This window comes from Plantactinospora sp. KLBMP9567 (assembly GCF_033446045.1).
Taxonomy (GTDB): domain Bacteria; phylum Actinomycetota; class Actinomycetes; order Mycobacteriales; family Micromonosporaceae; genus Plantactinospora.
Window position 1 is genome coordinate 57672 of the sequence record NZ_JAWQRR010000052.1, and the last position, 56636, is coordinate 114307.

Sequence of the window (56636 nt, forward strand, 5' to 3'; positions counted from 1 at the left end):
GCAGGGTGACGACCCGCCAGCCGAGTAGACCGTCCACCGGGACGGCAGCCGGGGTGGCCCGGTCGGACAGGGCCGGCCGCAGCCAGCTGTCCGACTTCCGGAGTTGGCTACCGTCGACCGGGAGGTCGGCCAGGAACCGGGGCAGGCTGCGCCGGCCGTGGGTGTTGCCGACCGGGTCGTACTCGCGCCAGCCGTAGCCGCCGTCGTCCGCGCTGTGGTCCTGGACCCAGTACGAGGTGCCGTCGGTGATGACCGGCCGCTGCGACGGGACCACGGTGTCGCCGACGTGCAGCACACCGTCGCCGGTGGTCCGTCCGCCACCGGGCAGCGGCAGGGTGATCTCGTGCCCGCGCCGCTGGCCGTCCTGGATGGGCTGTGGCTCGTCGGGCGAGGAGTGCCAGTAGCCGCGCGGGTCGTAGCCGAGCGACCTGGAGCGCCAGTGGACCAGGAGCTGGCCGTCGACGTAGTGGTAGTCGGGCTTGCCCCACATGTCGCCGGTTGGGATGCGCAGGTCGTGGCGGAGCACGATGCCCTCCGCGCCGAGCACGCGTACGGTGGTCGGCCCGGCCAGGATCACGTACGGCCAGGCTTCCTGCCAGGTCCACTCGACCCGGTGGTCGCCGCCGGTCACCTCCTGCCAGGCCAGCTCCCACTCCGGCCAGCCCAACTCGTCGATGATTCCGCCACGCAGGCTCCGGGCGACGTGCTCGGCGAGGTCGACCCGGACGGCCTGCCCGTGGTCGCCGCCCGCACCGGGTTCACCGGGCTGGGGGAGGTCGTCGGAGACCAGGCGCACCGCCTCGACCGGGAGCCTGCCCAGCCAGTCCACCGACTCCGGCAGGTACGGCAGACCGGTGTTGAACCGGTGGCGGATCCGGGCCCCCAGCCAGTCGGTCAGCATCGGCCGGATGCCGGCCGCCTCGGCCACCCGGCGCAGGGCGTGTGGCTGGCCGTCGAGCTGGTCGAGGCTCCGGCGCAGAGCCCCGACGAAGCGGTCGTCGCCGGCCACGGCCAGTAGTTCCCGTTCTCCCTCGGTCTTGACCCAGTGCGCCAGGTCCACGGAGTCGTCCTTCGGCGGAGCCACCGGCACGTCGAGGAGGAGCAGCAGGTCGCACAGGTCCAGGTCGCCGTCGGCGGCGAGGGTCTCGCCGTTGTCGGTCAGTTCGGCGCGGAGTCGGTCGGCCATCCGCTCGACGAGCGGGTACAGCTCCGGCATTCGGCGGCGGTAGTGGCCGGAGCCGGCTCGGCTCACGAAGCGGCGCAGCCAGCCGACGGAGCCGTCCTGCGGCCGGGCCGTGTCCGGCACCTCCGGGCCGGTGAGTCCGGCGAGCGCACCGGTGTCGGACAGCAGGGCCAGCCAGCCGGTCAGGTTGTCGCGGTCGGTGGGCATCAGGTCGAGCAGGCTGCCCCGGATCGCGGGGTCCCGGCCGGCCAGCGCCTTCATCGCCGGCAGGTGTGCCTTCCACCAGCCGGCCGGCGCCTGGGCGGCCACCGGCAGCCGGAGTACCTCGGTCAGGTAGGCCGCCTCACGATCGGCGCCGGCCTTACCGGCGGCCCGGACCAGCCGCTTCACCGCGTTGCCCGACTGCACGGACGGAACCACACCGGCGGCCGCGGCCCGCAGCGCCAGCCGGCAGAACCGGTCCAGCGCCTCGTCGGCCGGCAACTGGGCGGAGAGTTCCTTCGCGTACCCGGCCAAGCCGGTCGCGGAGACCACCTTGGCCGACGCGAACTCCAGGTAGACCTCGTCCAGCCGGTCCAGGTCGACGGGTAGGCCGTGCTGCGCCTCCGCCTTGCGCGCCTTGTTCAACAACTGCGTCGCGTAGGTGTCCTGCCCGGCGGCGAGAAACAGCCGCGCCGCCTGCTCGAAGAAGGTCGGCAGGAAGTGCGGCAGCGTACGGGCGAACCGGTCGGCGATGGCCTGGTGCCCGTCCAGGGCGGCCTTCGGCCGCGACCGTGCCTGTTTGGCCAGCTTCTGCAACTCCGGCACCACCGCCAACGCGTGCCGGCCGTCCGCCGGGTGGTGTACCAGCACCCACTCCGGAAACGCCAGCGATCGGCGCGGACCCAGCCCGACGACGGCAGGCTCGGCAGCCGTTGCCAGGCCCAGGAACTCGACGGCGAGGTCCTCGCCCTCCCCGAGTACGGCGTCGACCACGCGGACCACCAGCCGGTCGCCGAGGGCCGGGTGCCGGTAGGTACGGGCGGTGAGCGGTGCCGCCCGATCGCCGGCCCCGGCGGTGTCGGTCGGCAGTACCGCGCCGGCGGCCAGCAGGCTCTCCGCCGTCTGCTCGCCCGACCTGGTCGTCATCCCGGTCACGCCGCTTTCCCCGTCTTCGTCGCGACGCCGGACAGGGCCGTCGCCATCCGCATTCCTTCCGACCACGCCACCGGCCCGACTTCGGTCAACCGCAGCGTCGGTCCGTCCACCAGCGACCAGGAGAGGGCGCCCAGGGTCGCCTCGGAATCCCAGTAGTCCTCGTCGAACGACATGGCGGCCTCGACCGTGCGGCCGGCCTCCCAGACCCGGCAGGTGACCTGCGAGCCGGAGACCCGGAAGCCGAGCGTGGCGGCCCGGGCGGCCAGCCGGTTGGGGACCGCGGTACCACGGAAGTCGGTGATCGTGGTGTCGCGGTCCTTCAGATCGGTCGGTTTGCTCCAGGTGCCCCGGTGCAGTTGCTCGATCCGCTGGGTGATGTCGAGTTCGCCGGCGAACTCGCGCAGCTCGGTCAGGTCGGTCAGGCGTACCGGGTGGGGCAGCGTGGCGCTGGCCGGCGAGCGCCGGATGGTTTCCCCGTCGAGGTTGACCATACGCAGGTCACCGGTGTCGGTGACGTCTCGCAGGAAGCCCGGCTCGGCCGGATCGTCGCCGAGCACCACGAGGTCGCGCAGCGCGTCCTGCCAGCTCGGGTCCGGCCAGACCCGGGCCAGCAGCCCGGTCGGCACCGGCAGCGAGGACACCACCCAGGCGTCGATCCGGGCCAGGCATTCGGCCGTGTGCCGGTCCAGCCACTGGGCGAGCTGGCGTAGCCGGTCCACCTCGGGGCTGTCGCGCAACACCTTCGGCAGGGTCTTCAGCGGGCGGCCGGTGGCCCGCAGGCCGGTGGACCGAGCCGTCACCTTTCCGTCCACGAGGGAGATCTCGTGCGAGTCTCCCACCGGTAGCCAGCCCATCAGGAAATACCCTCCGTAGTGGAGAATCAGCCAAATTTAAGGAGATATCGCCCGCGATCGACGACGTAGGGGACGCTAACAGTAGTGACCGACACGGCGGGGTCCGCCGGCCGGCGCGGTGGGCGTACCGGGGGTCGAGTACGGCCCGGAAGAAGGCCCGGATCTGCGGGAGTCCGCAGGTCCGGCCGGTTCGGGACCGCCGCGGACGGCTGGGCGGTGACCGGACGAGAGGCTGGGAAGTGGCCTAGGTCACATCAGCGCGTCGCCGGGCTCCCAACGGATGGCACAGCGTCGCCGTGTGAGGTGCGTGGGTGGCCGGGACGAGGCCCGGTCCGGCGGGTGTTTTGACCATGGCCTAATCCGCGGCAGTTCGAGGTCCAAGAAAGCGGGACCGATGCTGAAGGGGTTCGCCTCTTTCCGGAACCCGGTCGGCCCCCTCTTGTCGCCCTCTCTGGGCAAGAAGGGGCCTTTCCTTACGCCTGGCAAGAAGCGGTCAACGCCGGTCACCGCGCCGGTCGTACCGGCACAGTGTGTGCGGCACGCCCGCTGCCGCCGGCGACGGCGCCAAGACTTCTGGGGGACACCGTTGCGCAACAGGTGGACGGTCGAAAAGGAGCCGGTGCTCGGTTGGCTGGCTCGGCTGTCCGAGCGAGGGCTGCGCGAGGTGGTGCGGCTGGGCGAGGAGACTGCGGTCTACCGGGTGGTCGAGGTGCCGTGGTTCGGGTACGACCGGGCCGCACACGGCTCGTTCGCCAACGTCTTCGACGCGGGTGTGCCCGGACGCGAACCGCTCGACCTGTTCCAAGCCACCTGCCGGGTGACGTCCCGCGTCGCGTACGCCGATCCCGGCGGTCGACTGGTGGAGGACGACGTCACCAACATCGGAGCGGTGCTCGCCGCCGCCCCGCACGCCGGGCCGCACACCGGCCGCAACCCGCTGGATCTCTCTGCCTTCCCGGCGCTGGACAGCGCGCAGGAGATCGACCTGATGATCGAATCGTATTCCGACGTCTGGCTGCCGTGGTGTTCGGCCCAATACGAACAGGGCGCGCATCTCGACGACCTGGCCGACAACCGGGAACTGGCCCGCCGGCACACTCCCCGGCTCAACGAGTTCCTGGCGGGTGTCGCCGAGAGCGCCGAGCGGACCGGCGGTGCGCTCGAAATCTCTCCGGACAACACCTCGCCCGAATTCGGATTCCAGCTACACGACCACGGAGTCCGGCTGGACGTCGACAACCCGCTCGAACGGTCGGTCTATCAGCGGTTCGGCGGGCGGGACGATCCCGACCTGCTCGGGGCACTGCGCCGCGCCGCCGAGAAGGTGCGGCGGACGCCGCCACCCGCGCCGTACCGGGCGGCGGTCTGTGCCTGGACGGACCACGTCGGCCGTCAGCTCTACGAGGCCGATCGCGTCGCCGTGCTCGCCGCCCTGCGCCGCCCCGACACCGCGTCGGCTCCGCTGAGCCGAGACGAGTTGGCCGGCATCAGCACCGTCTGGGTCCAGATCTACCGGCGGCGGCACCGGTTCGCCGTCGACGAACTCACCGGCTGACCCAGGGATCAGCCTCTCCCACTCGAGATCAGACAACTCGTAACGACGAACCACGCGCTACGTCATCCGATATCCAAGATCTTTTGAAGACACTTTCTAGCTAGGCCGCGAGGTCATCAAGCTCACCTCGTCCTGCAGGCGCTCGTGCAGTGTCCGTGTCGGCGCTGACGCCGGGCGACGCCTGAGGGTAACTGGGGCGGCTCGGATCGCCGGGCGACGCCACGCCTGCGCAGCGGGGTCGGCTCTGGGACCTTCCGCCCCCACCACGTTGCACGCAACTCTCTGATCCTTGCACGATCCTCCAGCGGCCGGGCGGCCGGCGCGGGTTCCGTGCTGCACTGGTGACATGTCCGCAGACGAGCTTGTCGAACTGCTGCAACGGCATGCGCGTCCCGATTTGACCACTGCCATCGACGGTGTCCGGATCTGTGCGGCCGACCGTACCGTTTCGCCGGGCTCCTCGATGTCCGGGACGGTGCTGGCGGTCGTCGCCCGGGGCTCGAAGCGTCTGGCAGTGGGAGACCACATCCACGAGTACGGCGCTGGTCAGTACCTCGTCGCCTCGGTCGACATCCCGGTGACAGGACAGTTCGTCGATGCCGTCCCGGGGCACCCTGCGCTCGGTTTCGGGATGACTCTGGAGCCCGCCGCCATCGCGGAGCTGCTGTTGCAGGCTGGTCCGGGGGAGCTACCGAGGTCTCCTGGCAGCGTACGGCCGGGAATCGTGGTCAGCGACGCGCCGGACGAGTTGCTCGATGCTATCGTGCGGCTACTGCGCCTACTCGGCCGGCCAGGGGACCGGAGGGTACTGGTCCCACTGGTCAAGCGCGAGATCCTCTGGCGGTTGATGACGGGGGAACAAGGTGACATCGTCCGTCAGCTCGGCCTGGCCGACAGCAGCCTGGCACATATCAGACGTGCTGTGCAGTGGATCCGGGAAAACTACAGCCGGCCGTTTCGGGTCGAGGAAGTAGCGCAGCTTTCCGGCATGAGCGTCTCCGCCTTCCACAAGAACTTCCAGGCGGTGACGGAGATGTCTCCCATCCAGTTTCAGAAGCACATCCGGTTGCAGGCGGCGAGGTTGTTGCTGGCGAGCCGTCCGCACGATGTCACCGGCGTCGGCCATCGTGTCGGGTACGACAATCCGTCCCAGTTCAGCCGGGAGTACCGGCGCCAGTTCGGTGCTCCGCCCAGCGTTGACGCGGCACGTATGCGGGACGGCGCCGCCCTCGCCCCTGCCGCGCTGCCCTGACGGTCGCCCGGGCGAAGAGGATTGTGCAGCCACCCGAGACGATCGCGCTAGCCCCGGTGTCGCGGCGTTGCTTGTATTGGAGATACCGGAACGCGGCACGGATTCCGGAGCATCACGGAGAAGGGGCGGGTAATGAAGATCGCCGGCCGACCGTTGACCGCCGCAAGGGAGAACATGGAATACCACAAGCTGTGGCGGTCCGGGGGCAAGGGTCGCCACGTCCCTCTCGACGACGAGCGGTAGCGCGACTATGGCCGTGGACGACGCCGTCATCCGTGCGCTCGCCGTCGGGCCGGACTCCTCCCGGGACGAGCGCACGATCGAAATCACGACATTGGGCCGACGCACCGGTATTCCCCGCCGCAACGAGATCTGGTTGCACCGCGTCGACGGCCGTTGGTACCTGACCGGCATGCCTGTTCCCCGTAGTTGGTACGCGAACCTGCGAGCCAATCCGCGGTTCATGGTTCATCTGAAGCACGGGGTCACGGCCGACCTGCCCGCTACTGCGGTGCCGGTCGACGAGCAGACACGGCGGCGGGTGATCACCGCGGTCCTCGACCTGCAGAACCGGCCCGACGTCGCGGCGCGGGTCAGCCAGCGCCAGACCTTCGACGTGTGGTTCGCGGGCAGCCCGCTGGTCGAGATCGTGTTCGACGACGAGCAGTTGCGGGCAGCATCCTCGGCGCCACCCGAATAGCTCGAATCTCTGTAATCGGTCGCGCCGTGCGTAGCTTCCCTCTACGCCGGCTGGAAGTCCTGATGCCCGCCCCGGCGAGCGTTGCGGCCCGCCCCAGTTCGACCCGGCATCGTTCGACAACTCCGATGGTCGCCGATCACACAACCGCCGGCTCATCCGGCGAGTTCGGCGTCGAACAAACCAAGGAAACAATTACCATGGAGCACAACGTGATCAACAACATCTACATCAACGGCGAGTTCGTCACCCCGCACGGCACGGAACTCTTCGACCTACACAACCCCGCCACCGGACAAGTGATCGGACAGGTCCAGCTCGCCGACGAGGTGGACGCCGAGGCCGCTGTCGCAGCCGCGAAGCGCGCGTTGCCGACGTGGTCCGCGACGTCCCGAGAAGAGCGGATCGACGCGCTGCGCCGACTTCACGACGCGGTCGCCGCGCGACTGGACGACATCCGGGAAGCCGTCGTAGTGGAGTACGGCGGACCAGTCCGCAACTCGTACCTGGTCGATTCGATCCCCGGCGTGTTCACCGACATGATCAAGACATTGGAAAACTTCGAGTTCATCCGGCAGGTAGGCAACGCCGTCGTGGAGATGGCGCCGATCGGTGTTGCCGGCCTGATCATGCCGTGGAACTCCGACGCATTCTTCATCTCCGACAAGCTCGCGACCGCACTGGCCGCCGGCTGTACCGCCGTCATCAAGCCGAGCGAGATGAGCGCGACCCAGACCCAGGTCCTGACCGAGGCACTACACGCGGCCGGAGTACCCAGGGGCGTGTTCAACATCGTCACCGGCCGCGGCGACGTCGTCGGGACCACCATCAACCGGCACCCCGACATCGCCAAGATCTCCTTCACCGGCTCCACTGAAGTCGGCAAAATTATCATGCGGGAGGCGTCTGACACGCTGAAGAGCCTGACGCTCGAACTCGGAGGCAAGTCTCCGTCGATCATCCTGGACGACGCCGACCTCGAGGAGGCCGTGACCGGCGCGCTCGGGGCCGGATTCGTCAACAACGGGCAGGCGTGCGTCGCCGGCGCCCGCATCCTCGTCCAGGAGAACCAACTCGACGACGTCCTCGCACTCATCACCAAGAAGGTGGCGACCGACTACCCCGTCGGCGACCCGAGCGACCCGACGACCGGCATCGGCCCGATGGTGAGCCAGCGGCAGTGGGAACGCGTCCAGTCCTACATCCACCGCGGTATCGAGGAAGGCGCCCGGATCGTCGTGGGCGGCCCGGATCGCCCCGAAGGACTCTCCGACGGGTACTACGTGCGACCGACGGTGTTCGCTGACGTCACCAACGACATGACGATCGCACGCGAGGAAATCTTCGGACCGGTCCTGTCAGTCATCACCTACCGCGACGAGGACCATGCCGTCGAGATCGCCAACGACTCCACCTACGGCCTGCACGCCTATGTGTTCTCCGGCGACCCCGCGCGAGCACGCCGCATCGCGTCCCGCCTGGAGGCGGGCCGGGTGTCCGTCAACGGCGGCTTTGAACAGCTGTCCCCGTTCGGAGGGTTCAAGCAGTCCGGGCTCGGGCGGGAATACGGCAGCTTCGGCCTTGAGGGCTTCCTGGAGCCCCGGTCCGTAATGCTGTGACGGGTACGGCCGGACCCCGTAGCTGGTATGCGCGCACCCAGATCTCTTCGCGCATCTCCAGCATGGGTCCGGCCGACCTGCCCGCGCCAGCGGTGCCGCGTACTCTTCAGCGCCAAAAGGCCGGCGACGGTAACCGACCGTCAACCGTAGGATGTGCTGATAATCCTCCCGAATGTTGGTAGCGGATACAACGAGCGAAGTGACCAGAAAGAAAGTACCTGGTGCGATGAGCCGGGAAATGCGAATGGTGCGCACGGGATTCCGCCGCGAGTTCGGCTTGATGCCCGCACTCGCCGCTGAGGGGGAGCGGGAACGCGCGGCGATCGTCGCCGACCACATCGAGCTGATCGGCACGGCACTCCATCATCACCATCACGGTGAGGACCTTGTTATCTGGCCGAAACTGCTAGAGCGCTGCCCGGAGGAGATCGCACCGCTCGTGCACGGCATGCCTTCAAGCCGCAGGCTTCGGCCTCGCCCTCGCCCTGCTCGACCGGCCACTGCTGGCCGGAATCCTGCCGCCGTCGCCCTCGGCACCGCCATGGTCTACCCCGCCCTCATTGCCGCCGTCTCCGACCACGCCCACCCCACCTGGCGCGCCAACGCCCTGGGCACCCACCGCTTCTGGGGCGACATCGGCTACGCCGCAGGCGCCTCATTGCCGGCATCCTCGCCGACACCCTCGGCCTCACGCCACCGTCATCGCCGCCGCTCTCACCGCCGCCTCCGGCCCGCTCGCCGCCCACTGGATCATCGAACACCGGGACTCCTTCAGCCGCCGCCCGCCCGACGGCGGGGACGGGGCCGTCGGCGGCAACGAATCGCCGTAGAAAACCTGACCTGTCTGTCGGATCGAGTCGTTCTCCAGTCGTCTGAAGGGTGAGAGCGCGGGACCACCGCACGCGCTGGTGGCCTGACCACACCGCCCTGTACGGGGCTCGATCGATGAAGGAGAACCAAAAGGATGACGCAGTCAACCAAGCCGATTCCGGAGACATACCGCCGGATCACGCCGTGTCTGGTGGTGGACGGGGCAGCGAACGCCATCGACTTCTACACGCAGGTGTTCGGCGCGACCGAGCGGATGCGGTTTCCCGGTCCGGACGGCATGATCGCCCACGCCGAGATCGAGATCGGCGACTCGGTGCTGATCATCGAGGACGCCTCACCACACCTGGGCACCGTCGCCCCACCGGCCGACGGGCTCGCCGGGTCGCCGGTGTTCCAGTTCGTCTATGTCGAGGACGTCGACGCCAGCGTGGCCCGTGCCGTCGAGCTCGGCGCGCGGCTGAAGCGGGCACCGCAAGACCAGTTCTACGGTGACCGCGACGCGTTCGTCATCGACCCGTTCGGGCACGGCTGGACCATCGCCTCCCACGTCGAGGACGTGAGTGCGGAGGAGCTGGGCCGGCGGTTGACCCAGATGCAGGGACAGCCGGCGGCGGGAGAGGGAGGATCGGGCAGATGAAGTACGTGCTGATGTTCGTCGAGACCGAGCAGTTCGCCGCTGACCTGGCCGCCATGGACGACGCCGAGCGGGAGCGGGCCTACGGCCGCGTGGGCCAGTGGTTCGCCGAGCACGCCGACCAGGTCACCCGCCACGTGTACCTCATGCCCCCGGAGTCGGCGACCACGCTGCGCCTCGACCGCGGCGAACCGGTGGTCACCGACGGGCCGTTCGTGGAGGGCAAGGAGATCGTCAGCGGCTTCGCCGAGATCGACGTGGACAACCTCGACGCCGCCCTGCGACTGGCGAAGTCGTGGCCGGGCTGCCCGCTGGTGGAAGTCCGCCCGATCGCCGCCACATGACGGCGACACCGCAGGCCGAGCTGGTCCGGGTGGTACGCGACCACGCGGGCCGGCTCGCCGCCGCCCTCGTCGGCCTCACCGGCGACTTCGCCACCGCCGAAGACCTGGTCCAGGACGCCGTCGAGACGGCGCTCACCCACTGGCCCGTCGACGGCACTCCCGAACGGCCCGACGCATGGCTGTTCGCCGTCGCCCGCCGCCGCGGCCTGGACCACCTCAAGCGGCAGGCTCGATACCGCAGCAAGCTCGCCCTGCTGCACTGGCCCACCCTGCCCGAACCGGACGACCGGCTACGGCTGCTGTTCACCTGCTGCCATCCCGCCCTACCCCGTACCGGCCAGATCGCCCTCACCCTGCGCGCGGTCTGCGGACTAACCACCGCACAGATCGCCCGTGCCTTCCTCGTCCCAGAGTCCACGGTCGGGCAGCGGATCACCCGCGCCAAACGCAAGATCAGCGAAGCCGGCATCCCGTACCGGATCCCGGACCCGGACGAACTCGCCGGCCGGCTTTCGGAGGTCCTCGCGGTTATCTACCTGCTGTTCAACGAGGGCTATCTGACCACCACCGGCACGGTCTCGCACGACCGCGACCTGGCCGACGACGCCGAGTTCCTCGCCGCCCTACTACACCGGCTGATGCCCACCGAGCCCGAAGTCATGGGCCTGCTGGCGCTCATCCGGCTACACCAGGCCCGTACCGGAGCCCGGTTCGACGCCGACGGTCGCATCATCCAACTTCCCGACCAGGACCGCAGTCTCTGGAACCACACCGCCATCACCGACGCCGGCGACCTCATCGCCCGCGCCGCCGCCCACCGCCGCCCCGGCCCCTACCAACTCCAGGCCGCGATCGTCGCCTGCCACGCCGAGGCCACGCGGTGGCAGGACACCGACTGGCCACAGATCCTCGTGCTCTACACCATGCTTCTCCGCCTGCAGCCATCTCCGGTCACCCGCCTGCACCGCGCCGTCGCACTGCGCTACACCGACGGGCCACACGCGGCGCTGGCCGAACTCGACCATCTCGCCGGCACCTTGGACGGCTACCACCTGTACCACGCCACACGCGCCGAGCTCCTGCGCGCCACCGGCCAGCCGGAATCGGCCCAGGAAGCCGACGAACGAGCGTTGACACTGGCCGCCAACCCCGCCGAGATCGACCTGCTCCGGCACCGCCTGCACTGGCGATAGCCGTCGCCTGCCCCGACGCAGGCTCATCGACGGGCCCAGGCCCCGGCCAGGACCCGCCAAACGACAGCACCTGTGACCGGGTTCCAGCCAGACGGATGCCCGGGCCGCCTCGGTGCCCGGGGGAGACGCTGACGAAGGTCGGCGACTGCGGTCACCGCGCACCAGCCGTCGTCGCAGCGAAGGCTCGCCGTCGTGGCCGTCGCGAGTGGGGCCGGACACGGCAGATTCCGCCGAGCCAGGCATCGAGGCTCTGCTGGCTCGCGTCCGCAGCGGTCCGGACGGCGGCGGGTCGTGCGCAGGAGCAGCCGAACTCGTTCAGCACCAGGCCGCCCCCCTTTTTTTTGCTGATCGCTGGCTGACGTCAACGACCTCAGTCGTGCTGGTGACGCTGTCGTCGAGTTGTATGGTGCCGAGCCCGCCGTACACGAGGCCGATCCTGCAATCCGGGTGGGAGTCCAACCCGTTCGACCGAACCGCTGAACGGCGCCGGTTGAGGGTGCTGCTCGACCTGCCGCTGATGACCGGTGACGCTTCGCAACACCGTGCACAGCGCCGCTCTCCACTTCACCGGCCACCAGCCGAGTACCGGCGGGGAGAGCATCCTGGTGACGATGCCGCCCGACGAGGAGCAGACTCTCCTGCGCTGACTCGACGCCTGGGGTGTGCTGACCCTGCCGGGCGGCCGGGTCGCGCTCGACCCAGGCACGTTCGTGGAAAAGCTGGTACCAGCGGCATCGACGACGCTGGACGGAATCATGTCCCACACCCCCACCGATCGGCTGCCCGCCCACTCGCCGCCCAACGCTCAGCACAACTGGGAGTTCTGCGACACCACCGGTCACCGGCTCCGCCTGCTCTATGGCATACCTGAACCGAACTCCCCGACACCTGACCGTACGTGACGGTCTCCGTCCGGCACGTCGACCAGCACAACCGTCGAAAAGCCGAGTACAAGATCCGAATACCGCGTGCGGAACAGCGCGGATCACCTGGCTCACCAGCGGAGGACCGCGAGCGACGAGTCAACAGGTCTCCACCGCCCGCTACCCCTTCCTGCTGCCAGGCGACCTCGCCGAGGGGCCCGAACTAAAGCTCGCGCGAACGGCTTGCATCCTGTACCCAGGTACAGGCTTACCGTCGGAGCATGACCGATACGAGGGCTCTGGCCGAGGGATCATGGGTGCCGCGGGCGTGCACGCTGCCGACGGCAGAGCAGCCGTTGCGGCTGGCCGAGTTCGACGAACTGTTCGCCTCGGCGGTGATCAGGGTCGAGTCGGTTGACACGTCGCGGGTACATCTGGAGCTGCGACCGGAGCCGACGGTAGCCGCAGGGGCGGCGGAGCTGATGGTACGGGAGACCGGCTGCTGCTCGTTCTTCACCTTCAGCCTGACCGCGACCGGTGGGCAACTGGCCCTGGACGTCGCGTTGCCGGCCGGGCACGCCGACGTACTCGACGCTCTCACCGCCCGCGCCGCTGCCGGCGGCCAGCCGTGATGTCGGGACTGCGGTCCGGGCAGGTGGCGGAGGCGGCGGGGGTGAACCAGCAGACGCTGCGCTACTACGAGCGCCGGGGTCTGGTGGCCGAACCGAACCGGACACTGGGCGGACACCGGCTCTACCCGCCCGAGACTGTCACGACCCTGCGGGTGATCAAGACCGCGCAACGGCTCGGGTTCACCCTTGATGAGATCGCCGAACTGCTGGCTGTCAGCACCCATCGGAAGGGTCGCCGGCCGGAGGCCGGGTTGCAGGCCCGTGCGCAGGCCAAGCTTGTCGAGGTGGAGCAGAAGATCGCCGACCTGTGCGTGATCCGGGACACGCTGCGCGAGGCGGTCGCAGCCGGTTGCGATGACCTGGTCGTCTGCGCGGACAGCCCGTGCTGTCCGCTCCCGTTCGTCGGACTCGCCACCAAAGGAGCCGATCATGCCGAGGGTTGATGCACGTCGAATAGTGTCCGGGTTGACCGGGCTGGCCGGGACCGCGTGCGCGGCGTGCTGCGTCCTGCCGCTGCTGCTGGCGGCCGGCGTCGTCGGCGGCGCCGGCTGGACCGCCGCCGCACGGGCGATGCCGCCGATCACGGTCGTACTGGCAGTGGTCGCGGGGATCGCATGGTGGTGGGTATCCCGGCGAATCCGCCGGCGCCGCACCGAGTGTGCGGGCGGGGACTGCGCCTGCGTCGGCCCGCGCACCCGGCAGGCAGCGGAGAAGATCCCGGTAGGGCCCTCGTCGTGACCCTCGCCCGTTCCCTCGTCCTGTTCGTGCTCGCCGCGCTCGCCGAGATCGGCGGAGCCTGGCTGATCTGGCAGGGCTGGCGAGAGCACCGCGGACTGCTGTGGATCGCCGCCGGCATTGTGGCCCTCGGCGCGTACGGATTCGCGGCGTCATTGCAGCCGGATCCGAACTTCGGCCGGATCCTGGCCGCCTACGGCGGGATCTTCGTCGCAGGCTCCCTGGCCTGGGGCATCGTCGTGGACAAGTTCCGACCCGACCGGTGGGACATCACCGGCGCTGTGATCTGCCTGATCGGCGTCGCCGTGATCATGTACGCCCCGCGCGGCTGACCTCACCACCTGCCGCCAGCCGCCCACAGACGCTTGATCTCCCAACGGATCACGTCGGACAGGCTCGTTCGTGGCGATCATGTCGAGTGCAGGCTGCGTGCGGAACTGGTGCAGTGCCGCGCAGTTCGGGTAGAAAGCCGCTGCGTTTTCGCGCGTCGATCTTGTCTGGGACATCACGCACCACCAGAGGTCGAACTGGCAGAGCGAGTTGAGGAGGGGATCCGACTGGGAGAGGGTATCGGCCGGATCAAGGAGATCAGCCGGAACATCCGGATGTATCGCGGGACGCAGAGCGGTAAGGGCGAGGGCGATTAGTTGGCCGCCCCGTTCGACGCCATTCTCGGAGAAGAGGGGATTGGTGCGGGCCGCGAACACCTGCCCATGCTTTAACCACCGCTCGCTGCCGTACGGACGCCGGATCAACGCCTTAGCGGGATGCGTCGAGCGGTATCGGCCGATCGGCTATCTCGCCACGTTTGGGTACTTGGAACGGGTCGCACGGCCTTTTCGTCGCGATGAGACTGCGCTTCTCCGGGCGTTGGACGCGCTCATCTCAAGCCGGGATCTGTGGTTGGTCGAGTTGAGCGCGTATTTGGAGCGGCGGCGGGAGGCCAAACGTGTGGGTAAGCGGCGCCCGCGGGAGACTCAACTCAACTCGAACTCACCAGTCTGTTGGTACGGCGATTCGAGAAGGGCGGCCATCTTCACGGTCGGCTTCTTGCTGAGGAACCAGGGCAGGGTCGCCAAGGCTGACACCGATGTCGTCCGACTCGCCTCGACCTGCTTGGAGGCCGGCGGGAACCTCGCCTCAGCAGAGCACGAGCAACTGAGCGGGCTTCGTCGGCACTTCGAGCACCTTCGCGAGGTCTCCGGCTGGCCAGACGTCGACTGGCCGAACTGGCAGAAAGCGAACCAGTCGTTGGTGCTCTCGCGCCACATCATGTGCGCGATCGCCTCCGACGATGCATGTTCCGGACATGTTATGAAGTAGGTGGCGCCGACATCCTCAACTGTCGCTGTGGGTGGGGCGCACCGCCATAGCGGCGAGTCGCGTTCCCGGGTAATACGCCGCCGCGTACTCGTCTTGTCGGGAGCCGTGCGGGGTCATGCCGGCCGGGCGCTGTTGACGTATGCTACGGACGTGGAGGGACTAGGCACTACCTTGTTGGGCTTGCTGTGCTGTGTCGTCGGAATGATCGGCGTACTCGGTCTACTCGGTGCTGTTGCCGTTAATATGCGAAGCAAATAGCTGCAATCCGAACAGTTGATGACTCGTCGCTGTCCACGCGCAGCCTGACCCGCCTGACCGAGCTGATCCGCGACCGTCGCCGGGCGGTCGGCGGCCGATGGCACCGGCTACCCGCCCAGCGGCAGGCGCTGATGGCCCTGGCCCACCTGCGCAACGGCGACACCCTCACCCGCCTCGCCGCCGGCTACGCGGTGTCCGTCACCACCGTGTGGCGGCACCTACGCGAGGCCGTCGACCCCAACGCCGCGATGTGCCGAGCCGCCCGACCGGCGTGTGCGATCCTCGGCGGCACGCTGATCCCGATCGACCGGGTCGCCGACCAGCGGCCCTACTACTCCGGCAAGTGACATGGACGCTCATCGGGTTTCGCCGGTGGGACTCCAGTCGGGGGATGGGTTCCGTACACCCTTAACGATCATCCAGAGGATCGCCGTGAACTCCGCAATACCAGCGGGCGCGATTAGGAACGGGCTCAACGCGGCGCCGAGATTCGGGGCCAGCAGCCGTACGAACGTGTCCGCGATCCAGCCGACGCATCCGATGCCGAGAAGGACACCCAGCGCGCGGGGAAACATGCGCGAGACATAGGCGAGATAGCCCATCGGTAGCAGCCACAGACCAAAGAAGATCTGCGCGATGAGGGAGCCGTAGTGGCGGAGGTCGAACATGAGCAGTAACAGTGCGTCGGCGAACGCGCCAGTGCCGGAGGCATCGGTGGCCAGGACGAGCGCCAAGACCTCGTGCGCCATGTTGAGGAGTTCCATCGTGGCACCGGCCGCCGTGAAGATCACCATCGCGCCGGCCCAGTTGGCGTTGACATGCTTGAACAGTAGGTACAGTGCCATTGCGGTAAACAACCAACACATGGACGCTGCAAGGTTGGCCGCTACGGCGACGCGGAACAGGCCGGCGTCGGCCGTGAGTTTGTCCGCCGTGGTTGCGGGATCGCCGGGCTCGTAGAACCGGGTACGGAGGAACATGGCGGAGCCGCCCAAAACGGCGACGGCCAGATACAACAGTCCGGCGATCCTGGCGAGGCGCTGGGGTGACTGCATGACTTCTCCCGGTCGTGTGGGATGTGCGGACGCGGGACAGCTTGTCGGGCGCACGGGTGGCCTCACGTCGGGTCAGCGGCGGCGATGCGGCTGTTCCCGCGGTGGTACGTCGGGTGTGGCCTACTCCGGGGGGAGTAGTTGAGCCGCCTCGGCCGGGCCTGTTCCGATCTGGGCGCGGTCGCCTAGAGTGCCCGCATGACCCCGTCCGGCTCACGTGCGGCCGTGCGTTCCGCGCCCGGCCTGGCGGTGCTGACGGCGCTGGCGCAGACCGCCGGTACCGCGATCGCCACGCGGGGGGAGCCGGCGAGTGTGGGAGTCCTCGGGTATGCGTTGCTGGTCGTGAGTGGCCTCGCGCTAGCCGACCGGCACCGGTTCCCCCGGAGAAACTTCGTCGTTGTCGCTGGCTCGGTCCTGGCATATCACGTCCTGGGTTATCCGCCCGGCCCGACGTTCATCGCGCCGATGATCGCGGCCGCCGCCGCGATCATCGCCGGATACCGCTGGCTGGTCTGGGCGGTCGCTGCCGGCGGGTACGCCCTCTGGCTCGGGTTCAGCGGCGCCGCGCCGAACCGCGCCCTGACCGCGGCGGCGCTCATGGCCGGCGCGGGCGTGTTGACCGAACTCGCCACCCCGGCCGCCCGGTGGGTCCAGCAGGCGGCGCGGGAGCAGCGACGGCTGCACGAAGAGCGACAACGCCGGCGGGCCAGCGAGGAGCGGCTGCGGATCGCCGCCGAGCTCCACGACGTACTCGGCCATCACCTGTCGCTGATCAATGTGCGGGCGGGCGTGGGCCTGCATCTGATGGGGCGAGAGCCGGACCAGGCGCGGGTCGCGCTCGACACGATCCAGAAGACCAGCGCCGAGGCCCTGCGTGAGGTTCAGTCGGTGCTCAACACGTTGTACCCGGCCCGTACAGCTCCGCGCGCGCCGGCGCCGGCGCTGGATCGCCTCGACGAGCTGACCAACGAGGCGGGCCTGTCGGTCCGGACGGTGATCAGCGGTGAAGCCCGGTCACTACCGGCCGGGATCGACCGCGCGGCCTACCGGATCATTCAGGAGGCGCTGACCAATGTCCGTCGCCACGCCGGTCCGGGGGCCACCACCACCGTCACCATCGAGTACCAGCCGGAGGCGTTGGTGGTCCTCGTCGAGGACCACGACGGGGCAGGGGAGCCGGCCAACGCACCGGCGGGCAACGGGATCACCGGAATGCGTGAACGCGCCACTACCTTGGGCGGTTCGCTGGCCGCCGGACCGTTGCCAGCCGGCGGCTGGCAGGTTCGCGCCAGCCTGCCCCTTGATCGGGATCCCGCACCGTGATCCGGGTGGTCCTCGCCGACGATCAGGCGCTGGTCCGCGCCGGTTTCCGGTCGCTGCTCGACGCCGAGCCCGATGTCGAGGTGGTCGGCGAGGCCAGCGACGGCGCGCACGCGGTCCGGCTGGCCCGACAGGTCCGCCCCGACGTCGTCCTGATGGACATCCGGATGCCCGGCGTCGATGGCCTGACCGCTACCCGGCAGATCGCCGCCGACCCGGCCCTGTCCGGGGTCCGGATCGTCGTGCTCACCACGTTCGAGCTGGACGAGTACATCGGCGAGGCGCTGCGGGCCGGGGCCGCCGGGTTCCTGGTGAAAAGCGCCATGCCGGCCGAACTCATCCATGGCGTGCGGGTCGTGGCAGCCGGTGAAGGTTTGCTGTCACCGAGCGTCACCCGTCGGGTCATTGAGCAGTTCGCGGCCCGGACCGCCACGCCAGCGCCGTCCCGCAAGCTCGCTGAGCTGACCGACCGGGAACGGGAAGTGGTCGCGTTGGCCGGTACCGGCCTGTCCAACGACGAGATCGCCTCCCGGCTGATGATCAGCCGGGCCACCGCCAAGACCCACGTGTCCCGCGCGATGGTCAAGCTCGGTGCCCGGGACCGCGCGCAGCTCGTCGTGTTCGCCTACGAGGCCGGCCTGGTTCGCCCCGGCTGGCTCTCCTGACGAGCAACGGCCGCCCAGCGCGCTGCCGCGCGAGGTCGACCGGTACTGTCGGCGTGCCAGAGACGCATCGGTGTTCGTCGTTGAATGCGGTGACACTCCGCACGGTGTAACCGAACGCTCGGGTACCACGGCGGGGGCAATCCGGTTGCAGCCACCGGTTCGACGTACGGCCGGCTCCGTGCCGGCAGGCTGAGCGCATCCAACTGCAGGAGGGTGCGATGAAAGCCATGGTTCAGCACCGGTACGAGGAATCGTCAAGACCAGTGGATCGGCGAGTTTGCCTGCTACCTCGGGTCGTCGGTCTGCCAGGGGTGGAGGAACTGCTCGGGGCGCAGGTTCCATGTTGCGAGGGCCGCGTCGAGCTCGGCCTCGCCGGTGACGGTCGTGGCCTGCACGAGTATCGCGCCGATGTCGTAGTCGAAACCGGCGATCTGGGCGGCGTCGTAATCCCAGTGCTCCAGCTTGAAGGCGCGGTCACGGTCGGATCGGGTCCAACCCTGCCGTTGCGCGTCGAAATCGGCGGCGGTCGTGACGGGCCGGATCTCGATGAACGCTCGCCGGCCTGGCCCGGAGGCGGGTACCTCGGTCACCAGGCGCCGGCCGATGCGTAGCGTGGTCAGTTTCTCGGTGGGCCACCGCGGCCGACTGCCGCCCTCGGTCATGCTGCGACCTGCTCGGCGGGGCGCTCGACGAGGTGACCGCCGACGAACGTGGCGCCGTCGCGGACCAGAGCCACGAGGTGGGGTGCGTTGACCGCCCGCCACCGGTCCTGAGCGGCCTCGATGAGTTTGAACGCCATCGCGAGGCCGGCGGCGCGGCTACCTGGACCCTCGGTCAGGCGGGTGCGGAACCGCTTCCGCTCGCCGGTGACCAGGTCGGTGCGCTTGTCGTTGACCCGCGGCGCGACCACCTCGATCACCCCGGCGCCGGTCATCACCTGCTGTGGCTGGGCATGGCCGTTACGCACCACCAGGCGCCGGCCCCGCGCGTCGCGTTCGTTGCCAGCTCCGCCAGATAGGCGTCGAGCTCGACCTCCAGCGCGGCAGCCAGCATCCGCGGCGCCCCTCACGAACGACCTCGTCCAGCGGCGAAACGCCATCGCGTCGCTCTCCGTCCCCGGCGACTACAGTCAGCACGGGCCTGCCTTCCGACCGACGCGCCAACGTCGGCCTTGCTCGAGACCTGAACAAAACGATCACCGGGAAGGTACGCCCCTTCTCGGCCGATCCACAGGTCTTGAGCATTGCTCTATCTACTACCCAGATATCTGGGCCAACGGGACCGAGGAGTTCGACAGCTACCTTGCGCCGGGCTTCACCAAACTGCGCCGGTTTTCCCAAACCGCAGCTGTACACCGGTAGGCCGTGCTGTTGGCCACCACCTGACGCCACCGCGCGGCCGTCTTCGGGCGCCGGTTCGCTAGGGTGGCCGATCATGAGCGGCCCCTCCTCCGACAACGGCCCCATCGAGTACGTCGGCAAGACCGACCGACGGGCGAAGAAGACCGCTCCGACCGCCGCATCGCCCGAGCCCTCGGCGGACACCGCCCCGGCGGCCGGCAAGGCACAGCCGGCGCGGTTCGGCTGGCTGTGGAGCGTCGGGCTGCTCGTCGGCATCGCTGGCCAGATCGTCGCCTACGTCGCCTTCCACGAGGATGTCCGCGCGGCCGCGCTGAGCTTTGCCTGCGACGTCTCTGCGTGCTCGGCGGCCGGCATGACCACGGCGGGCTGGCTCGTGATCGCGGCACCGGCCGCTATCCTGGTCGGGACGAGCCAGTTCATGTCGAAGCTCGCCAAGCCCGGCCGCGTGGCGTTGGGCGCCAGCGCGCTGCTGGTCGGTATGGTCTCCACAACCTTCATTCCCGGCCGCGGCCAGGACCTGTTGGATCTCCTCGACGGTCCCGGCAGCAATGTCGTGGCCGACGGCATCCTCTGGGGGTTCGGTACCGCCGGGGCCGTGCTGGTGTTCCGGATCGCGCTGTTCTTCGTGGCATGCAAGATCCCCGCAGTCGAGCGCCGACACAACATGGTCGCGCTGGTCGGCGCGGTGGTCTTGATCGTCGGTGCGCTACCGGTCGCCATCGCCAAGAGCGACCCCACCTGGGTACGGGCGGCCGAGATCTTCCCACCCGTGCTGACGATGAACGGCGACACACTCACCCGCGTCGCGGCGGACGACCAGCGCGGCTGCGACGGAGTGCTGCCCGACGACGCGCTGCTCAACCGCCGCAACTGCTACCTCACCGTGCGGGCGGAGTTCACCACCGACGACAGCGACGCGGTAGTGACCTTCCGGGCGGTGCTCTACAGCGACGAGGAGACGGCCGACGAGGTACGCGCCGGGCTGCCCGACCGGCTCACCCCCGTCGGTGTCACCGGGAGCACTATCACCGTGCTGTCCACGACGTACTCTTGGGTGCTGGTGGGTGCCGCGAAGCACACCGACGGGCACGGCATTGCCACCGACGAGCGCCCCTGGGTGCTGTGGCCGCTGCGCCAGGTCAACTACCACTTCATCGGCGTGCAGGCGGGCATCTTCATCGATCCCGACCCGACCGACGAGATCAGACCGCGCACCCCCTGACGCTGGATCTTGTGCACTTCGTGTCGCCGGAGCGAGCGGCACGAAGTGCACAGATCGCCAGATCGGCCTTCGCGACAGCCCCTGTCCGAGAATCAGCATCCGCCAAAACCGTTGTGGCACGGCCTGCGTCGGGAAGTGACAGAAAGCAACATCATCGATGCCGCAGCACGCAGGTTCGTGATAGCACCAAGACATGACCACCGAGGCGGTACCCGCAGACCTTCCCCCGAAGCGGATGTCGTCCCCGGGGTCGGCGAGGATCTGATCACTGTCGCTGAGCTTGATCAGCGACGAGGTGTTCTGGGGTGCCACTGGCCCCGCCGGCCGAACGCGACCGCTTGCGCGACGCCTGCTGCGGCGGAACCTGCCCTTCGCGCACCGCCTGGCCCGGGGGTACCGCGACCGTGGCGAGAACCTCGACGACCTGCTCCAGGACGCCGCTCTGGCCCTGATCAAGGCGGTCGACGGGTACGACCCCGACCGGGGCACCAGCTTCACGGCGTATGCCCGCCCCACGATTCTCGGCGAGCTCAAGCGACACTTCCGGGCCCGGGCGTGGGGTGTCCACATACCCCGGCAGCTGCAGGAACGCTGCCTGGAGGTGACGCTCGCCCGCGCCGACCTCACGCAGCGGTTGCAGCGAACGCCGTCCGTGCCGGACATCGCCGCAGCACTCGGCCTGACGGAGGACGGCGTGCGTGCCACCGATGCGAGCAGGTGGCGGCGTTGGACGGGGCCGTGGAGCCGCTGCTTCTCCCGGCGGCGAGCTGAACGAGCCGTCCGCAGGAAGGTGCCGGCAGGGGTCGACCCCGATGGTGGCCGGCGGCGAGAGCACGGCGGCGGAACTGCGCCACCAGGTCCGTGTCGCCCGCCCGCCGCGCGTCGTGGATGAGGTAGACCGCGGCGAGGTACGCACAGATGCCGATCGCCAGCAGTCCGCGTAGGTCGAGGTGGGGTTGAGCCAGCTGGTCCAGATGTCTGCGGCGGCGATGCCCGGCGGGACCCGGCCGGAGGCGACGGCGCCGATGATGGTACCCAGGAAGAAGGGCGTGACCAGCGAGGAGATGGCGAACGTCGCGCCGTAGAGGCGCTGCTCGGCCAGGGTGTGACTGGCCTTGCGGAAGGCGAAGGCGGCGCCCCGGCCGATGATGCCGAGCGCGGCCAGGGTCAGTGGGATGTAGAGGGTGGAGGCGAAGGCGGCGAAGGCCGGCGGGAAGGTGGTCCAGAAGAGGGTGATCACCAGGATCAGCCAGACGTGGTTGGCCTCCCACACCGGGACGTCCTGGAGATCGACGCGGAGGCGGTCACTCGAGGTCAGCCACGTCGGGAGCGGCGGTTTCGCCAGTAGGTGAAGACTGCCAGGGCTAGAAATCCGCTGGTACGGCCTACCGCGCGTCCTGCCCGTTCCGCTGCCCCGATCGCTGCGGCGACCAGTCGACCGGGCGCTTCCACCTGCAGCACCGGCAGATTTCCGTAGGCCGTTTCCGCCGCCTGCTCCGCCTCCGGCCGGGACAGGTGGGCCTGGTTGCCGACAAGCGACAACTTCCCGTCCCGGAATCGCCACCGCCAGGTGCCGGACTGTTCCTGCCACAGTTCGATCCGGGCGCCCCCGCCGACCGGCTCGGCCCGTCGTGTCTCGTCGTCCAGACCAACGTGTCCAGCAGACTTCACTGTTTCCGGCGACGACCTCAGCTTCTCGCAGGTTGCCGCCTTGTCCGTCCGACTTCCCACACCGCCCGACCGCCGCACCTGCGGCACGCCCGCTCGGCTCAGCTCGCCGCGCTCTCGATCACCGCCGGCCGGCAGCGCCCGGGCGACCAGATACGCCACCACACCGACGGGCACTGGCAGCGCCAGCGCGAGCACCCGCAGGATCGAGAGCACATCCAGCACGGGAACCTTCAGGATCTTGGCAATGATGTCGTCGGCGGCCGCGGCGAGCAGCACGGTGAAGAGGGCCAGTACGCCGACGCCGACGCCGAGCCGGGCCGGGTGGGCGCGGGGCGGGTCGAGCAGTTGGTGCGACAGCCGGTCGCCACCGTGCCGACGTTCGAGGAACGGCCAGAGGTAGAGGCCGAGGAAGGTGAGGCCGCCGAACAGCACCCCGGGAAGGAACGGCGACGGGACGAGATGCCCGAAGACCCGGAACTCGACGGCTGGAAAGAGTCGCAGCACCCCGTCGCCCCACGCGATGTACCAGTCGGGTTGGGCGGGTGAGGTTACCTGGGCCGGCTCGAACGGTCCGTAGATCCAGACGGGGTTGATCTGGGCCAGGCCGCCGAGGGCAAAGGTCACCGCGAGGACCCAGGCGAACAACGCGAGGGTACGGAGGGTGTAGCTGGGCCAGAAGCGCGAACCCACCACGTTGTTCTCGGTCCGTCCGGGACCGGGGAACTGGCTGTGCTTCTGCCGGATCACGATGCCGAGGTGTGCGGCGATCAGCGCGGCCAGCACGGCGGGGACGAGCAGCACGTGGGCGACGAACATCCGCGGCACCATCTGCTCGGTCGGGAACTCTCCGCCGAAGGCGAGGAAGACCAGCCACTCGCCCACCAGCGGGATCGACTGAGTCACCGAGTAGAGGATCCGCAGGCCTGTGCCGGAGAGCAGGTCGTCCGGAATGGAGTATCCGGTGAAGCCGTTGAACAGGGCGAGGGCCAACATGGTGACCCCGATGGCCCAGTTGAGTTCGCGGGGCTTGCGGAAGGCCCCGGTGAAGAAGATCCGCAGCAGGTGAAGGACGATCGCGCCGACGAAGAGCAGCGCGGCCCAGTGGTGAGTCTGCCGCATCAGCAGGCCGGCCCGGATGTCGAAGCTGAGCCGCACCGTCGAGGCGTACGCGGAGGAGGTGCGGGACCCGTCCAGAGGCTCGTACGAGCCGGTGTAGACCGTCTCCGCGGTGCTCGGTTCGAAGAACAGGGTCAGGAAGACTCCGGTCAGTACGAGGACGACGAACGAGTAGAGGGCTATCTCCCCGAGCATGAACGACCAGTGGTCGGGGAAGACCTTGGCGAGCGCCTTGCGCAGCACCGGCGCGGTGCGCAGCCGGTCGTCGACGGTGCGGGCCAGCCGCCGGAGCAACCAGCGGGTGATCACTTCAGGCTCCAGAATCCGGGCCCGGGTGGGGCGGTGAAGTCGCCGGTGGCGGTGAGGAAACCGGCGGCGTCCACGGTGATCGGCAGGCCGGGCAGCGGCCGGGCGGCCGGGCCGGCGATCGGTCGGGCGCCGGCGAGCAGGTTGAAGTTCGACTGGTGGCACGGGCAGAGCATCCGGGCGGTCTCCTGGATGTAGACGGCGACCGGGCAGCCGGCGTGCGTGCAGAGCAGGGAGTAGACGACGATGCCGCCGACGTCCCCGCCTGGTGGCGGCACGGTGAACCGGGCCGGGTCCAGCCGGACGGCGAAGGCCGGCACGTCGCCCCGGTTCCGGTGCCCCTCCGGAAAGACCGGCAGCATCGTGCCGCCCGGCACGTCGTCCGGCCGTACCGGAGTGCCGTCGGAGCGGACCAGCCGGACACCGGCGGCCCACGGCGTGGTCCGCAACTCGTGGACCGGCCGGCCATGGTCGAACGGCAGCAACGAACGCAGCGGAAACAGCGCTGCCCCGCCCAACGCACCGAGGGCCAGCGTGAGCATGGCCAGCAGCCCGCCACGCCGGGCCGGGCTTTCGGGCCCGAGCAGCGCCTCGTCGGCGAGGTGCCGTTCCGCCGGGGGCGAGTCGAACGGTTCGTGCTCCTCGACGTAGCCGCCGGTGGGCAGGAGCCGACGGGACCACACGCCGAGTCCGGCGGCGAGCCCGGCGAACGCGACCGCCAGGCAGAGCCCCTCCAACTGGGTCTGCCCGCCGGTGGCGTACACGGTGGCGAAGCCGGCCGCCCCGAGCGCGCTGGTGGAAAACGCGACGCCGATGACCCGGGACGCTGTCCGCTCGCCGGGACGTGGTCCGTCCGTCCGGCTCACCACGGTTGTCCGCGTTCGGTCGTCATTCGCCCGCCCTGATACCGAGCCAGCGGACGACCAGGACCAGCAGCACCAGCCCGATCCCCCAGGCCACCAGCCCCTCCGTGGTGGGACCCAGCCGACCCAACGGCGCCCCGCCCTCGTCCAGCTTGTCGCCCCGCAGCTCCTGGACGTAGCTGGCTAGCGCGTTGACCTGCTCCTGGCTGAGCACACTCTCCGGGAATGCGGGCATCAGCCCGGGGCCGACCCGGACCGCCTCGGCCACCTGGATCGGGCTGGACCCCTCCAGCGACGGGGCGACGAACCCATTGGTCAGGGTCGCGCCGACGCCCGTGGCGGAGTGGCAGGCGGCGCAGGTGGCGAGGTACAGCTCCCGGCCGTCACGCAGGTCGCCGGGAGCCACGGACGGTATCTCCGGACCGCCACCGCCGAAGCTGCGCACGTGCGCGACGATGGCCCGGATCTCCGCCGCCGAGAAGGCGGGCCGGCGGTGCGGCGGCTGGGCTGCCTGCTTTTCCAGCGGCATCCGGCCGGTGTTGAGTTGGAAGTCCACCGACGCCGGGCCGACGCCGACCAGGGCCGGTCCGCGCTGACTGCCCTGGCCGGTGGGGCCGTGGCAGCTCGCGCAGCTGCGCAGGTAGAGATCGGTCCCCCGGGCCCCCGCCGGGTCCGCCGGCGCTGCGCTGGTCGGGCCAGGTGACACCGGGCCGGCGGAGGTCTGGGTGGCGCCGGGTGTCGGGGCGGGGGCCGGTGCCGCGTGTCCGGGCAGTGGCACCGGCCCGGCGGCGAGGCCCAGCACGGTCGCGATCACCAGGCGGCGTCGGCCGGGCGGGCGGCGGCCGGGTGCCGGAGCAGGGCCGGGCACCCGGGTACGTGGGCCGCCCGCACCGCCCGCCGCGGGTTCCGGTGCTGTTGTCGTTCGCCAACTCACCCGTGCTCGCCTCACTCCAGCGTGAACAGGTACGCGGTGATGTCCCGGGCATCGGTCTCGGTGACCCCGAGATCGGGCATCGCGGTACCCGGTTCCACCGACTGTGGGTCCTGGATCCACCGCATCAGGTTTTCCGCGTTGTTCGGTAACGCGCCGGCGATGTACGACCGGGAGCCGAACCGGTCCAGCGGCGGCCCCACCAGCCCGTCCGCCCGATCCACTCCGGGAACGGCGTGGCAGCCGCCGCAGCCGTACTGCTGGATGAGGCGTGCCCCCCGGTCGGGGTGTCCCTCACGCAGTTCCGGCGGCGGTGGCGGCGGCACCCGGGCGCACGCGGCCAGGGCGGCTACCGCAGTGAGCACCACGAGCAACGGTGACCGGGACCAGCCCGGAAGGTTCCGGTTCATCGAGTCTCCCTCCCGACCGCCGGACCCACCGGCGGCCCGTCGGTCGTTCCGCCCCGACCGGCCGGCTTCGGCCCGGCCCCGTCGAACCGGTCACCGGGTGACAGTCCGGTGGTGCGTGGCGAGACCCGGTCCAGGCCGGTGAACCAGCGCAGGAACACCATCGCCGCCGCCACCAGCACGACCACGTCCATCGGAATCCACATCAGCAGGCCGGCGAGCTGCTGGTCGATGAGCGGATCCCCACCTCCGGGCGCCAGGGTGCCGACCGGATAGACGGCAACCGGCGCGAGGGTGAGGGCCGCACCAAGGGCGGAGGCCACCAGCATCGTGGCAACCAGTAGCAACACGGCGACCGGGGCTTCAACCCGGTGTCGGCCGGTGCCGAGCACCACCGACCAGAGCAGCGCCGCCGCCACGACGAACGAGGCGTGCTCCACCAGGTGGACAAACCCGTTCTCGGTCGCCAGGCGGTAGGGGGTGGGCAGGTGCCAGCCCCAGAGCACGGCGCCGTGCAGGACGCCGGCCAGCACGGCCAGGCTGCCGGGTCGGCGCAGCCACGTGCCGAGGGTCGAGGCACGCCACCGGGCCCAGTACCGACGCAGCCGCCGGGGCACCGCCAGCGCCAGGGGTAGCCCGACCGCCGCGGCGCCCAGCGCCGGGCCGGCCACCACCAGCAGCACCATGTGCTGCGCCATGTGTCCGGCGAAGGAGCGCTCGGCCACCTCGTGGATCGGCCCGGTCGAGGCGGTCAGCAGCGCGCCGACGCCGAGGACGAAGGCCCCGACGCGCCACCGGGCGACGACCGCGCCGGGGCCACGCCGGCTCCACAGCTCGTGCACTCCCCGGCCGTACCCGGCGCTGACCAGCGCGAGCATGGTGACCAGCCCCAGGTTCGTCCACGCCTGCTCCGCCGCGCCGCCGTGGGCCAGCGGCGTGACCGGGGCGGGCCAACCGGTCATCGCTGGCATGGCGGCAGCACCAGGGCGGCCATGCCGCCGAGTACGATCATGGACAGCGCCAGCATGTTGAGCCAGAGTCCGACGAAGGCGAGCAGGTGCGCCCGGCCCACCGACCGCTCGCGGCCGGACGGCAGGTCGGCCCGGGTGCGCCGCCAGGCGAGGACCGAGAGGGCGAGCGCGGCCGCGGCACCGGCCGCCGGGACGAGCACGGTCAGGGCGATCGCGCCGGTCAGCGGAAACCCGGCCAGGTTGTCGTGCCCGGCCTCGCAGGTGAGTTCGTCGATGCTCCAGGCGGCCAACGAGTGCACGGTCCAGGAGAGCACGCCGCCGAGTACGGCGAACCAGAGCAGCAGCCCGCCGGACAGGGCGGTGCGGGGCGACAGTCGCTCGGTCATCACAGCCTCGGCGAGAGGTAGACAGTGAAGAGGATCGCTACCCAGACCACGTCGACGAAGTGCCAGTAGTAGGCGACGATCCGGACTCGTTCGTGTCGTCGGGCGCCGAAGCTGCCCTGCAGCGACGCGATCAGCAGCCAGCCGACCATGAGCAGGCCGATCGTGACGTGTGCGCCGTGGAAGGTGGTGGTCGTGTAGAACAACGATCCGTACGCGTTGCTGGTGAAGGTGTACTCCCGCAGGATCTCGGAGTACTCCATACCCTGCAGGCCGAGAAACGTGCCACCCATGACCAGGGTGGCGAGCAGACCGGCCCGCAACTGCCAGCGGCGACCGCGCCGGATGCCGGCCTCGGCCCAGAGCAACGGCAGGCTGCTGGGCACCAGCACCCCGGTCATGATCAGCGGCAGGAACAGTTCCGGCTCCCCGATCCCGTCCGGCGGCCATGGCGCCCCGTGCTGGAACCGCAGGTAGAAGTAGCTGCCGAACAGGGCGGCGAAGAGGGTGCTCTCGGTGGCGATGAAGAGCATCACCCCCCACCATGCGGTCGACCGGCCGACCGGCTCCTCGGTGGCGAGCCCGTGCGGGCCGAGGGCCAGGTGTCTGCTCCGGGTGGTCATGCCGGCACCCCCGCCTCTTCCGGCGTGCGCCGGGGCGGCCAGAGCCAGGCGGCCAGCGTGCCGGCGACGAGGAGACCGCCGGCGGCGGCGACCCAGTACCAGGCGAAGAGCAGACCGCCGAACACGACCAGCAGACCGACGGCGGTCACCAGCGGTCGCAACGTCGGCTCCGGCATCTCCACCGCCCGCTCGTAGTGGCCGTCGAACTCACTGGTGAACACGGCTTGGTGGCCGTCGGCCAGGATCCGGTCCTCGCTCGCGCCCGGGCCGGTCGACTCCGCGGTCCGCGGATCCCAGGCCGGGTGCAGGCTGTAGACCCGGGGCAGAACCGGGAAGTTGTACGCCGGAGGCGGCGAGCTGGTGGTCCACTCCAGGCTGTCGCCGTCCCACGGGTCGTCCGGCGCCGGCCGGCCGCGGCGCAGAGCGTGCACCACGCCGAGCGCCACCAGCAGCAACCCGATCGCCAGCAGGTACGCCCCGATGGTGGCGGCCAGGTTCCACGGGTCCCAGCCGAGGTCGCCGGGATAGGTGTAGACCCGTCGGGGCATGCCGAGCAGCCCGGACAGGTGCATCGGGAAGAAGGTGAGGTTCATGCCGACGAAGACCAGCCAGAACGCCCACCGGCCGAGCGGTTCGCTGAACATCCGGCCGGTCATCTTGGGCAGCCAGTAGTAGATCCCGGCGAGGATGGGGAAGACCGCCCCGCCGAACAGGACGTAGTGGAAGTGCGCCACCACGAAGTAGCTGTCGGTGGTCTGCTGGTCGAAGGCGGTGAACGCGAACATCACGCCGGTGAAGCCGCCTATGACGAAGGTGACCAGGAAGCCGAGGACAAACAGGAACGGCACGCCCAGCACGATGCGACCGAGCAGCATGGTGGCCAGCCAGGCGAAGATCTGTAGACCGGACGGGATGGTGATGATGGTGCTGGCGGCACTGAAGAAGCCGTACGACAGCTGTGGCAGGCCGGTGGCGAACATGTGGTGCACCCACACGCCGAACGAGATGATCGCGATGGCGACGATCGAGAACACGATCAGCGGGTAGCCGACGATGCCGCGTCGGCAGAAGACCGGCAGCACCGCCGAGACGATGCCGAGGGCGGGCATCACGATGATGTAGACGTCTGGATGGCCGAAGATCCAGAACAGGTGCTGCCAGAGCAGGACGTTCCCGCCCCGCTCCGGTTCGAAGAAGCGGGTGTCGAAACGGCGGTCGAGAAAGAGCAGGGCGTTGTCCAGGTTCAGCACCGGCAACGCAAAGATGATCATGAAGGAGGTGGCGACGATCGCCCAGACGAAGATCGGCACCCGGTTCAGCGACATTCCGGGAGCGCGCAGCTTCAGGGCGGTGACAATGAAGTTGATCGCGCCGGCCGTGGTGGAGATGCCGAGGAAGAGCAGGCCGAGGGTGTAGACGTCCAGGTGCAGGCCGGGGGTGTTCCGCTCGTCGGTCAGCGGCACGTACGCGAACCAGCCGCCGTTCGGCGCGGCGCCGGCCGGCACGCTGGCCCACATGAACAGCCCGGAGAAGAGGAAGACCCAGTAGCTGAAGGCGTTCAGCCGGGGAAAGGCCATGTCCCGGGTGCCGAGCATCAGCGGCATCAGGAAGTTGCCGAATCCGAACAGCATCGGCGTCGAGAATAGGAAGATCATCGCCGTGCCGTGCATGCTGAACAGCTGGTTGTACTCGCCCGGCGACAGCAGTTGCGCCTCTGGCCCAGCCAACTGGGTCCGCATGGCGAGCGCGCTGATCCCGGCGAACGCGAAGAACACCGCCGCGGTGACCAGATACCGACGCCCGATCTTTTTGTGGTCGACGGTGGTCAACCAGGCGCGCAGCGTCGCCGGCTCCGCCCAGTGCCGGGCCAGCGACTCGCGTGCCTCGGCGGTCGCGTCGTGTTGTGCGGTGCTGGACGACATGGCATCCGGCTCCTACCGCAGTGATTGCAGGTAGGCGATGAGGTCGGGCAGGGCCGCCGCGTCGACCGGCTGCGGCGGCATGGCGTTGCCCGGCTTGACCGTCTGGGAGTTGGCGATCCAGCCGCCCAGGTGTCCACCGTCGTTCGGCACCGCGCCCGCGCCGAGGCTCCACCGGGAGCCGATCGTGGAAAGGTCCGGCCCGACGGCACCGCTGGCGGCGGTACCCCGGACGGTGTGGCAGGCGACGCAGGCGCTCTGCAGGAACGCCTGCTGGCCGCGGCGCTCGGCGTCGCTGTCCGGTACCGGAGCCGGCGCGGCGAGCCGGCCCAGCCAGGCGTCGAAGTCGGCGCGCGGGTGGGCCACCACCAGGAACGCCATGTGTGCGTGCTGCAGGCCGCAGTACTCGGCGCACTGGCCGCGGTACTCTCCCGGCCGCTGGGCGTGCAGCCAGGTTTCCCGTACCTTGCCGGCGATGAGGTCGGTCTTCGGCATCAGTTGCGGCACCCAGAAGCTGTGCAGGACATCGACAGTGCGCAGCCGGACCAGCACCGGTTCGCCCACGGGAATGTGGATCTCGTTCGCGGTCGCCCCGTCAACCCCCGGGTAGCGCACCTCCCACCACCACTTGTGTCCGGTCACCTCGATGGTGGCCGCCGGTGGTCTGTCCGGCTTTCCCAACGCCGCCAGGTCCCGCAGGCCGACTCCGTAGACCGCCACCAGCACCACAAAGGGCAGGCCGGCGCCGGCGACGACGACAAATCGGATCGGATCGGACTGGTTGATCCGGCGGTCCGGCCGGCGGCGAAACACCAGTGCCCAGGCCAGCAGTACCATGACCTCGGCGAACACCGCGACCGATATCCAGAACAGCAGCCACCAGAAGCCCTCCACTCGCCGGGCACCCGCGCCGGCCGGATCCAGTGTGGAGGGCGCGCCGGCGGCACAGCCGGACGCCAGCAACACGAGCCCGGGGCCGGCGAGCAGGACGAGCCAGCGCCGTCGGTGGCCTGCCCGGTGCCCGCTCACCACCGCGTCACCACCTCTCGCTCGCCCAGTCCGTCGAACCAGGCTAACCAGACAAAGGAGATTATTAGCTTGTTTGGGGATTCAATCCAGTAATCTCCTCTCACTCCTGCATCATCAACACCGTGGGCCTTCCTAGACCGAGATCCGAGAACGACCCGGCCGCCGCTCTTCGTACGCCGCTGACCAGCGGACGGCGTGCGGCCGGCGACCGGCGGAGCCTGGGCTGGCTGGCCGCCGGCCTGGCCGCCGCCGCCACCACGACCGGCCTGCTGATCGCACCACCCGACGCGCTCCAGGGTGACGCCCAACGACTGATGTACCTGCACGTGCCGGCCGCCTGGACCGCCTACCTGGCGTTCGCCTCGGTCCTCGCCGCCAGTCTCGGCTACCTCGCCACCCGCGACCTGCGCTGGGACCGGTGCGCGCGGGTCGCCGCGGAACTCGGCGTCGGGCTGACCGGGCTGACCATCAGCCTGGGCGCGCTCTGGGGACGGGCGGTCTGGGGCGCCTGGTGGGCCTGGGATCCGCGACTGGTCAGCACCGCCCTGCTGCTCGTCGTCTACGCCGGCTACCTGGCGCTGCGGCGTGCCCTCGATCCGGCCGACGGAGGCGGTGAGACCCGGATCGCGCACCGGGCCGCCCGGGTCGCCGCGCTGGTCGGAATGGCCGGCTTCGCGCTGGTGCCGCTGGTGCACTTCTCCGTCGTCTGGTGGCGGTCCCTGCACCAGCCCGCGACGATCCTCGCTCCCGAGCGTCCCCCGATCGACCCGCTGATGGCGGCCGCGCTGTTGCTGAGCGTCGCCGCGTTCACCGCCACCGCGATGTGGATCTTCCTGCGCCGGCTGGACGCCGTCGAGCACACCGTCGCCCGCCCGGCTCCGGCGGCGACACCGGAGCTTCTGGAGGCGCGGTGAACGGCTGGCCGGTGGTGTGCACCGGGCTCGTCCTGACCGCCGCCGCCACCGCCTGGGCGGTCCGGTGGAGCGGTATCCGTCCCCGGACAACCCCGACATCCCGCGCCGGCGCCGCGCCGTACCCTGGTGCCGCCTCACCAGCGGCCGGGACCCGGCGATGAGCCGACCGGGTCGCGCCCGGTTCAGCCTGGCCCTGGTGGTCCTCGCCGGCACCGCACTGCTGATCCACGCCGGTCTCCAGGGCACGCTCAGCTACTACCGGACCCCGACCGAGTTGGCCGCCGATCCGGACGACCGGACCACCCGGGCCCGGCTGGGTGGCGCCGTCGTACCCGGCTCCGTCCGGCAGGACGGCGACCAGATCGTGTTCCGGCTCGCCGCGGACGGCCACGAGATCACCGTACGGCAGACCGGTGTGCCGCCGGACACCTTCCGTGCCGGCCAGGACGCCGTGGTGGAGGGCGTCCTGGGATCCGACGGTGTCTTCTACGCCGACCAGGTGCTCGTCAAGCACGGCAACGACTACCGCCCACCGCCGCCACCACCGGCAAAGTCCGGGACGGCGCGGTGACCAGTCAGTTCGGCACCTGGGCGCTCGGCACCGGCCTCGCCGCCTCGGTCGCGGCGACCCTGCTCTGGCTGCGCCTCGCGCTGAACCCGGACGCGCCGCTCCGGCCGGCCCGGGCCGCCAGCGGTGTCGGTCTGCTGGCCGCCGCCGTCGCCTGCGGCGCCCTGGAGTGGGCGTTGCTGCGGCCCGACTTCAGCGTCCGGTTCGTCGCCGACAACGGCGGCCGGCAGGTACCGCTGTACTACTCGGTCACCAGTCTGTGGTCGGCGCTGGACGGTTCACTGCTGCTCTGGTTGCTGATTCTCGCCGGCTACGCCGGCCTGCTCGCCCGCACCGTACCGGCCGGGGACCGGCGACTGCACCACTGGGCGATGGCCGTGGTCAGCCTTGTCGCGGTCTTCTTCTTCGCCCTGTCGTACTTCGCCGCCAACCCCTTCCATCCGGTCGAGCCCGTGCCGGCCGACGGGCCGGGCCCCAACCCGCTGCTGCGCGCGCACCCGGCGATGGGGCTGCATCCACCACTGCTGTACGCCGGCTACGTCGGGCTCGTGGTGCCGTTCGGCTACGGCCTCGCCGGGCTGCTGGTCGGGGATGCGGGACGGCACTGGATCAGTGCGGCCCGGCGGTGGGCCCTGGCAGCCTGGGCGCTGCTCACCGCCGGCATCGCACTCGGCGCCTGGTGGTCGTACGCCGTCCTCGGCTGGGGCGGCTACTGGGCGTGGGACCCGGTGGAGAACGCCTCGCTCCTGCCCTGGTTGACCGCCACCGCCTTCCTGCACACGGTGTTCACCCGTCGTGGTGCGTCCCGGGCCGGTTGGTCGGTCGCGCTGGCCTGCGCCAGTTTCCTGCTCGTCCTGGTCGGCACCTTTCTCACCCGGTCCGGGGTGGTAGCCAGCGTGCACGCCTTCACCGAGTCGCCGCTCGGCCCCCTGCTCCTCGGTTTCCTTCTTCTGGTGTCGATCGGCACGGTGGTCCTGGTCGGCTGGCGGGGTGGGCCCGGAGGCGATGCCGGCTCCCAGGTCGCGTCACCTGCGTCGCCGCCGCTGTCCCGGGCCACCGCCCTGGTCGGCAACCGGATCCTGCTGACCACCGTCGCCGCCGTGGTGCTGGTCGGCACCGTCCTGCCGGCGGTGGCGGAGGCCGTCTCCGGCACCGCCCTCGCGGTCGGTCCGGTCTATTACCACCGCACGGCGGTGCCGCTGGCGATCGGCGTACTGGTCCTGATGGGGCTGGCCGCCCTGTTGCCGTCGAGCGGCACGTCACCCGGTGAGACCGCCCGCCGCGCGATCGGTCCGGTCGCCGTCGGACTGGCCACCATCGCGGTGACCGGCCTGTCGAGCCGTCCCGGGCCGATGGCCCTGGCCGCCTTCGGCTGTGCCGGCTTCTCGCTGGCCGCCACCGTGGCCGGACTGTGCCGCCGGTCACCCGACAACGGTCGCCGGAGCATCCCGTGGGTGCGGCTCGGCGGCACGACGGCCCATCTCGGAGTCGCGCTCGTCGCCGTCGGTGTTGCCGCCTCCTCCACCTACACCGTCGCCGCGCAACGGCAACTGGCGGTCGGTGAGGCGCTGCGGGTGCCGGGTGCCACGGTACGGCTGACCGCGGTCGAGCGGGCCCGCACCACCGCCGGAATGGCGGTCCGGGCGCGGCTGACGCTTGGAGCGGCAGACCGCCCCGACGGGACGCTGGTACCGGAGTTGACATACCACCCGCACCACGACACCACTGTGAGTCTCCCGGCCATTCGGTCGGGACCACTGCAGGACACCTACACCACCCTGCTGGCGGTCTCGGCCGACGGCCGGTCGGCCACCGTCCGGCTGGCGGTCAACCCGATGGTCGCCCTGATCTGGGCCGGTGGATCGCTGTGCGTCCTCGGCGGGCTGCTCGCCCTGGCCCGCCCGCTCGGGCGCCGCCGATCCGTCTCCGGAAGTCGTGCCCGCAGCGACCGGTCGGGGCCGCCGGCGGCGGTCAGCCGCTCCGGCGCGACGGTACCGGATGGTCCGGGGAATGCGCTGTGATCGCATCATTTCGCCGGCGAAGACCGGCGTTCCCGCTCTTCCGCCTCGGACGGCGGAGGCTGCCCCTGACACTGGTGCTCGGTCTGGTGACGATGCTCGGGGCGGTCGGGCTGGCCAGCACCCGTGGCGGTGGCCCGGCCGCCGCGCCGGGCAGTCCGGGTATGACGGCACCGGCACTTGCCGGACGGACCCTGGCCGGCGCCCCGTTCGACCTCGCCGGGCTGCGGGGACAGGTGGTGCTGGTCAACGTCTTCGCGTCCTGGTGCGGCCCGTGCCAGCACGAACTGCCGCTGCTGGTCGACGCGGAACGCCGGTGGTCCGGGCGGGACCTGCGGATGGTCGGACTCGCCGTCCGGGACAGCGAGGTGGCCGTCCGCGCGCTGCTCGACCGGACAGGCGCCCGGAACCTGCCCGTGCTGCCCGATCCGGCCGGCACCACGGCGGTGGACTGGGGGGTACGCGGGGTACCGGAGACGTTCCTGCTGGACCGCGCCGGACGGATCGCCGACCGGATGATCGGGCCGGTCACGGCTCGGTGGCTCGACGAGCGGCTGACGCCGTTGCTGGAATCATGAACCTCCGTCGGCTCGCCGTCACAGCCGGCCTGACCTTTCTGGCCGTCGCCGCGCTGCTCGGCGTCTGGCGCTCCGTGACACCGGTGGGCGACGGTGATCCGGCCCGGCGACTCGCCGCCGGACTGCGCTGCCCGGCCTGTCAGGGTGAGTCGGTGGCGGACTCGCGCTCGCCGATCGCCGCCGCGATGCGCGAGGTGATCAGCACCCAACTCCGCCAGGGCCGCGATCCGGACGAAATCCGGTCCTATCTGGTCGACCGGTACGGGCCGGAGGTGCTGGCTGCGCCGCCGGTACGGGGCTGGGGGCTGCTGTTGTGGGCGTTGCCGGTACTGGGCTTGGCGCTGGGCCTGGTACCTGCCGCTCGGGCCGCCCGTCAGCGTGGACGCGCTGGTACGTCCGCCGCCGACGGGCGGAATCCGTCCGGTCGCGCTCGTGGCGGCGGTCGGTTCCGGCAGGGCGTCGCCACGAGCGCCGGTAACCGGCGCTGGAACCTCGGCGCCGTCGCCCTGGTCCTCGCCCTGGTCGGCGCCGTCGCCCTGGCCGCGCCCCGTCCCGCCCCGCCGGGCCCCGGTGCCGCCGACCCGGTCGCCGACCAGTTGACGCTGGCCCGGTCCTTGGAGACACAGGGGCACTACGCGACGGCGGCCGAGGTCTATCGGACCGTGCTGGACCAGCGACCGGCCGACGAGATCCGGTTGCGACTGGCCTTCACGCTGATCCGACTCGAACAGCCCGGCGAGGCCGCACGCCTGGCCGGCGAGGTGCTGGCCCATCGTCCCGACAGTCCGGACGGTCTGCTGATCCTGGGACTCGCCCAGCGCGTGACCGATCCGGACAGCGCGAGCGTGATGCTGCGCCGCTTCCTCACCCGGGCGCCGGACCATCCCGCCGCAGCCGAAATCCGCCGACTGCTCGGTAGCGGCTGAACCATCGAGATCCACGAGACAGGCACTACCGGCGGGCGGTCCGTACCGCGGTCAGGAGGTTGCGTAGCTCGGCGGTGAGCCGGCTCGTCCGGCCACCGGCCGCGCTCAGCCGGGCGAGCCCGACGACGGTGAGGAGCACACCGGTGCCCAGGTATCCGGCGGCCAGCAGCAGCGCCGCCCGCCGCGGTGTCCGATCCGACTCCGCCAGCGACAGCACGGCGGCGGATGCCGATCCGAGCCCCAGCACGACGGCGACGCCCGCCCCGGCCAGCAGCGCGGCGCCCACCCCGGCCCGGCGCAGCGACTCCGCCAGGTCACCCCGGAACCGTGCCGCCTCCTGGACGGCCAACTCTCGGATGTCCCGGACGAGTCGATCACCGGGTGACGCCGTCCGGTCAACCGGCTCCGCCGGCCGGTCCGCCTGATACACGCCCTCACCCCCTTCCCGGGGCTACCCCGGCGGCGGGTGTTCATTCCCAGCCGAGCCAGGGCTCGCCGGTCACCCCTCGGGTGTCCGGTCGACACCGTCCCGTCCGCTCGTCCGGTTCCGGAACTCGTCGACGAGCAACGTGTCACGCCCGACACCGGATCGGTAGGCCGAACGCCCGACGAGTTGTGCCACCACCGGTGCGGTCACCAACTGGAACAGCACCACCAGGACGAGGGCGAACATCTCGCCGCCAGCGATCTGCGGGGCGACCCCGACACAGATCAGCGCCAGGCCGGGCACCTGTGGTTTCGTCGCCGCCTGCAGCCGGGCGGTCGCGTCCGGCAGCCGGGCCAGACCCAGCCCGGCCAGGACCGCCAGTACCCCGCCCGTCACGAGGGCCACCGCCGCCAGCACCTCACCGGCCAGGGTCAGCGGGCCCATCACGCCCCCTCGGTCAACCGCAGGACCGACACCGTGCTGAGAAAACCGACCAGGGCCACCACCACAAGCAGGATCACGTTGGCAGCGGCATCGCGCAGCGCGGCCTCGACAGCTATCCCGCTGATCACTACGACGACCAGGGTGTCGAGGGCGACCAGCCGGTCGTGCAGGGTCGGTCCGCGGAACAGTCGTACCAGGGTGAGGAAGCCGGCCACCGCCAGCAAGCCGGCGGTGACGACGAGGGCACTACGCACGGTCGCTCCCTTCCGATCCGGACTCCTGACTCTCCGGGATGTCCTCGCCGAGCGTTCTCAGCACGTCGTGGGCCGCCCGGCGGGCGTGGCGGCGAGCCCGTTCCAGTCCCTCGCCACTGCGTACGTCGAGGACGAAGACGTAGATCTCTCCGGCCTCGGGGACGACGCCGAGCACCAGCGTCCCGGGCTCGAGAGAGAGCCGGTTGACCACCACGGTCAACGCGGTGGCCGACGGGCGGCCCACCGGCACCGCCAGCACCGCCGATCGAGTCCGGGGCCCATGGGCCAGCGTCGCCCAGGCCACCTGGACCGACGAAGCCAGGACGTCCGTCACGAACCGGACCAGCGACATCGGCAGCCGACGCCACCGTGGACGCGCCACCGCCGGTAGTGCGGGCAACCGACCGGCGGCGAGACACAGCGGGCCGGCCAGAAGCGCCGAGCCGATGGCCAGCAGGCTGCCCGACCCCCAGAGCAGTAGCCAGAGCAGAGCCAGCCAGACGGCGAGGGCCAGCCGCTCCAGGACGCCGTTCACTCCACCTCCCGGTGGCCGAGCACCGCGCCGCGGTAGCCGTCCCGGTCCAGCAGGTCGGCTGCCGCCCGCTGGCTCAGGGCCGCCAGCGGTCCGGCGGTCGCCGCGACCGCCAACCCACTCAGGACCGCAGTCAGCGCGGCGAACCGCATGACCCGACCGGGCAGACGGCCACCCGGGGAGCCGGCCGCCGTCGCTCCGTCGGCGTCGGCGGGGGCAGGGGCGGCCGATTGGCTCCAGAAGACCCGCAGCCAGATCCGCATCAGCGCAGAGAGCGTGAGCAGGCTGGTGAGCAGGGCGACGGCCGCGGTGGCGAGCACCACCGGACCGGCCTGCGCCACGGCTGCCTGCAGCAGCGCGAGTTTCCCGACGAACCCCGCGAACGGCGGAAGACCTCCGAGGCTGAACGCCGGAATGAGGAACAGGGCCGCGACCACCGGCGCCGTCGCGGCGAGTCCACCGAGCCGGGCCAGGGAAACGCTCTGCCGCTCCCGCTCGATCAGGCCGCTGACCAGGAAGAGCGCGGTCTGCACGGTGATGTGGTGCACGAGGTAGAGCACCGCACCGGCCAGCCCGGCCACCGAGAAGATGGCGAGCCCGAAGAGCATGAACCCGACGTGCGAGACGAGCACGAAGGACAGGATCCGGTTGAGGTCGTCCTGGACCAGTGCCCCGAGTACGCCGACCAGCATCGTCAGCGCGGCGATCACCAGGAGCAGCGTCCAGGGCTCCTGCCGGGGGAAGAGGAGAGTCTGCGTCCGGATGATCGCATAGACCGCCACCTTCGTGAGTAGCGCCGCGAAGATGGCGGTCACCGGAGCGGCGGCGGTCGGATAGCTGTCCGGTAACCACCAGTGCAACGGGACCATGGCGGCCTTGATCCCCAGCGCGACGAGCAACAGCAGCGCCAGCAGGCCACGCGTGCCGGGCGGCAGGTCCACCGTGACCGCGCTGAGTTGGGCGAGGTTGACCGTCCCGGTGACGGCGTAGACGAGCCCGATCGTGGTGAGCAGCAGGATCGAGGCCGTCAGGCTGGAGACGACGTATGTCAGACCGGCCCGGACCCGCTCGCGGGTCGCGCCCAGAGTGATCAGGACGTAACTCGCCATCAGCATCACTTCGAACCCGACGAAGAGGGTGAACAGGTCCCCGCTGATCAGCACCAGGGCGATTCCCGCGAGCAGGACCAGGTAGGTCGGATGGAACACCGAGGGCACGTCTTCGACGCGGCGTTCGGCGCTGCCCTGCCCTACTGCGAAGACCAGCACGAGCAGGCACACCAGGACGGCGACGACGAGGACCAGTGCCGAGAAGCGGTCCGCCACCAGGGTGATGCCGAGTGGCGGCTGCCATCCTCCGACCTGGATCGACTGGGTGCCGAGGCCGTCGACCCGGACCAGGAGTAGGACACTGGCGATCAGTACCACCGCCAACACGCCGAGCCCGAGGATCCGCTGCACGACCAGGAAGCCGGCCAGCAGGGCGGAGGCGCCGGCGGCGAGCAGCGGGACCACCACGGGCGTCGAAACCAGGACGGCACCGCTCATAGCTGCTCCGAATCGGGCTGCCGGCCACCCAGCCGCCGGTCCTCGACGTCGTCCTGCACACCGTCCTCCCGGTAGAGCCGCACACTCCGGTCCGTCAGCGCCAGTAGCAGGGCGGTGATCGCGAACGTGATGACCACGGCGGTGAGCGCCATCGCCTGCGGTAGCGGATCCGAAGCGTCCGTCGGGGTGGAGGTGCCGGCGTCGGGAACGTGCTTCGCCGGGCCGCCGGACAACAGCAGGGTGAGGTTGGCCCCGTGGCCGAGCAGCACAAAGCCGACAACGATCCGCAGCAGTCCGCGTTGCAGCAGGAGGTAGCTCCCTCCGGCGAAGAGTGCGCCGATGATCAGGGAGAGGCTGAGATTGCCCTGGCTCACCGCGCTTCCTCCGCCGACCGGCCGTCGCTGGACCGGCTCCGGTCGTCCTCGCCGAGGCCGCGCAGCACGTCCAGCACGAGACCGATCACGATCGACGCGATTCCTGCCTCGAAGAGCAGCGACGTAGTCAGCTCGAGGTGCGTTACCGGGCCGGAGGTGACCGTCCAGGCGGCGCCGGCGAGGAGTTCGCCGGTCAGCAGCAGGCCGGCCACGCCATAGCCGGCACAGGTGAGCAGGCCGGCACCGAGCAGGACCTTGGCCGGGACGGGTACTGCCGCGTCGACCTCGCCGGGACCGCCGGCAAGGCGACGCAGCACCAGGCCGAGCCCGGCGACAAGCCCGGCCGCGAAGCCGCCGCCGGGACGGTGCAGACCGACCAGCAGCAGGTAACCGGCCACGAGCAGCACACTCGGGTACACCATCCGGGTGATGACCTCGAGCAGCACGCTGCGCTGCTCCGGCCGCTGCCGGTCGGCGGCGAGCAGCCGCCGGGAACGAGGCTGGCCGGCACTCATCTGGTTCCCTCCACGGTCTTGCCGGGGCCGCTCGCCGGTTCCGGGTCTCCGTCGCCACCAGGGCCGGTCCGGGAGCGACCGGGCCCGGTCCTGCCTCGGCTCGCGAGCACCAGCCCCGCGATCCCGGTCGACGCGACCACGAGCACGGTCACCTCGCCGAGGGTGTCGAGTGCCCGGAACTCGGTCAGAATCACGTTGACGACGTTCGGGCCACCCGCGTCCGGCGCTTCCCGGAAGTAGCCCGACGCCGCGCGGGACGGCACGCGAGCGGCGGTCATCGCCAGGGTGACACCGGCCATGAACGCTCCGAGCAGCAAGGCGACGCCGGCGCGCAGCAGACGGGCCGGGGTACGTGCCTGGCGCGTCCTGGGTGGCATGCGCCGCAGTACCAGAACAAAGAGGATCAACGTCAGCGTCTCCACCAGGAACTGAGCCAGCGCGAGATCCGGCGCTCCGTGCACGACGAATAGCCCGGCGACGAGGTAGCCGACGGCCGAGAGCAGCAGCACCACGACGAGCCGCTGCCGGGCCAGAAGCAGTGCCAGCACGCCGGCGACCAGTCCGACGCCGAGTACCGCCTGCTCCGGCTCGTCCCAGGCACGGATCTGGCGGGGAAGACCGACATCGGCCAGGAACACGGCGCCGGGGCCCAACACCACGACGGTGATGATCACGATGAGGTATCTCGGCAGCGACCCCACCTGTGTGCGGGCGGTCAGAACCCGGGCGGCGGTGACGACGGCTGTGGCGAGTCGGTCCTGAACGACCAGGGCGCCGACGGCGCGAGGCCGCAGGAACCCCGCCGCGAACGTGAGCGGCCTTCGCAGCAGGTGCAGGAGCACGCCCGTGACGAGAGTGAGAAGGGAAAGTCCGAACGGCAGCCCGACGCCATGCCACAACGCGAGCCGGTAGTTCGCAGGCGACGCGGAGTAGACCTCCGCGTAGCCGGCGCCGATCGCGCCGGCGGCGGCCGGCAGGCAGCCGAGGGCCAGCCCGGCTCCTGCGCAGGCGAAGGTGGTCGTCAGCGACCAGCGGGACACGTGCCGGAGACGGGCCGGTACGCCGGGTCGATCGGCGAACACGCCCTGGAGGAAACGTACGGTGTAGGCGACCGTCAGCGTGGACCCCACGAGTAGACCGACCAGCACCCATGCCCCGCCCGGACCGTGCCCGATGAACGCGTCGAAGGCGGCTTCCTTGCCGAGGTATCCCACCGTCGGCGGCAGGCCCGCCATGGAAAGGCAGGCCAGGGCTGCCACCAGCACAAGTCCGGGTGAAGCGTGGCGTATCCCGCTCAGCTCGCGCAGATCCCGGGTGCCTGCCCCGTGATTGACGATCCCGACCACGAGGAACAGCGTCGACTTGAACAACGCGTGGGCGAGCAGGACTGTGGCGCCGGCCAGAGCGGCGGTCCGGGTGCCGGCCCCGACCAGGACGAGGATAAAACCGAGTTGTGCGATGGTGCCGAAGGCGAGCAGTCGCTTGAGGTCCGTCTGAGCGAGCGCGCGGGTACCGCCGAGCAGCATCGTCGCCAACCCCACCCCGAGGATCAGCGGACGCCACGTCGGAACGTCGGCGAAGCCGGGCGCCAGCCGGGCGACGAGGTACACCCCGGCTTTGACCATCGCCGCGGCGTGCAGGTAGGCGCTGACCGGTGTCGGTGCCACCATGGCCTCGGGCAGCCAGGGATGGAACGGAACCTGGGCGGACTTGGCCACCGCCCCAACGAGGATCAGGCCGACGGCGACCGACACCGTGGGACCTCGCGGCGGCGCCGCGAGCAGTGCGGAGATCCGGTATCCGCCCGCCGCGCGTGCGAGGAGGATCAGGCCGAACAGCATGACAAAGCCGCAACCGCTGGTCACCAGTAGAGCACGCAGGGCGGCGCGGCGCGCCGAACGGTGCCGACCGGAGTCGGCGATCAGCAGAAACGAGCAGATGGTCGTCAGCTCCCACGCCACGTACAGCGCAAGCAGGTGATCGGCCATGACGAGGGCCAGCATCGCCCCGGCGAAGAGCACCAGCGCGGCGCTGACCTGACCCAGCCCGTCTCGCCGGCCGGCGAAGTACCGGACCGCATAGAGCAGGACAACGGTACCGACGCCGCTGACGACAAGTCCGAGCAGCAGGGCCAGCGCGTCCAGCCGCAGCGACACCTCGAGATTGAGTGCCGGGGCCCAGGCGAAGGAGAACCTCCGCTCCCGGCCGGCAAGCACATCCGGTACCGCGGTCAGCAACCATCCGAAACCGATCGCGGGGGCGACCGCGCCGAGGGCCAGGACCCGGGCGCCCCAGCGTCGAGCTAGCCCGGCGCAGGTAGCCGCGACGAGCAGGTGTATTCCGAGGACGGCCGCCATGCCGAGCTATCGGGCGAGTTCGGGCCGAACAACAAGCCGCGGATGAATCGACACGGCATTCTCTCCTTCACTGATCCTACCGTTCCGCCCAGCTCTGGTCGGAAACGCGGCATACCCGCCGACTTTCCCCGAAAACCTGCCTCGGCAACGAACGGGTGGATCTGCACCAGCGCTCACATTCACCGCGTGCAGTGGCGCAGTGTGTGCAAGGATGAACCGGCATATTGGCGGAAACCGGACGAGGTGGACGAGATGAAGGTCCTACTGGTGCATCCGAGCGTCCTGATGTACTCGGAGCTGTTCCTCCGCCTGGAGCCGTTGGGTCTCGAGTGCGTGGCCGCCGCGCTACGGGAGGCCGGCCACGACGTGCGGCTCGTCGATCTGCAGACCCACACCAAGGCCGAGCTGGCCAGGGAGTTCCTGAACTTCGGGCCGGACGCGGTCGGCTTCGGGCTCAACTACCTGGCGAACGTGCCCGAGGTCATCGAGCTGGCCCGCTGGTTCAAGGAACAGCCGCCGTCGCCCTACGTCTTCGTGGGCGGGCATTCGGTCTCGTTCATCGCCGAGCACATCCTGGAGCAGGCCGAGGGGGCGATCGACGCCGTCGTACGGGGCGAGGGAGAGATCGGCTCGGTGGCGCTGCTGGCTGCCGCCCGCGACGGCGCTGCCCACGAGGCATCCGGCGCCGTGACCCTCCAGGGCCGCGGTCCCCAACCGAAACTGCTGGACTCGATCGACGCGCCACGCCCGGCCCGCGACCTGGTCCGCCGCCGTAGCCGCTACTTCATCGGGGTCCTCGACCCCGCGGCATCGGTCGAGTTCACCCGGGGCTGCCCCTGGGACTGCTCCTTCTGCTCGGCCTGGACGTTCTACGGCCGCAGCTATCGCAAGGTCTCCGCCCCGGTCGCCGCCGAGGAGATAGCCAGGATCCGTGAGCCCGGAATATTCATCGTCGACGATGTGGCCTTCATTCGACCCGAACACGGGCACGCCATCGCAGCCGAACTGGAGCGCCGCAAAATCCGCAAACAGTACTATCTGGAGACTCGGGCCGACGTACTGCTGCGGAACACGGACGTATTCGCCCGATGGAAGAGACTCGGCCTGAACTACATGTTTCTCGGCATGGAGGCACTGGACGCCGAGGGACTGGACCTCTTCCGCAAACGCATCAGCCCGGACGAGAACATGAAGGCGCTGGAACAGGCCAGAAAGCTCGGCCTTTCGGTCGCCATCAACCTGATCGTCGACCCGCAGTGGGACTGTGAACAGTTCCGACTGGTCCGCGAATGGGCTCTGAGTGTGCCGGAAATCGTCCACCTTTCGGTGATGACGCCGTACCCGGGAACGGAGATCTGGCACACCCAGTCCCGAGAGCTCACCACCTTTGACTACCGGCTGTTCGACATCCAGCATGCGGTGACGCCCACCCGGCTGCCGCTGCACGAGTTCTACCGGGAACTGGTACGCACGCAATCGGTGATCAACCGTAAGCACCTCGGCATCGTCGCGCTGGCCCGGACCGCCGGACTGGTCTCCCGCCTCCTGGCGCATGGCCAGACCAACTTCGCCAGGATGCTCTGGGGGTTCTCCCGGGTGTACAACCCGGATCGGCTCTACGCGGAGCACCAGCGGCCGGTCCGATACCAACTTCCGGAACCCCAACCGCAACCGGTGGGGCCGCGTGACCGAAAACAGCTCTACATACACCTCAACCGCGCCGCCGGGCCGAGACCCACCTCCACCGGTGACACCGTCACCTCCGCCGACCCGCACAGCCCCGCCTGACAGTGGTCCGGGCAGTCCTCGCCCGCAGGACGGCGACCAGGTAAGTCGACGGGGGCGGCGAAAGACAACATCCGCCGTCTTCCAACCTCCCCTTGCGGTCCGTCGTGGCCGCAGGTGGGTGTCGGGTCACACGCGCCGCGCGGTTCAGGTTGAAAGGCTGGCCGCTTTCGACCCGCCGTCATCACTCTGCGCCTCCGCGGCGGCATCGACCCGCAACACATGGTCCACCCGGGCGATCTCGAGGAGACGACACAGTCGTGGTGACGGTCTCCGCAACTCCAACATGCCGCCGGTGCGTCGCATCCGGCGGTGCACCTCGAGCAACAACGCGATCCCGGCAGCGTCGACGTACTCGCAGTGCGCCAGATCGAGCACGATCCGTTCCGGCTTACGGTCGAGTGCCGCGTCGAACGTCGCATTGATCGTCGGTACCGCCGAATGGTCGAGCCAGCCGGAGACCGCCAGCTCGATTGTCGAGACGGTCGCCGTACCGTGGCGGCATCCGCCGCCAATCGCACTCTCGTCCTCGGACATCGACGCCTCCTCCGCGACCTTAGGTGTGCAGGATCAGCCTGCCTGCTGGTCTTCGCGGCTGTTCGGCGGAGATATGACAGTTCCATGACGCCCGTGGCGCCGGCTGACGCGCGCTCCCGTGCCGAACCTCACGCGTAGGGGATGCTGGTGCAGAGCCGGACAGCAGCGATCCGGCCTGCCGCACCGCCCGTGGTTCCTGAGGTAGGCGGTGGCGGTACGGACCGCCGGGAGCGGGAAACCGAACCGCTCGACACCCGCTTCTTGTCCGGCGGCGCCGTAGAACGCGCCCGCCGTCGTAGCTGATGTCACGAGACTGTCATAGGCCCGCGTAAGCCTCTCCACATAGCCGCACGAGGCTGGATCCAATACCGCCCGACGACAGGAGGGACGCGGTGACTACGTGGGCAACCAGCGGCCGTACGGACGCCGGTGATCGGGGTCGATCTCATCGGCCGCTGGACCTGACGTGCCGGGCGTCGGTGCGGGCGGTGCTGGACGCGGTCGTGCGGCTGCGCCCGGATCAGTTGGTACTGCGCCCGGATCAGTTGGTACTTGGCATGGTCCGGTCCGTGGCGACTGAAGCGGCAGGCGGCGCCCCGCTGCGTGATGTGCACCGGCACCCGCTGCGAAGCTCTGCCCGCTGCGCCCTTCGCGCGCCAACACGACGGCTGCGGCGGAGATCGCGGATCGCCCGCGTGGAGCAGGTGTTCCACGCAGCGCCTGCGGCGCCTCCGGTTCTGCCGGGGCGGGTGGGGCGCGTTCGGAGCGCGCCATGACGGGGCTGTGGCCGCTTCCCGATGACGGCTCCTGGTCTGGTCCGCCGTCCCGCCGCCAGGTACCTCGACCGCACGAGGACGAGGTGCTCGCTGACCGGGTCGTGGCGCGGTTGGTCCAGGACGAGCGGACCCGTCTGCAGGACATCGCCGTCGAGGTGCAGAACGCTGTCGCGATCCTCACCGGCCGGGTCGAAACGGCGGAGTTGATATTCGTCGCTGGCGGCCTGGCGTGGCAGACGATTGGCATCGTCGACGTCTGTAACGCCATCGAGTCGTCCGACGGGGACGATTTGGCCGGCATCTAGCCGATTCCGGGCAGTGGCCGCACCTGATGCAGGGGTGGCTGCACCTGGTGGCAGGGAGGAACTGTGCAGGCGATCATTTGTGGGGCGGGTATCGCTGGCCTCACGCTGGCCCGGTGGCTCGAACGGGACTCCTCGGAGGTGGTCCTGGTCGCGCGGGAGGACAGCCCACGGGCCGATGGATACATGATCGACTTCTTTGGCTCCGCCTTCGACGTGACCGGGACGATGGGGTTGCTGCCCGAACCGCGGCGGACGAATACCAAGGTTGTCGAGCTGTTCTATGTGAACCAGGACGAGCATGCCGAGGGCGATATTGCGTACTCGCGGATCGCACCGGTCTTCGCCGGCCGGATCCCGTCGTTCCGACGGCAGGCGCTGCGGCACGCATGCGGCGACCTCGGCGGCCTGACGGGGCCACCGGAGACCGGGACGTGAGCGCCATGAACGACCGCGGGCAGCCCGAAGCGACCATCTCGATCATTGAACAGCACACTGACTCCGGCGTCCGGCTTCTGCTGTCCGGCGAGATCGACCTGGCCACCGTGGGGCAGATCCGCGACGCGGTCACCGATCTGCTGACCCGGGACAACCCGTCGGCCATCGTGCTCGACCTCAAGGACGTGTCGTTCATCGACTCCTCCGGCATGGGTGAGCTGGTTCGTTGTCACCAGGCCGCTGCGGTGAGCGGTGGCGTCCTGAGGTTGGAGAACCTTGCCCCGTTCCCGCACCGGCAGCTATGGGCGACCGGGCTGCTCGGCCTGTTCGGCCTCGCCGACATACCTGGTCGCGACGAGATCCTGATGCCGCAGACCTCAGGAATCAGTCGGGAAACCCAGTCAACCGAGGTGTCGAGCCAGGCAGCGACTCGCGAATGTCACGACTGACCATTGGCACCGCCGGCCTATCGTGCTGTCATCCCGTGCGGGTGTGCTGCTCCTCGGCGCTCGCCGAGGTCCGCGTGGTGGTGCCACTGAGCTGGCGTGCCGAATTGACCAGGCCGACGAGGCTGAACGCCTGCGGCGTATTGCCCAACTGACGGCCGGTCACCGGATCGTACTGTTCGGCGAGCAGGCCGACGTCGTTGCGCAGGTCGAGCAGCCGCTCGAACAGTCTCGTGGCCTCCTCGGGGCGGCCGAGGCCGTGCAGGGCGTCGACGAGCCAGAAGGTGCAGGCCAGGAAGGCTCCCTCGTCGCCGGGCAAACCATCGACGTTCTCGTCCTCCTGGGGGTGGTACCGCAGCACGAACCCGTCGGTGCAGAGTTCGCGCTGTACGGCGTCGACGGTCCCGGCCACCCGGGGATCGGTCCAGGGCAGGAAGCCGACACGAGGCAGGAGAAGCAGTGCGGCGTCGAGTCCCCGGGAGCCGTAGAACTGGGTGAACGTGTTGCGCGCGGGATCGAAGCCGTGCCGGCACACCTCGGCGTGGATGTCGTTGCGAATTGCCGGCCATCGCTCGACCGGCCCGTCGAGTCCGTGCCGTTCTACGGCTTCGGCAGCACGGTCGAAGCCGGTCCAGGCGAGCACCTTGGAGTGGACGAAGTGCCGTCGCCGGCCACGGACCTCCCAGAGGCTGTTGTCGGGCTGGCGCCAGTTGCCCTCCAGGAAGTCGAGCAGGGCGCGTTGCAGGTCCCAGGCCGTCTCGTTCGGCGCGATCCCGGCCTCGCGGCCGAGATGGAGACTCTCCAGGACCTCTCCCCAGACGTCGAGTTGGAGTTGGTCGGCGGCGGCGTTGCCCACTCGTACCGGCCAGGAGCCCTCATAGCCGGAAAGCCAGTCAAGGGTGTACTCGGGCAGCCGGCGGGTGCCGTCCAGGCCGTACATGATTCGCAGTTTGGCGGGGTCCCCGGCGACGGCTCGCAGCAGCCATTCGCGCCACGCCTTGGCCTCCTCGACGTAGCCGGTACCGAGCAGGGCCTGCAGGGTGAAGGTCGCGTCCCGCAGCCAGCAGTAGCGGTAGTCCCAGTTGCGCGGTCCGCCGAGCTGCTCGGGTAGTGAGGTGGTGGCGGCCGCGACGATGCCGCCGGTCGGTGCGTAGGTGAGGGCCTTGAGGGTGATCAACGCCCGGCGTACCGCCTGGGGCCAGCGGCCCTGGTAGCTACAGCGCTCGATCCACCGGGTCCAGTACCGCTCAGTGTTCGTGACGGCCGCGTGCGGGTCGACGGGGTCGGGACGCGGTAGGTGCGACGGCTGGTAGGTGAGCACGAACGGCATCCTCTGGCCGGCGCGCACGGTGAAGTCGGACGTGATGGCGAGATTCGTACCGTGTAACGGGGCCTCGGTGTGCAGCCACAACGAGTCGGGTCCCGCCACGGCGCCGAGAGCGCCGTCGTACCGGCGGACCCAGGGCGCGACGTGCCCGTAGTCGAAGCGCAGCGCCAGCCGCATGTGCATGGGCACGGCGCCGGAGATTCCCTCGACGATCCGGACCAGGTCGGCGGCCTGGCCGCGGGGTGGCATGCAGTCGGTGAGCCGGACCGTGCCTTCCGGGGTGTCCCACTCGGTCTCCAGGATCAGGGTGTCGCCTCGGTAGCGGCGCCGGACGGCGCGGCGGTCGGCGGAAGGGGCGATTCGCCAGTGGCCGGCGCGGTCGTCGTGCAGCAGAGCGGCGAAGCATGCGGCGGAGTCGAAACGGGGCAGGCACAGCCAGTCGATCGAGCCGTCCCGGCCGACCAGGGCGGCGGTCTGCAGATCGCCGATAACGGCGTAGTCCTCGATGAGCCCGGGCACCGGGCGACCTCCTCAGGCGAGCGGGGTCAGGGTCAGCAGGAATGACGGCGTCGGGCCGGCCGGCAGGGGCTCGGCGAAGCGGTTCAGCGGCATCGGCCGGGCGAGCCGGTCGGCTTCGGCGAGTGCCTCGGGCGCTGGCCGGGCCGACCCGGACGATCTCGCTGCCCCCGGCGAGGAGCGAGCCAGCGATCGCGCGGCGTGGTAGCCGGCGGGTTCCGCGCTCACGACGGCGATTCCTGGTGGAGCCATGGCTGCACCCGTCCGTCGCTTCGTTGCCTCCATCCACAGTCGCTACCCTGGCTCTCTCGGTCCAAACGAGCGGCGGCCTCGGTGCCGGCGCCTGTGGGTGGTGCAGAAGCCGGGCGGCCGGGTGCCGAAACGACCCGCCGTCCGTGTCGACGCCGGTGGGCTCGGCAGGGGACTGGGGTGGCCGCTCCGCTCCACCCCAGGCTGCGGGGTCATTTGACCTGGAGGGGCGGGGACACGTCGGTGAGTGCGTTGCCGCCGTCGTACCGTGCCCGGGTGATCACGCTGAGGCTGCCGTTCGTCTCCAGGACGACGGCGGCCAGATCACCCGCTCCCTGACTCCTGGCTGCCTGCCGGATCCCGCTCTCGACGATCCGGTGGTGACGCATCACCTCTGGCAGCCACATCCGCCCGACGCCCGGCGTCGCCAGATGTTTGCCCAGCGCTGGCGTCCACGCCTCGGCGGCCGGCCCGCGCTCTTTCGTCCCGGATGCTCTGACGGCGGGCACCTGGGACGCGACGGCGACAGTTTTCGTGCAGAGGACGGCAGATCATCGACGGGACCTGCGCCGGCGATTCCGGTGATGGTCAGCGGACGCCGCTCATGAGCCGGCGTACGAGTGGGCTGAGGGCGGCGAGTATCAGGCCGAGCACGATGGCGGTGCCGCCGAGGATGCCGAAGTAGACGGCTTCCTGATCCTCGCTGTAGTACTTGGCGAGGGTGCCGGACATGGCGGTGCCGAGGGCCACCGAGAGGAAGAACAGCGCGACCATCTGGGTGTGGAAGGCGTGGGGTGCGAGTTTGGTGGACAGGGACAGTCCGACCGGCGACAGCAGCAGTTCGGCGACGGTGAACACGAGCAGGATGCCGATCAGTGCGAGTAGTGGTGCGCTGTTCGGCCCGCCGCCGGCAAGTGGCAGGAACAGCAGGAACGCCACGCCCATCACGACCGTACCGGTGGCGAATTTGACCGGGGCGGAAGGCTGTCGTGGGCCGAGTCTGGTCCACAGGGCGGCGAACAGACCCGCGAGGACGATGATGAAGACGGGGTTGATCGACTGTACCCAGGACACCGGCATCTCCCAGCCGAGGATCCGGCGGTCCAGTCGGGTGTCGGAGTAGATGGTCACGACGGTGAACTGCTGCTGGTACAGCGACCAGAACGCCGCGCTGGCGACGAACATCGGGATGAACGCGACGACCCGCCGTCGTTCGGTGCCGGTGATCGCCCTACTGGTCAGGATCACCACGAAGTAGGCCACCGCGGTGGCGGCGCTGAGCACGACGACGATGCCCGACAGCCGTCGTGCGGGCAGCAGCCCTGCGAACGCCGCCACGGCGACGAGACCGATCACGACGGCGGCGGCCGCCGCGACGAGGGGCCGGCGAGCGGTCGGCAACGGGTTCGGCACCTCACGCGCGGCGCCGGTCAACCGTCGGCGGCCGAGGGCGTACTGGGTCAGACCAGCCGCCATGCCGACCGCGGCGAGGCCGAACCCGTAGTGGAAGCCGGTGGTCTTCTGCAACAGACCGGTAGCCAGTGGCCCGAACAGCGCACCCAGGTTGATGCCCAGGTAGAACAGCGAGAATCCGGCGTCTCTGCGGTCGTCGCCCTCGGCGTAGAGCGTGCCGACCAACGAGGTGGCGGTGGCCTTCACCCCGCCGCTGCCGAACGCGATCAGGATCAGGCCGACACCGACACCGAGCAGGCCGGGCAGTAGCGCCAGGGAGACGTGACCGGCCATGACGAGAACGGCACTGTGGAACAGAACCCGCTCGGCACCGAACAACCGGTCGGCCAGCCACGCGCCGAGCACGGTGGACAGGTACACCAGTCCGCCGTACGCCCCGACGATGCTGGTGGCGGTGTCGCGGTTGATGCCGAGGCCGCCGTCGGCACTGGCGTAGTAGAGGTAGATGAGCAGGATGCCCTGCATGCCGTAGAAGGAGAACCGCTCCCAGAGTTCGACACCGAACAGGTTCGCCAGCGGTGGCGGCTGTCCAAAGAAGGTCCTGTTCCGCTCTGGCGCTGGCGCGGCATCGGTTGTCGCCATGACGTGCCGATACCCCATCCGCCCGAGAACTACGCCGAACCGGCGCGGCCTTCCCGTCTGGCGAATCGGTCGTCCGACGGCGCTGTCCGGCGATGCGGGTGTCGGGAGTACTCGTCAGACAGCAGTCCGTCGTACGGGTTGAGCCACGCCCGGTTTATGAAGGCACGGGACCCGATGCCAAAGGGGCTTGGGCGATGCCTCCCGTTGCTGGCGAGGCGGAGAAGCATCGGGTGGCTTGTCCGGTGCGTAAAACTCGTCAACCAGCGTCGGGCGTGCGGCGTCGGTCGACGGCGTCCCGGTATCGGGCTGGGGCGTCGGCCGCGAGGTCCTCGAGAACCGAGGCGAGCAGACGCAGGACGCGAGGCTGGCCCTGCCCGGCATGCCGGACGTCGTCGATGGCCACGGTGAGATAGCTCTCGTAGCTCTGCCGCCGCATCAAGGCCCGGATCTCGCCCGTGGAGTTCCGCACCACGTGCGGACCGTCCGATCGTTGCAGGAGCCGGCGTAGCAGGTCGTGCATCTCCTGGATGGCGCGGACGGCGGTGGTGATGTCGTTGATGCCGGGGGACAGGGCTCGTTCGGCGATGTCGGCGAGTTGGCGGAATCCGAAACCGATGTCCTGCCCAGGGGCGCGTTCAGGACCGACATCGATCGCCGTGAACACCTCGTCGGGCCGGACCGGGAGCGGTGGCGAGTGCCCCGCCCGATGCACCCTCAGCAGCGGAGCGCCCGCGACGACGTACTCGCCCGGCAGCGGCACCACCACCAGAACGCAGCGACGCCGGTCGGCAACGGCGGCGAGCCGGGGCAGGTCGGTGGTGGTGACAACACCCGCTCCAGGTGCGGTCAGGACCTGCTCGACCGGTCCCAGGGGCCCCGTTGCGGGGCCCCCTTCGCCCGGATCGAGATGCCGGTGGACGGACCGGCGGGTCTGGGCGCCGATCGAGGCGATCACGTGTGACACCCGCATGATGGTGGTCATGTGGTGCAGGTAGTAGATGAACGCGGCGACGCTGATCAGCACCATGACGATGGAGATCGTCAGCGACAGCTCGGGCAGCCGGGTGCCGGCGGAGTCGGGGAGCGTCGCAAGGAGCGCCATCGAGTACAGGAACGTCGCGACGAACGTACCGAGTACGACCTGGATCCCGCGGTCCTGCAGGAAGGTCCGGAGAGCTCTGGGCGAGTACTGGCTGCTGAAGAGCTGAAGGGCGACCACTGTTATGGAGAAGACCAGGGCGGTGAACGAGATCATCGCAGTGATGATCGAGGAGAGGAGGGCGCGGGCGCCAGCGGGACCGCTGGGCAGGATACCGCCCAGCGGGAGCACGAGCCGCGCCTCCACCGCCGAGAGGACGATTGCCAACGCGACCGAGGCGGCCGCGAACAGGGCTGGCAACAACCAGAAGCTGCTCCAGATGGAAGCGACCTGGAAGGACCAGCTTCGCGGTCGGGACATCACCCGCGCACCATGCCCGCTGCCCGACGGACCATACCTGTCGCCAGGGAGTCGGCCCAGAGACGCGGGCCGGTGTCAGGTCTGACGGTGGAGGGACAGAAGGACATCCCCGCTTACGGGCATTTAAGCGACGTAGCCGATTTTTATCCGAATCAGCCTTCCTGTCCGGCTGGACCTGCCCTACGAACGGCCGTTCGAACCCGCGGGCCAACGACGACGCCGGCATACCGGGTTCGTGGCCGTCGGACGGGCGTCAAACCCGATGCTCAACCCTGGCGTGGCAGCGGACACACGTTTTCGTCGCATGCCCGCCCGGGCGGTGACGTCGATGTGGCTATTGCCACCGCAGTTCCGAAAACGGGTGATGATATCGAGAAACACGACCTCGCCTCAGGGACCTCGGTGCGGCCCCACCGGTGACCCGCGACGTGCCGGTGCGGCCACGGCAGGCTCCGGCTGACCCTGGTTCCACCTGTGTTGATCGCGGACAACGTCACCCACAAGATGACACGGGCGATGGCCCGTCAGGCGGCTTCCTCCGGGGGTTGTCCGAATCGCGGGTCGTACCATAAATATCAAGAAGTAAGCCGCAATGGTCTTTGTGCGTTTTTCAAACGCTCGAAGGCCCTGCCTCACCCCGCCCAGGCGGGGGCTGCGGCGGGCGGGGTGAGGGCTCGAGGGCGCCGTCCGTCACGTCGTGGCCGGGCCCACGACGACGCCAGCACCGTCCTCCGACCGGCACGACGCTCCGCGGTCATACGACGTTCCAGCTTCCGCCGGAGTGCCAACCCTGCTTCGGGGAGGGCGCGTAGGCAAGGAACGGCCCGCGCGTCGATCGCCTGGCTGAACGACGACCTCCGCGTTGTGCAGGTGCTGTTCTGGGGATGGATTCAGCCTCTGATCGCGGTATGGCGGTACCCCGGCGGTTATGTGACAGTCGCGTGACAAACCGCCAAGACGCACGCCGGCGTGCCTACGGTTGTGCGGCTGGGCATGATTTAGCGATGGAACACGTGCTGTTGATCGAGGACGATGATCGTATCCGGCTGTCGTTGACGCTTGGACTGGAAGACGAGGGCTACACGGTCCGGGGCGCGGCGACGGCGGAGGAGGGACTGCGGGAGCAGCGACGCGCTCCCGCCGACACCGTGCTGGTCGACCTGATGCTGCCCGGCCTCGATGGCTTCGAGTGCATCCGGCAGCTGCGTTCTCGCGACGACGTGCCGATCGTGGTGATCAGCGCGCGCGACGACACGCACGACATCGTGGCGGCGCTGGGAGCTGGCGCGGACGACTACGTGGTCAAGCCGGTGGCGGTGAAGGAGCTGGCCGCGCGGCTGCGGGCGTTGCGGCGCCGGGCCCGCGCGAGCACGGTCTCGGCCGTGCCGGCGCTGGTCTTCGAGGACCTCGAGATCCGGCCGGAGGCTGGCGAGGTGGCCCTGCGGGGCGAGCCGGTGGCGGTGACCCGCACCGAGTTCCGGCTGTTGTGTGAGCTGGCCGAGCATCCGGGCCGGGTACTGTCCCGGGCGCAACTGCTGGAGCGGGTCTGGGAGTACGCGTACGGGGATGAGCGCCTCGTCGACGTGCACGTCGGCAGGCTGCGGCAGAAGATCGAGGACGACCCGACGGCGCCACGGCATCTGGTGACCGTCCGCGGCATGGGTTACAAGCTGCTCAGATGAGACGTCCTGGCCTGCGCACCAGGGTCGCCGCTGGCTTCGCGGCGGGCGCGTTCGCCCTGTCGGCGTCGATGGCGGCCCTCACGTACGAGTTCACCAGCCAGGCGCTGATGGCCGGCCGCGAGCGCGGTGCCCTGCGCTCGGCGTACCTTGACGCCGGTGTCGTGCACGCGGGTCTGGCTACCGAGCCGCCCGACATCTCGGCCGTGCTCAGCACCCTCAACACTGGAAACACGCGGCGGGCCGTGCTTCGTCGTGAGAGCCGCTGGTACGCACGTGCCGCCGACGTGGGCCTGACCGACGCGATACCGTCAGGGCTGCAGCGGCTGGTCGAGCAGGGCAAGGTCGGGATGCAGCGGGTCCGTACCGACAGCGGTCCGGCCGTCGTCGTCGGCGTCCCGTTGCCGTCCGACACCGGTTTCTACGTCGTCGACTCGATGCGCGAGCTCGACCAGACCCTGCGTACCCTCGCCTTGGTGCTCACGTTCGTGGCAGCGGGTACGACGGCGGCCGGCGCCGGACTCGGCTGGTATCTGACCCGGCGCGTGCTGCGCCCGCTGGACACGGTCACCGCTGCCGCGCGCGAGATCACCGCCGGCGACCTCGGCGCCCGTCTCGACCCGGCCACGGAACCGGATCTCGAACGGTTGACGACATCGTTCAACGAGATGGTCGACCAGCTCTCCGCCCGGCTGGAACGGGATCGGCGGTTCGCCGCCGACGTCAGCCACGAGCTGCGCTCGCCGCTGCAGACGCTGTCCGCCGCCGCCAGCGTGCTGGACCGGCACCGCCCGCGCCTCGATGACCGCGCCGCGACCGCCGTCACCCTGCTCTCCGACGAGGTGGCCCGCTTCCAGCGGCTGGTCACCGACCTGCTGGAGCTGGCCCGCGACGACCAGCCCCCGCAGCGCACACCAGTCGAGGTCGCCGACCTGGCGCGCGAGGAATGCCACACCCGCGGCCTGCCGCCGGAGGTGGTGCAGGTGGTCGACGGAAGCTCAGCGACCTGGTCGGTCGACGGGCGCCGCTTCAGCCAGATCCTGAGCAACCTGCTCGACAACGCCGAACGGCACGGGGGCGGACCGACCGCTGTGCGCCTCAGCCAGACACCCGACGTCTTCGTCCTGGAGGTCGACGACGAGGGGCCCGGCGTACGACCGGAAGACCGCGCCGACATCTTCGACCGATTCGTACGTGGTCGCGCCGCCAGCGCGAGGGGAGACAGCGACGGCACCGGCCTCGGCCTCGCCCTCGTGGCCCGGCACGCCAGCGCGCACGGCGGCCAGGCGGCGGTTACCGACCGGCCCGGCGGCGGCGCCCGCTTCCGCGTCGAACTGGGCAGGACGAACCCGTGACCACCCCCATCGGATTCCGCCGGGCCGCCGCGCTGCCACTGCTGCTCGCGGCCGTCGTCGCCGGCTGCGGAGTACCAGCCGAGGACACCGCCCGGGAGGTGGATCCACCGGACGGGGTTTCGCACGCCTGGGCGACCCAGACACCGCTCGATCCCGCTCCAGGCGTCGGCGCCATCCCGGCCCGTCTGTACCTGGTGCGGGACGGCGAACTCGTCGCCGTCACCCGTCACGTCGATACGCAACCCAGCGTCGACGAACTCGTGGACGCCCTGCTCGCCGGCCCCACCGATGCCGAACAACGCGACGGCCTCACCAGCGCGCTACTCGGCAACGACATCGTCGTCGGCGTCCAGTTCAGCGGCGGTCGGGCCACGGTCGAACTGACCGATACCCTGGACGAGACCGGCCGCAGCGACCAGATCCTCGCGTTCGCGCAGATCGTCTGCACCCTCGCGGCCAGGCCCGGCGTCACGGCCGTGTCGTTCACCCGCGCCGGGCAGCCCGTCGGCGTTCCCCGCGCCGACGGCTCGCTGTCCGAATCTCCGGCGACCGCCGCCGACTACGCGAGCCTCGTCAGCGGCCGATAGGCAGCGGTTCCAACGGCCGCGCGGTGACCTCGCTGCCGGAGCTTGCCAGCCGTCATAGCCATTCGATGGTGACTCTCGCGAGAGATTGCCGTCGCGTGAGGTCAACGCTCGGTAGCCTCACCGGCTTTGGCGCATCGACTGTGGCAGCCGACGCACGAGTCGTGACCAACCATCTGCCAAGCATTGTGCGTCTGCCGATCGGACGTGTCGCTCCTGCCGGACGCGATCAGTGGCGGTAGCGGCGGATCAGACTTGTGAGAGTGGCCTGCGAGGCCGTTTGTCGACGGTGACCACGGCGGCCGTCGCCGCCGTGCGTGTTCTGGCGACGTCGACGCCGTGGTCCCTTCTCCGGTTGAAACAGCCACCACGTGCCGGCGACGAGCAACGCCGCCACCAGTAGGATCCGCACCGGGAGGGCGCCCGTGAGCAGCGGGCGGTCGGGGTCGCGGCGAAATGGCTGTACGCACTCGGTTGGGGCGCCTTTCAAACATCCCTTGGCCAGGACTCGATGATTGCCTCGGGATGCCGTCCTCGTTCGAGTGATTGGCATGACGATCCTCGCCCGGCGATGCCGAGAAGGTTGCCACCGCAGCCACCGCAGTGTCGCTAGGCGGGTCAGCGGTAGTAAGGATAGCCGGGGTAGACATACCCGGGCGCCCAGAACGGAACGTAGTCGTAGTGGCCGTATAGCCCCTCAAAGTCGGGCCCGTCGACCAGGGACG

58 protein-coding genes and 3 pseudogenes (2 of these 61 cut by a window edge) are annotated in these 56636 nt (G+C 70.0%); 31 read left to right on the top strand and 30 right to left on the bottom strand.

Going from position 1 to position 56636, the window contains the following annotated elements:
• Both R6Y94_RS38315 and R6Y94_RS38320 read right to left on the bottom strand, forming a co-directional pair.
• Positions 1–2320: the beginning of a hypothetical protein gene (locus R6Y94_RS38315; protein WP_318401581.1), read on the bottom strand. The gene continues 2717 nt to the left of window position 1, outside the view; only the first 2320 of its 5037 coding nucleotides appear in the window; the start codon lies at positions 2318–2320; its stop codon lies beyond the left edge, outside the window.
• Positions 2317–3174, bottom strand: coding sequence for a DUF4132 domain-containing protein (locus tag R6Y94_RS38320; protein WP_318401583.1), 858 nt, complete (start codon positions 3172–3174; stop codon positions 2317–2319). The genes R6Y94_RS38315 and R6Y94_RS38320 overlap by 4 nt, the downstream gene beginning before the upstream one ends.
• Before the next feature lie 619 nt (positions 3175–3793).
• Between R6Y94_RS38320 and R6Y94_RS38325 the strand changes: the two genes are divergently transcribed.
• The 15 genes and pseudogenes from R6Y94_RS38325 to R6Y94_RS38395 form a co-directional block, all read left to right on the top strand.
• Entirely contained in the window at positions 3794–4729 is a 936-nt protein-coding gene (locus tag R6Y94_RS38325) for a hypothetical protein (RefSeq protein WP_318401585.1), read from the top strand.
• Between the two features lie 346 nt (positions 4730–5075).
• Complete coding sequence (locus tag R6Y94_RS38330) at positions 5076–5981, top strand: AraC family transcriptional regulator (RefSeq protein ID WP_318401587.1); 906 nt, start codon at positions 5076–5078, stop codon at positions 5979–5981.
• A gap of 250 nt (positions 5982–6231) precedes the next feature.
• Entirely contained in the window at positions 6232–6681 is a 450-nt protein-coding gene (locus R6Y94_RS38335) for a nitroreductase/quinone reductase family protein (RefSeq protein ID WP_318401589.1), read from the top strand.
• Between the two features lie 125 nt (positions 6682–6806).
• The gene (locus R6Y94_RS38340; RefSeq protein ID WP_318401591.1) at positions 6807–8297 is read left to right on the top strand and encodes an aldehyde dehydrogenase family protein; all 1491 of its coding nucleotides are present in this window, start codon (positions 6807–6809) and stop codon (positions 8295–8297) included.
• Positions 8298–9261: 964 nt separating this feature from the next.
• Positions 9262–9765, top strand: a complete 504-nt coding sequence (locus R6Y94_RS38345; RefSeq protein ID WP_318401593.1) for a VOC family protein — start codon at positions 9262–9264, stop codon at positions 9763–9765.
• Positions 9762–10106, top strand: coding sequence for a YciI family protein (locus R6Y94_RS38350; protein ID WP_318401594.1), 345 nt, complete (start codon positions 9762–9764; stop codon positions 10104–10106). Before R6Y94_RS38345 ends, R6Y94_RS38350 begins: the two co-directional genes overlap by 4 nt.
• Positions 10103–11299, top strand: a complete 1197-nt coding sequence (locus tag R6Y94_RS38355; RefSeq protein WP_318401596.1) for an RNA polymerase sigma factor — start codon at positions 10103–10105, stop codon at positions 11297–11299. The genes R6Y94_RS38350 and R6Y94_RS38355 overlap by 4 nt, the downstream gene beginning before the upstream one ends.
• A gap of 524 nt (positions 11300–11823) precedes the next feature.
• Entirely contained in the window at positions 11824–11946 is a 123-nt protein-coding gene (locus R6Y94_RS38360; RefSeq protein WP_318401597.1) for a hypothetical protein, read from the top strand.
• Positions 11947–11961: 15 nt separating this feature from the next.
• Positions 11962–12201 carry a hypothetical protein gene (locus R6Y94_RS38365; protein WP_318401599.1) on the top strand — a complete coding sequence of 80 codons (240 nt, stop codon included), beginning with the start codon at positions 11962–11964 and terminating at the stop codon, positions 12199–12201.
• A gap of 242 nt (positions 12202–12443) precedes the next feature.
• Positions 12444–12794, top strand: a complete 351-nt coding sequence (locus tag R6Y94_RS38370; RefSeq protein WP_318401601.1) for a hypothetical protein — start codon at positions 12444–12446, stop codon at positions 12792–12794.
• On the top strand, positions 12794–13237 hold the full coding sequence (locus R6Y94_RS38375) for a MerR family transcriptional regulator (RefSeq protein WP_318401602.1): 444 nt from the start codon (positions 12794–12796) through the stop codon (positions 13235–13237). The genes R6Y94_RS38370 and R6Y94_RS38375 overlap by 1 nt, the downstream gene beginning before the upstream one ends.
• Positions 13224–13532, top strand: a complete 309-nt coding sequence (locus R6Y94_RS38380) for a hypothetical protein (RefSeq protein WP_318401604.1) — start codon at positions 13224–13226, stop codon at positions 13530–13532. Before R6Y94_RS38375 ends, R6Y94_RS38380 begins: the two co-directional genes overlap by 14 nt.
• The gene (locus R6Y94_RS38385) at positions 13529–13861 is read left to right on the top strand and encodes a YnfA family protein (RefSeq protein WP_318401605.1); all 333 of its coding nucleotides are present in this window, start codon (positions 13529–13531) and stop codon (positions 13859–13861) included. The genes R6Y94_RS38380 and R6Y94_RS38385 overlap by 4 nt, the downstream gene beginning before the upstream one ends.
• 358 nt (positions 13862–14219) lie before the next feature.
• Positions 14220–14852, top strand: coding sequence for a hypothetical protein (locus R6Y94_RS38390; RefSeq protein ID WP_318401607.1), 633 nt, complete (start codon positions 14220–14222; stop codon positions 14850–14852).
• 263 nt (positions 14853–15115) lie between these two features.
• Positions 15116–15454: pseudogene (locus tag R6Y94_RS38395) on the top strand (helix-turn-helix domain-containing protein); the annotation flags it as partial.
• A gap of 12 nt (positions 15455–15466) precedes the next feature.
• Here R6Y94_RS38395 and R6Y94_RS38400 read toward each other — a convergent pair.
• Positions 15467–16165 carry a DUF4386 domain-containing protein gene (locus tag R6Y94_RS38400; protein WP_318401609.1) on the bottom strand — a complete coding sequence of 233 codons (699 nt, stop codon included), beginning with the start codon at positions 16163–16165 and terminating at the stop codon, positions 15467–15469.
• Positions 16166–16387: 222 nt separating this feature from the next.
• Here R6Y94_RS38400 and R6Y94_RS38405 point away from each other — a divergent pair, with 222 nt between their 5' ends.
• Positions 16388–17485, top strand: coding sequence for a sensor histidine kinase (locus R6Y94_RS38405; RefSeq protein ID WP_318401611.1), 1098 nt, complete (start codon positions 16388–16390; stop codon positions 17483–17485).
• Complete coding sequence (locus R6Y94_RS38410) at positions 17482–18147, top strand: response regulator transcription factor (protein ID WP_318401613.1); 666 nt, start codon at positions 17482–17484, stop codon at positions 18145–18147. Before R6Y94_RS38405 ends, R6Y94_RS38410 begins: the two co-directional genes overlap by 4 nt.
• Before the next feature lie 284 nt (positions 18148–18431).
• Here R6Y94_RS38410 and R6Y94_RS38415 read toward each other — a convergent pair whose 3' ends face one another.
• Both R6Y94_RS38415 and R6Y94_RS38420 read right to left on the bottom strand, forming a co-directional pair.
• Complete coding sequence (locus R6Y94_RS38415; RefSeq protein WP_318401614.1) at positions 18432–18809, bottom strand: hypothetical protein; 378 nt, start codon at positions 18807–18809, stop codon at positions 18432–18434.
• Positions 18806–19000, bottom strand: a pseudogene (locus R6Y94_RS38420) (IS256 family transposase); the annotation flags it as partial. The pseudogene R6Y94_RS38420 and the gene R6Y94_RS38415, both read right to left, overlap by 4 nt.
• Positions 19001–19581: 581 nt before the next feature.
• Between R6Y94_RS38420 and R6Y94_RS38425 the strand changes: the two are divergent.
• Positions 19582–20730: a hypothetical protein gene (locus tag R6Y94_RS38425; protein ID WP_318401616.1), complete on the top strand. Its 1149-nt coding sequence runs from the start codon at positions 19582–19584 to the stop codon at positions 20728–20730.
• A 295-nt stretch (positions 20731–21025) separates the two neighbouring features.
• Positions 21026–21622, top strand: coding sequence for a sigma-70 family RNA polymerase sigma factor (locus tag R6Y94_RS45470; RefSeq protein ID WP_412102978.1), 597 nt, complete (start codon positions 21026–21028; stop codon positions 21620–21622).
• Positions 21623–21733: 111 nt separating this feature from the next.
• Here R6Y94_RS45470 and R6Y94_RS38435 read toward each other — a convergent pair.
• The 10 genes and pseudogenes from R6Y94_RS38435 to R6Y94_RS38480 form a co-directional block, all read right to left on the bottom strand.
• Positions 21734–22003, bottom strand: a pseudogene (locus tag R6Y94_RS38435) (cytochrome d ubiquinol oxidase subunit II); the annotation flags it as partial.
• Between the two features lie 41 nt (positions 22004–22044).
• Positions 22045–23826: a ubiquinol-cytochrome c reductase cytochrome b subunit gene (locus R6Y94_RS38440; protein WP_318401617.1), complete on the bottom strand. Its 1782-nt coding sequence runs from the start codon at positions 23824–23826 to the stop codon at positions 22045–22047.
• A complete protein-coding gene (locus tag R6Y94_RS38445) occupies positions 23823–24689 on the bottom strand; it encodes a Rieske (2Fe-2S) protein (protein WP_318401619.1) in 867 nt (288 codons plus the stop codon). Before R6Y94_RS38445 ends, R6Y94_RS38440 begins: the two co-directional genes overlap by 4 nt.
• A gap of 22 nt (positions 24690–24711) precedes the next feature.
• Complete coding sequence (locus R6Y94_RS38450) at positions 24712–25500, bottom strand: c-type cytochrome (RefSeq protein ID WP_318401620.1); 789 nt, start codon at positions 25498–25500, stop codon at positions 24712–24714.
• Positions 25501–25631: 131 nt separating this feature from the next.
• On the bottom strand, positions 25632–26027 hold the full coding sequence (locus R6Y94_RS38455) for a c-type cytochrome (protein WP_318401622.1): 396 nt from the start codon (positions 26025–26027) through the stop codon (positions 25632–25634).
• Positions 26024–26986, bottom strand: a complete 963-nt coding sequence (locus R6Y94_RS38460) for a cytochrome c oxidase assembly protein (RefSeq protein ID WP_318401624.1) — start codon at positions 26984–26986, stop codon at positions 26024–26026. Before R6Y94_RS38460 ends, R6Y94_RS38455 begins: the two co-directional genes overlap by 4 nt.
• Positions 26983–27381: a hypothetical protein gene (locus tag R6Y94_RS38465; RefSeq protein ID WP_318401626.1), complete on the bottom strand. Its 399-nt coding sequence runs from the start codon at positions 27379–27381 to the stop codon at positions 26983–26985. Before R6Y94_RS38465 ends, R6Y94_RS38460 begins: the two co-directional genes overlap by 4 nt.
• Entirely contained in the window at positions 27381–28001 is a 621-nt protein-coding gene (locus R6Y94_RS38470; RefSeq protein WP_318401628.1) for a heme-copper oxidase subunit III, read from the bottom strand. The genes R6Y94_RS38465 and R6Y94_RS38470 overlap by 1 nt, the downstream gene beginning before the upstream one ends.
• Positions 27998–29923 carry a cytochrome c oxidase subunit I gene (ctaD, locus tag R6Y94_RS38475; protein WP_318401630.1) on the bottom strand — a complete coding sequence of 642 codons (1926 nt, stop codon included), beginning with the start codon at positions 29921–29923 and terminating at the stop codon, positions 27998–28000. Before ctaD ends, R6Y94_RS38470 begins: the two co-directional genes overlap by 4 nt.
• 12 nt (positions 29924–29935) lie before the next feature.
• Positions 29936–30952, bottom strand: a complete 1017-nt coding sequence (locus R6Y94_RS38480) for a c-type cytochrome (RefSeq protein WP_318401631.1) — start codon at positions 30950–30952, stop codon at positions 29936–29938.
• Between the two features lie 119 nt (positions 30953–31071).
• On the opposite strand from R6Y94_RS38480, the gene ccsA reads away from it, so the two are divergent.
• The 5 genes from ccsA (at position 31072) to R6Y94_RS38505 (ending at position 35953) form a co-directional block, all read left to right on the top strand.
• On the top strand, positions 31072–31863 hold the full coding sequence (gene ccsA, locus R6Y94_RS38485; protein WP_318401632.1) for a cytochrome c biogenesis protein CcsA: 792 nt from the start codon (positions 31072–31074) through the stop codon (positions 31861–31863).
• A gap of 64 nt (positions 31864–31927) precedes the next feature.
• Positions 31928–32434 carry a cytochrome c maturation protein CcmE gene (locus R6Y94_RS38490; RefSeq protein WP_318401633.1) on the top strand — a complete coding sequence of 169 codons (507 nt, stop codon included), beginning with the start codon at positions 31928–31930 and terminating at the stop codon, positions 32432–32434.
• Positions 32431–34452, top strand: coding sequence for a heme lyase CcmF/NrfE family subunit (locus tag R6Y94_RS38495; RefSeq protein WP_318401635.1), 2022 nt, complete (start codon positions 32431–32433; stop codon positions 34450–34452). Before R6Y94_RS38490 ends, R6Y94_RS38495 begins: the two co-directional genes overlap by 4 nt.
• On the top strand, positions 34449–35027 hold the full coding sequence (locus R6Y94_RS38500) for a TlpA disulfide reductase family protein (protein WP_318401637.1): 579 nt from the start codon (positions 34449–34451) through the stop codon (positions 35025–35027). Before R6Y94_RS38495 ends, R6Y94_RS38500 begins: the two co-directional genes overlap by 4 nt.
• A complete protein-coding gene (locus R6Y94_RS38505; RefSeq protein WP_318401638.1) occupies positions 35024–35953 on the top strand; it encodes a cytochrome c-type biogenesis protein CcmH in 930 nt (309 codons plus the stop codon). Before R6Y94_RS38500 ends, R6Y94_RS38505 begins: the two co-directional genes overlap by 4 nt.
• Before the next feature lie 25 nt (positions 35954–35978).
• Here the strand turns inward: R6Y94_RS38505 and R6Y94_RS38510 are convergent, their stop codons facing one another.
• The 8 genes from R6Y94_RS38510 to mbhE form a co-directional block, all read right to left on the bottom strand.
• A complete protein-coding gene (locus R6Y94_RS38510; RefSeq protein WP_318401640.1) occupies positions 35979–36383 on the bottom strand; it encodes a phage holin family protein in 405 nt (134 codons plus the stop codon).
• Between the two features lie 69 nt (positions 36384–36452).
• Positions 36453–36824 carry a monovalent cation/H(+) antiporter subunit G gene (locus tag R6Y94_RS38515; protein WP_318401642.1) on the bottom strand — a complete coding sequence of 124 codons (372 nt, stop codon included), beginning with the start codon at positions 36822–36824 and terminating at the stop codon, positions 36453–36455.
• Positions 36824–37078, bottom strand: coding sequence for a monovalent cation/H+ antiporter complex subunit F (locus tag R6Y94_RS38520; RefSeq protein WP_318401644.1), 255 nt, complete (start codon positions 37076–37078; stop codon positions 36824–36826). Before R6Y94_RS38520 ends, R6Y94_RS38515 begins: the two co-directional genes overlap by 1 nt.
• Positions 37071–37613: a Na+/H+ antiporter subunit E gene (locus tag R6Y94_RS38525; RefSeq protein WP_318401646.1), complete on the bottom strand. Its 543-nt coding sequence runs from the start codon at positions 37611–37613 to the stop codon at positions 37071–37073. The genes R6Y94_RS38520 and R6Y94_RS38525 overlap by 8 nt, the downstream gene beginning before the upstream one ends.
• Complete coding sequence (locus R6Y94_RS38530; protein ID WP_318401648.1) at positions 37610–39157, bottom strand: Na+/H+ antiporter subunit D; 1548 nt, start codon at positions 39155–39157, stop codon at positions 37610–37612. The genes R6Y94_RS38525 and R6Y94_RS38530 overlap by 4 nt, the downstream gene beginning before the upstream one ends.
• Entirely contained in the window at positions 39154–39531 is a 378-nt protein-coding gene (locus R6Y94_RS38535; protein WP_318401650.1) for a sodium:proton antiporter, read from the bottom strand. Before R6Y94_RS38535 ends, R6Y94_RS38530 begins: the two co-directional genes overlap by 4 nt.
• Positions 39528–40046 (bottom strand): MnhB domain-containing protein, encoded by a 519-nt coding sequence (locus R6Y94_RS38540; RefSeq protein WP_318401652.1) that lies wholly within the window; start codon positions 40044–40046, stop codon positions 39528–39530. Before R6Y94_RS38540 ends, R6Y94_RS38535 begins: the two co-directional genes overlap by 4 nt.
• Complete coding sequence (gene mbhE, locus R6Y94_RS38545) at positions 40043–42403, bottom strand: hydrogen gas-evolving membrane-bound hydrogenase subunit E (RefSeq protein ID WP_318401654.1); 2361 nt, start codon at positions 42401–42403, stop codon at positions 40043–40045. The genes R6Y94_RS38540 and mbhE overlap by 4 nt, the downstream gene beginning before the upstream one ends.
• 252 nt (positions 42404–42655) lie before the next feature.
• Here mbhE and hpnR point away from each other — a divergent pair, with 252 nt between their 5' ends.
• On the top strand, positions 42656–44191 hold the full coding sequence (gene hpnR / locus R6Y94_RS38550; protein ID WP_318401656.1) for a hopanoid C-3 methylase HpnR: 1536 nt from the start codon (positions 42656–42658) through the stop codon (positions 44189–44191).
• A gap of 144 nt (positions 44192–44335) precedes the next feature.
• Here hpnR and R6Y94_RS38555 read toward each other — a convergent pair whose 3' ends face one another.
• Positions 44336–44725: an STAS domain-containing protein gene (locus tag R6Y94_RS38555; RefSeq protein WP_318401658.1), complete on the bottom strand. Its 390-nt coding sequence runs from the start codon at positions 44723–44725 to the stop codon at positions 44336–44338.
• Positions 44726–45584: 859 nt separating this feature from the next.
• Here R6Y94_RS38555 and R6Y94_RS38560 point away from each other — a divergent pair.
• The 3 genes from R6Y94_RS38560 to R6Y94_RS38570 all read left to right on the top strand — a co-directional run bounded on the left by R6Y94_RS38560 (position 45585) and on the right by R6Y94_RS38570 (position 46690).
• On the top strand, positions 45585–45806 hold the full coding sequence (locus R6Y94_RS38560; RefSeq protein WP_318401660.1) for a BON domain-containing protein: 222 nt from the start codon (positions 45585–45587) through the stop codon (positions 45804–45806).
• 63 nt (positions 45807–45869) lie between these two features.
• Positions 45870–46241, top strand: coding sequence for a hypothetical protein (locus R6Y94_RS38565; RefSeq protein ID WP_318401662.1), 372 nt, complete (start codon positions 45870–45872; stop codon positions 46239–46241).
• 5 nt (positions 46242–46246) lie between these two features.
• Positions 46247–46690 carry an STAS domain-containing protein gene (locus tag R6Y94_RS38570; RefSeq protein ID WP_318401713.1) on the top strand — a complete coding sequence of 148 codons (444 nt, stop codon included), beginning with the start codon at positions 46247–46249 and terminating at the stop codon, positions 46688–46690.
• Positions 46691–46718: 28 nt separating this feature from the next.
• Here R6Y94_RS38570 and R6Y94_RS38575 read toward each other — a convergent pair whose 3' ends face one another.
• From R6Y94_RS38575 to R6Y94_RS38595, 5 genes are all read right to left on the bottom strand, one after another.
• Positions 46719–48533, bottom strand: coding sequence for a glycoside hydrolase family 15 protein (locus R6Y94_RS38575; RefSeq protein ID WP_318401664.1), 1815 nt, complete (start codon positions 48531–48533; stop codon positions 46719–46721).
• Positions 48534–48545: 12 nt separating this feature from the next.
• A complete protein-coding gene (locus R6Y94_RS38580; RefSeq protein WP_318401666.1) occupies positions 48546–48758 on the bottom strand; it encodes a hypothetical protein in 213 nt (70 codons plus the stop codon).
• Positions 48759–48991: 233 nt separating this feature from the next.
• Positions 48992–49186 (bottom strand): hypothetical protein, encoded by a 195-nt coding sequence (locus tag R6Y94_RS38585; protein WP_318401668.1) that lies wholly within the window; start codon positions 49184–49186, stop codon positions 48992–48994.
• Between the two features lie 181 nt (positions 49187–49367).
• On the bottom strand, positions 49368–50834 hold the full coding sequence (locus tag R6Y94_RS38590; RefSeq protein WP_318401670.1) for a peptide MFS transporter: 1467 nt from the start codon (positions 50832–50834) through the stop codon (positions 49368–49370).
• Positions 50835–51090: 256 nt separating this feature from the next.
• Complete coding sequence (locus tag R6Y94_RS38595; protein WP_318401672.1) at positions 51091–52293, bottom strand: DUF2254 domain-containing protein; 1203 nt, start codon at positions 52291–52293, stop codon at positions 51091–51093.
• 1004 nt (positions 52294–53297) lie between these two features.
• Between R6Y94_RS38595 and R6Y94_RS38600 the strand changes: the two genes are divergently transcribed.
• Genes R6Y94_RS38600 through R6Y94_RS38610 form a run of 3 tightly spaced genes read left to right on the top strand, consistent with a single transcriptional unit; the run spans position 53298 to position 55914 of the window.
• Entirely contained in the window at positions 53298–53975 is a 678-nt protein-coding gene (locus R6Y94_RS38600; RefSeq protein WP_318401673.1) for a response regulator transcription factor, read from the top strand.
• Entirely contained in the window at positions 53972–55327 is a 1356-nt protein-coding gene (locus R6Y94_RS38605) for a HAMP domain-containing sensor histidine kinase (protein WP_318401675.1), read from the top strand. The genes R6Y94_RS38600 and R6Y94_RS38605 overlap by 4 nt, the downstream gene beginning before the upstream one ends.
• The gene (locus R6Y94_RS38610) at positions 55324–55914 is read left to right on the top strand and encodes a GerMN domain-containing protein (RefSeq protein WP_318401677.1); all 591 of its coding nucleotides are present in this window, start codon (positions 55324–55326) and stop codon (positions 55912–55914) included. Before R6Y94_RS38605 ends, R6Y94_RS38610 begins: the two co-directional genes overlap by 4 nt.
• A gap of 615 nt (positions 55915–56529) precedes the next feature.
• Here the strand turns inward: R6Y94_RS38610 and R6Y94_RS38615 are convergent.
• Positions 56530–56636, bottom strand: partial view of a PRC-barrel domain-containing protein gene (locus R6Y94_RS38615; protein ID WP_318401679.1) — the final stretch only. 310 nt of this gene lie beyond the right edge of the window; only the last 107 of its 417 coding nucleotides appear in the window; its start codon lies off the right edge, out of view — the gene reads right to left on this strand; it ends in the stop codon at positions 56530–56532.

Coding starts and splice junctions, on each gene's coding strand:
- R6Y94_RS38320 (WP_318401583.1), bottom strand. CDS start 3,174: ATGGGCTGGCTACCGGTGGGAGACTCGCACGAGATCTCCCTCGTGGAC.
- R6Y94_RS38330 (WP_318401587.1), top strand. CDS start 5,076: ATGTCCGCAGACGAGCTTGTCGAACTGCTGCAACGGCATGCGCGTCCC.
- R6Y94_RS38335 (WP_318401589.1), top strand. CDS start 6,232: ATGGCCGTGGACGACGCCGTCATCCGTGCGCTCGCCGTCGGGCCGGAC.
- R6Y94_RS38340 (WP_318401591.1), top strand. CDS start 6,807: ATGGTCGCCGATCACACAACCGCCGGCTCATCCGGCGAGTTCGGCGTC.
- R6Y94_RS38345 (WP_318401593.1), top strand. CDS start 9,262: ATGACGCAGTCAACCAAGCCGATTCCGGAGACATACCGCCGGATCACG.
- R6Y94_RS38350 (WP_318401594.1), top strand. CDS start 9,762: ATGAAGTACGTGCTGATGTTCGTCGAGACCGAGCAGTTCGCCGCTGAC.
- R6Y94_RS38355 (WP_318401596.1), top strand. CDS start 10,103: ATGACGGCGACACCGCAGGCCGAGCTGGTCCGGGTGGTACGCGACCAC.
- R6Y94_RS38370 (WP_318401601.1), top strand. CDS start 12,444: ATGACCGATACGAGGGCTCTGGCCGAGGGATCATGGGTGCCGCGGGCG.
- R6Y94_RS38375 (WP_318401602.1), top strand. CDS start 12,794: ATGTCGGGACTGCGGTCCGGGCAGGTGGCGGAGGCGGCGGGGGTGAAC.
- R6Y94_RS38380 (WP_318401604.1), top strand. CDS start 13,224: ATGCCGAGGGTTGATGCACGTCGAATAGTGTCCGGGTTGACCGGGCTG.
- R6Y94_RS38400 (WP_318401609.1), bottom strand. CDS start 16,165: ATGCAGTCACCCCAGCGCCTCGCCAGGATCGCCGGACTGTTGTATCTG.
- R6Y94_RS38415 (WP_318401614.1), bottom strand. CDS start 18,809: ATGACCGAGGGCGGCAGTCGGCCGCGGTGGCCCACCGAGAAACTGACC.
- R6Y94_RS38425 (WP_318401616.1), top strand. CDS start 19,582: ATGAGCGGCCCCTCCTCCGACAACGGCCCCATCGAGTACGTCGGCAAG.
- R6Y94_RS38455 (WP_318401622.1), bottom strand. CDS start 26,027: ATGAACCGGAACCTTCCGGGCTGGTCCCGGTCACCGTTGCTCGTGGTG.
- R6Y94_RS38460 (WP_318401624.1), bottom strand. CDS start 26,986: ATGACCGGTTGGCCCGCCCCGGTCACGCCGCTGGCCCACGGCGGCGCG.
- R6Y94_RS38465 (WP_318401626.1), bottom strand. CDS start 27,381: ATGACCGAGCGACTGTCGCCCCGCACCGCCCTGTCCGGCGGGCTGCTG.
- R6Y94_RS38470 (WP_318401628.1), bottom strand. CDS start 28,001: ATGACCACCCGGAGCAGACACCTGGCCCTCGGCCCGCACGGGCTCGCC.
- ctaD (WP_318401630.1), bottom strand. CDS start 29,923: ATGTCGTCCAGCACCGCACAACACGACGCGACCGCCGAGGCACGCGAG.
- R6Y94_RS38505 (WP_318401638.1), top strand. CDS start 35,024: ATGAACCTCCGTCGGCTCGCCGTCACAGCCGGCCTGACCTTTCTGGCC.
- R6Y94_RS38515 (WP_318401642.1), bottom strand. CDS start 36,824: ATGGGCCCGCTGACCCTGGCCGGTGAGGTGCTGGCGGCGGTGGCCCTC.
- R6Y94_RS38530 (WP_318401648.1), bottom strand. CDS start 39,157: ATGAGCGGTGCCGTCCTGGTTTCGACGCCCGTGGTGGTCCCGCTGCTC.
- R6Y94_RS38540 (WP_318401652.1), bottom strand. CDS start 40,046: ATGAGTGCCGGCCAGCCTCGTTCCCGGCGGCTGCTCGCCGCCGACCGG.
- mbhE (WP_318401654.1), bottom strand. CDS start 42,403: ATGGCGGCCGTCCTCGGAATACACCTGCTCGTCGCGGCTACCTGCGCC.
- hpnR (WP_318401656.1), top strand. CDS start 42,656: ATGAAGGTCCTACTGGTGCATCCGAGCGTCCTGATGTACTCGGAGCTG.
- R6Y94_RS38555 (WP_318401658.1), bottom strand. CDS start 44,725: ATGTCCGAGGACGAGAGTGCGATTGGCGGCGGATGCCGCCACGGTACG.
- R6Y94_RS38570 (WP_318401713.1), top strand. CDS start 46,247: ATGAACGACCGCGGGCAGCCCGAAGCGACCATCTCGATCATTGAACAG.
- R6Y94_RS38585 (WP_318401668.1), bottom strand. CDS start 49,186: ATGTGGCTGCCAGAGGTGATGCGTCACCACCGGATCGTCGAGAGCGGG.
- R6Y94_RS38590 (WP_318401670.1), bottom strand. CDS start 50,834: ATGGCGACAACCGATGCCGCGCCAGCGCCAGAGCGGAACAGGACCTTC.
- R6Y94_RS38595 (WP_318401672.1), bottom strand. CDS start 52,293: ATGTCCCGACCGCGAAGCTGGTCCTTCCAGGTCGCTTCCATCTGGAGC.
- R6Y94_RS38600 (WP_318401673.1), top strand. CDS start 53,298: ATGGAACACGTGCTGTTGATCGAGGACGATGATCGTATCCGGCTGTCG.
- R6Y94_RS38605 (WP_318401675.1), top strand. CDS start 53,972: ATGAGACGTCCTGGCCTGCGCACCAGGGTCGCCGCTGGCTTCGCGGCG.